At 72.1% G+C, this 54,571-nt stretch carries 59 protein-coding genes, 1 tRNA gene and 1 pseudogene (1 of these 61 cut by a window edge); 32 read left to right on the forward strand and 29 right to left on the reverse strand.

Annotated elements, in window-relative coordinates; all coding sequences use genetic code 11:
* Positions 1–123: 123 nt before the first annotated feature.
* A complete protein-coding gene (locus K7862_RS38265) occupies positions 124–3,216 on the reverse strand; it encodes an FG-GAP-like repeat-containing protein (protein WP_222964037.1) in 3,093 nt (1,030 codons plus the stop codon).
* 391 nt (positions 3,217–3,607) lie between these two features.
* Between K7862_RS38265 and K7862_RS19075 the strand changes: the two genes are divergently transcribed.
* From K7862_RS19075 to K7862_RS19145, 16 genes and pseudogenes are all read left to right on the forward strand, one after another.
* Entirely contained in the window at positions 3,608–4,183 is a 576-nt protein-coding gene (locus tag K7862_RS19075; protein WP_222964039.1) for a DUF4352 domain-containing protein, read from the forward strand.
* Positions 4,184–4,187: 4 nt separating this feature from the next.
* A pseudogene (locus tag K7862_RS19080) lies at positions 4,188–4,417 on the forward strand (tyrosine-type recombinase/integrase); the annotation flags it as partial.
* Positions 4,418–4,805: 388 nt separating this feature from the next.
* A complete protein-coding gene (locus K7862_RS19085; protein WP_262413435.1) occupies positions 4,806–5,267 on the forward strand; it encodes a hypothetical protein in 462 nt (153 codons plus the stop codon).
* Entirely contained in the window at positions 5,264–5,929 is a 666-nt protein-coding gene (locus tag K7862_RS19090; RefSeq protein WP_222964041.1) for a hypothetical protein, read from the forward strand. The genes K7862_RS19085 and K7862_RS19090 overlap by 4 nt, the downstream gene beginning before the upstream one ends.
* A complete protein-coding gene (locus K7862_RS19095; RefSeq protein ID WP_222964043.1) occupies positions 5,926–6,849 on the forward strand; it encodes a DUF6907 domain-containing protein in 924 nt (307 codons plus the stop codon). Before K7862_RS19090 ends, K7862_RS19095 begins: the two co-directional genes overlap by 4 nt.
* Entirely contained in the window at positions 6,849–7,202 is a 354-nt protein-coding gene (locus K7862_RS19100) for a hypothetical protein (RefSeq protein WP_222964045.1), read from the forward strand. Before K7862_RS19095 ends, K7862_RS19100 begins: the two co-directional genes overlap by 1 nt.
* A complete protein-coding gene (locus K7862_RS19105) occupies positions 7,199–7,585 on the forward strand; it encodes a DUF6907 domain-containing protein (protein ID WP_222964047.1) in 387 nt (128 codons plus the stop codon). The genes K7862_RS19100 and K7862_RS19105 overlap by 4 nt, the downstream gene beginning before the upstream one ends.
* Entirely contained in the window at positions 7,585–7,764 is a 180-nt protein-coding gene (locus K7862_RS19110; RefSeq protein ID WP_222964049.1) for a hypothetical protein, read from the forward strand. Before K7862_RS19105 ends, K7862_RS19110 begins: the two co-directional genes overlap by 1 nt.
* Complete coding sequence (locus K7862_RS19115; RefSeq protein ID WP_222964051.1) at positions 7,761–7,937, forward strand: hypothetical protein; 177 nt, start codon at positions 7,761–7,763, stop codon at positions 7,935–7,937. Before K7862_RS19110 ends, K7862_RS19115 begins: the two co-directional genes overlap by 4 nt.
* Entirely contained in the window at positions 7,934–9,133 is a 1,200-nt protein-coding gene (locus tag K7862_RS19120; RefSeq protein WP_222964053.1) for a hypothetical protein, read from the forward strand. The genes K7862_RS19115 and K7862_RS19120 overlap by 4 nt, the downstream gene beginning before the upstream one ends.
* A complete protein-coding gene (locus tag K7862_RS19125; protein ID WP_222964055.1) occupies positions 9,130–9,534 on the forward strand; it encodes a DUF6251 family protein in 405 nt (134 codons plus the stop codon). Before K7862_RS19120 ends, K7862_RS19125 begins: the two co-directional genes overlap by 4 nt.
* A gap of 82 nt (positions 9,535–9,616) precedes the next feature.
* Positions 9,617–9,739 carry a hypothetical protein gene (locus K7862_RS37695; RefSeq protein ID WP_262413436.1) on the forward strand — a complete coding sequence of 41 codons (123 nt, stop codon included), beginning with the start codon at positions 9,617–9,619 and terminating at the stop codon, positions 9,737–9,739.
* Between the two features lies 1 nt (position 9,740).
* A complete protein-coding gene (locus K7862_RS19130; RefSeq protein ID WP_308012067.1) occupies positions 9,741–9,926 on the forward strand; it encodes a DUF6257 family protein in 186 nt (61 codons plus the stop codon).
* Positions 9,927–10,245: 319 nt separating this feature from the next.
* A complete protein-coding gene (locus K7862_RS38270) occupies positions 10,246–12,084 on the forward strand; it encodes an FtsK/SpoIIIE domain-containing protein (protein ID WP_308012068.1) in 1,839 nt (612 codons plus the stop codon).
* A 191-nt stretch (positions 12,085–12,275) separates the two neighbouring features.
* Positions 12,276–12,950 (forward strand): DUF5753 domain-containing protein, encoded by a 675-nt coding sequence (locus K7862_RS19140; protein ID WP_222964057.1) that lies wholly within the window; start codon positions 12,276–12,278, stop codon positions 12,948–12,950.
* Entirely contained in the window at positions 12,947–13,144 is a 198-nt protein-coding gene (locus K7862_RS19145) for a DUF397 domain-containing protein (protein ID WP_222964059.1), read from the forward strand. Before K7862_RS19140 ends, K7862_RS19145 begins: the two co-directional genes overlap by 4 nt.
* Positions 13,145–13,192: 48 nt before the next feature.
* Here the strand turns inward: K7862_RS19145 and K7862_RS19150 are convergent, their stop codons facing one another.
* Positions 13,193–13,444, reverse strand: coding sequence for a hypothetical protein (locus tag K7862_RS19150; RefSeq protein ID WP_222964061.1), 252 nt, complete (start codon positions 13,442–13,444; stop codon positions 13,193–13,195).
* Between the two features lie 468 nt (positions 13,445–13,912).
* The gene (locus tag K7862_RS38475) at positions 13,913–13,990 is read right to left on the reverse strand and encodes a hypothetical protein (RefSeq protein ID WP_372461594.1); all 78 of its coding nucleotides are present in this window, start codon (positions 13,988–13,990) and stop codon (positions 13,913–13,915) included.
* On the opposite strand from K7862_RS38475, the gene K7862_RS19155 reads away from it, so the two are divergent.
* Both K7862_RS19155 and K7862_RS19160 read left to right on the forward strand, forming a co-directional pair.
* The gene (locus tag K7862_RS19155; protein WP_372461595.1) at positions 13,955–14,179 is read left to right on the forward strand and encodes a winged helix-turn-helix domain-containing protein; all 225 of its coding nucleotides are present in this window, start codon (positions 13,955–13,957) and stop codon (positions 14,177–14,179) included. The genes K7862_RS38475 and K7862_RS19155 overlap by 36 nt on opposite strands.
* A 163-nt stretch (positions 14,180–14,342) precedes the next feature.
* A complete protein-coding gene (locus K7862_RS19160) occupies positions 14,343–14,579 on the forward strand; it encodes a hypothetical protein (protein WP_222964065.1) in 237 nt (78 codons plus the stop codon).
* 21 nt (positions 14,580–14,600) lie between these two features.
* Here K7862_RS19160 and K7862_RS19165 read toward each other — a convergent pair whose 3' ends face one another.
* Genes K7862_RS19165 through K7862_RS19175 form a run of 3 tightly spaced genes read right to left on the reverse strand, consistent with a single transcriptional unit; the run spans position 14,601 to position 19,878 of the window.
* Positions 14,601–15,116, reverse strand: coding sequence for a hypothetical protein (locus K7862_RS19165; RefSeq protein ID WP_222964067.1), 516 nt, complete (start codon positions 15,114–15,116; stop codon positions 14,601–14,603).
* A 2-nt stretch (positions 15,117–15,118) separates the two neighbouring features.
* Positions 15,119–19,663, reverse strand: coding sequence for a transglycosylase SLT domain-containing protein (locus tag K7862_RS19170; protein WP_222964069.1), 4,545 nt, complete (start codon positions 19,661–19,663; stop codon positions 15,119–15,121).
* The gene (locus K7862_RS19175; RefSeq protein WP_222964071.1) at positions 19,663–19,878 is read right to left on the reverse strand and encodes a helix-turn-helix domain-containing protein; all 216 of its coding nucleotides are present in this window, start codon (positions 19,876–19,878) and stop codon (positions 19,663–19,665) included. The genes K7862_RS19170 and K7862_RS19175 overlap by 1 nt, the downstream gene beginning before the upstream one ends.
* Positions 19,879–20,099: 221 nt before the next feature.
* On the opposite strand from K7862_RS19175, the gene K7862_RS19180 reads away from it, so the two are divergent.
* Positions 20,100–20,399, forward strand: coding sequence for a helix-turn-helix domain-containing protein (locus tag K7862_RS19180; RefSeq protein WP_222964073.1), 300 nt, complete (start codon positions 20,100–20,102; stop codon positions 20,397–20,399).
* A gap of 51 nt (positions 20,400–20,450) precedes the next feature.
* Here K7862_RS19180 and K7862_RS19185 read toward each other — a convergent pair whose 3' ends face one another.
* Together K7862_RS19185 and K7862_RS19190 are read right to left on the reverse strand one after the other, a co-directional pair.
* Positions 20,451–21,128, reverse strand: a complete 678-nt coding sequence (locus K7862_RS19185; RefSeq protein ID WP_222964075.1) for a hypothetical protein — start codon at positions 21,126–21,128, stop codon at positions 20,451–20,453.
* A 67-nt stretch (positions 21,129–21,195) separates the two neighbouring features.
* On the reverse strand, positions 21,196–22,254 hold the full coding sequence (locus tag K7862_RS19190; RefSeq protein ID WP_222964077.1) for a site-specific integrase: 1,059 nt from the start codon (positions 22,252–22,254) through the stop codon (positions 21,196–21,198).
* A 107-nt stretch (positions 22,255–22,361) separates the two neighbouring features.
* On the opposite strand from K7862_RS19190, the gene K7862_RS19195 reads away from it, so the two are divergent.
* On the forward strand, positions 22,362–22,823 hold the full coding sequence (locus tag K7862_RS19195) for a hypothetical protein (RefSeq protein WP_222964079.1): 462 nt from the start codon (positions 22,362–22,364) through the stop codon (positions 22,821–22,823).
* Between the two features lie 298 nt (positions 22,824–23,121).
* On the opposite strand, the gene K7862_RS19200 is transcribed toward K7862_RS19195, so the two are convergent.
* The 10 genes from K7862_RS19200 to K7862_RS19245 form a co-directional block, all read right to left on the reverse strand.
* Complete coding sequence (locus K7862_RS19200) at positions 23,122–23,616, reverse strand: hypothetical protein (RefSeq protein ID WP_222964081.1); 495 nt, start codon at positions 23,614–23,616, stop codon at positions 23,122–23,124.
* A 79-nt stretch (positions 23,617–23,695) separates the two neighbouring features.
* Positions 23,696–24,046 carry a hypothetical protein gene (locus K7862_RS19205; RefSeq protein WP_222964083.1) on the reverse strand — a complete coding sequence of 117 codons (351 nt, stop codon included), beginning with the start codon at positions 24,044–24,046 and terminating at the stop codon, positions 23,696–23,698.
* Positions 24,043–24,408, reverse strand: a complete 366-nt coding sequence (locus K7862_RS19210; protein WP_222964085.1) for a helix-turn-helix domain-containing protein — start codon at positions 24,406–24,408, stop codon at positions 24,043–24,045. Before K7862_RS19210 ends, K7862_RS19205 begins: the two co-directional genes overlap by 4 nt.
* A 24-nt stretch (positions 24,409–24,432) precedes the next feature.
* Positions 24,433–24,615, reverse strand: coding sequence for a hypothetical protein (locus K7862_RS19215; protein WP_222964087.1), 183 nt, complete (start codon positions 24,613–24,615; stop codon positions 24,433–24,435).
* A complete protein-coding gene (locus K7862_RS19220; protein ID WP_222964089.1) occupies positions 24,612–24,866 on the reverse strand; it encodes a hypothetical protein in 255 nt (84 codons plus the stop codon). Before K7862_RS19220 ends, K7862_RS19215 begins: the two co-directional genes overlap by 4 nt.
* A gap of 59 nt (positions 24,867–24,925) precedes the next feature.
* Positions 24,926–25,288, reverse strand: a complete 363-nt coding sequence (locus K7862_RS19225) for a hypothetical protein (RefSeq protein ID WP_222964091.1) — start codon at positions 25,286–25,288, stop codon at positions 24,926–24,928.
* A gap of 286 nt (positions 25,289–25,574) precedes the next feature.
* Positions 25,575–26,804: an AAA family ATPase gene (locus K7862_RS19230; protein WP_222964093.1), complete on the reverse strand. Its 1,230-nt coding sequence runs from the start codon at positions 26,802–26,804 to the stop codon at positions 25,575–25,577.
* Between the two features lie 14 nt (positions 26,805–26,818).
* Positions 26,819–27,280, reverse strand: a complete 462-nt coding sequence (locus K7862_RS19235; protein ID WP_262413437.1) for a DUF2742 domain-containing protein — start codon at positions 27,278–27,280, stop codon at positions 26,819–26,821.
* Positions 27,280–27,612, reverse strand: a complete 333-nt coding sequence (locus tag K7862_RS19240) for a hypothetical protein (RefSeq protein ID WP_222964095.1) — start codon at positions 27,610–27,612, stop codon at positions 27,280–27,282. The genes K7862_RS19235 and K7862_RS19240 overlap by 1 nt, the downstream gene beginning before the upstream one ends.
* A gap of 128 nt (positions 27,613–27,740) precedes the next feature.
* Entirely contained in the window at positions 27,741–27,965 is a 225-nt protein-coding gene (locus tag K7862_RS19245; RefSeq protein WP_222964097.1) for a helix-turn-helix domain-containing protein, read from the reverse strand.
* A 154-nt stretch (positions 27,966–28,119) separates the two neighbouring features.
* Between K7862_RS19245 and K7862_RS19250 the strand changes: the two genes are divergently transcribed.
* Both K7862_RS19250 and K7862_RS19255 read left to right on the forward strand, forming a co-directional pair.
* On the forward strand, positions 28,120–28,800 hold the full coding sequence (locus K7862_RS19250; protein WP_222964099.1) for a hypothetical protein: 681 nt from the start codon (positions 28,120–28,122) through the stop codon (positions 28,798–28,800).
* 116 nt (positions 28,801–28,916) lie between these two features.
* Positions 28,917–30,113 carry a tyrosine-type recombinase/integrase gene (locus K7862_RS19255; protein WP_222964101.1) on the forward strand — a complete coding sequence of 399 codons (1,197 nt, stop codon included), beginning with the start codon at positions 28,917–28,919 and terminating at the stop codon, positions 30,111–30,113.
* Positions 30,114–30,182: 69 nt separating this feature from the next.
* On the opposite strand, the gene K7862_RS19260 is transcribed toward K7862_RS19255, so the two are convergent.
* From K7862_RS19260 to K7862_RS19280, 5 genes are all read right to left on the reverse strand, one after another.
* A tRNA-Thr gene (locus tag K7862_RS19260) sits at positions 30,183–30,259 on the reverse strand.
* A gap of 173 nt (positions 30,260–30,432) precedes the next feature.
* Positions 30,433–32,031, reverse strand: coding sequence for an alpha/beta hydrolase (locus K7862_RS19265; protein ID WP_372461592.1), 1,599 nt, complete (start codon positions 32,029–32,031; stop codon positions 30,433–30,435).
* Positions 32,032–32,220: 189 nt separating this feature from the next.
* Entirely contained in the window at positions 32,221–33,231 is a 1,011-nt protein-coding gene (locus K7862_RS19270; protein WP_222964105.1) for a hypothetical protein, read from the reverse strand.
* A gap of 301 nt (positions 33,232–33,532) precedes the next feature.
* Entirely contained in the window at positions 33,533–34,750 is a 1,218-nt protein-coding gene (locus K7862_RS19275; RefSeq protein ID WP_222964107.1) for a DNA polymerase III subunit delta', read from the reverse strand.
* A 627-nt stretch (positions 34,751–35,377) separates the two neighbouring features.
* Entirely contained in the window at positions 35,378–37,564 is a 2,187-nt protein-coding gene (locus tag K7862_RS19280; RefSeq protein ID WP_222964109.1) for an asparagine synthase-related protein, read from the reverse strand.
* An 899-nt stretch (positions 37,565–38,463) separates the two neighbouring features.
* On the opposite strand from K7862_RS19280, the gene K7862_RS19285 reads away from it, so the two are divergent.
* The 5 genes from K7862_RS19285 (at position 38,464) to K7862_RS19305 (ending at position 44,664) form a co-directional block, all read left to right on the forward strand.
* Positions 38,464–39,879, forward strand: coding sequence for an NsdA family TPR-like regulatory protein (locus tag K7862_RS19285; RefSeq protein ID WP_222964111.1), 1,416 nt, complete (start codon positions 38,464–38,466; stop codon positions 39,877–39,879).
* A 426-nt stretch (positions 39,880–40,305) separates the two neighbouring features.
* A complete protein-coding gene (gene lhgD, locus K7862_RS19290; RefSeq protein ID WP_222964113.1) occupies positions 40,306–41,523 on the forward strand; it encodes an L-2-hydroxyglutarate dehydrogenase in 1,218 nt (405 codons plus the stop codon).
* A 138-nt stretch (positions 41,524–41,661) separates the two neighbouring features.
* Complete coding sequence (gene trmB, locus K7862_RS19295) at positions 41,662–42,495, forward strand: tRNA (guanosine(46)-N7)-methyltransferase TrmB (RefSeq protein ID WP_372461593.1); 834 nt, start codon at positions 41,662–41,664, stop codon at positions 42,493–42,495.
* Positions 42,496–42,714: 219 nt separating this feature from the next.
* Positions 42,715–44,082, forward strand: a complete 1,368-nt coding sequence (locus tag K7862_RS19300) for a PrsW family intramembrane metalloprotease (RefSeq protein ID WP_308012069.1) — start codon at positions 42,715–42,717, stop codon at positions 44,080–44,082.
* A gap of 12 nt (positions 44,083–44,094) precedes the next feature.
* Positions 44,095–44,664, forward strand: coding sequence for a Uma2 family endonuclease (locus tag K7862_RS19305; RefSeq protein ID WP_222964117.1), 570 nt, complete (start codon positions 44,095–44,097; stop codon positions 44,662–44,664).
* 12 nt (positions 44,665–44,676) lie between these two features.
* Here K7862_RS19305 and K7862_RS19310 read toward each other — a convergent pair whose 3' ends face one another.
* From K7862_RS19310 to K7862_RS19325, 4 genes are all read right to left on the reverse strand, one after another.
* Complete coding sequence (locus K7862_RS19310; protein ID WP_222964119.1) at positions 44,677–45,414, reverse strand: hypothetical protein; 738 nt, start codon at positions 45,412–45,414, stop codon at positions 44,677–44,679.
* Between the two features lie 102 nt (positions 45,415–45,516).
* Positions 45,517–46,065 (reverse strand): GNAT family N-acetyltransferase, encoded by a 549-nt coding sequence (locus K7862_RS19315; protein WP_222964121.1) that lies wholly within the window; start codon positions 46,063–46,065, stop codon positions 45,517–45,519.
* Positions 46,062–46,604, reverse strand: a complete 543-nt coding sequence (locus K7862_RS19320) for an NADPH-dependent FMN reductase (protein ID WP_308012070.1) — start codon at positions 46,602–46,604, stop codon at positions 46,062–46,064. The genes K7862_RS19315 and K7862_RS19320 overlap by 4 nt, the downstream gene beginning before the upstream one ends.
* 109 nt (positions 46,605–46,713) lie before the next feature.
* The gene (locus tag K7862_RS19325) at positions 46,714–47,187 is read right to left on the reverse strand and encodes a MarR family winged helix-turn-helix transcriptional regulator (RefSeq protein WP_262413438.1); all 474 of its coding nucleotides are present in this window, start codon (positions 47,185–47,187) and stop codon (positions 46,714–46,716) included.
* A 30-nt stretch (positions 47,188–47,217) separates the two neighbouring features.
* Here K7862_RS19325 and K7862_RS19330 point away from each other — a divergent pair, with 30 nt between their 5' ends.
* Positions 47,218–48,336, forward strand: coding sequence for a GNAT family N-acetyltransferase (locus K7862_RS19330; RefSeq protein ID WP_222964123.1), 1,119 nt, complete (start codon positions 47,218–47,220; stop codon positions 48,334–48,336).
* Positions 48,337–48,415: 79 nt separating this feature from the next.
* Here K7862_RS19330 and K7862_RS38275 read toward each other — a convergent pair whose 3' ends face one another.
* Positions 48,416–49,198 carry an SAM-dependent methyltransferase gene (locus K7862_RS38275; protein WP_222964125.1) on the reverse strand — a complete coding sequence of 261 codons (783 nt, stop codon included), beginning with the start codon at positions 49,196–49,198 and terminating at the stop codon, positions 48,416–48,418.
* 158 nt (positions 49,199–49,356) lie between these two features.
* On the opposite strand from K7862_RS38275, the gene K7862_RS19340 reads away from it, so the two are divergent.
* From K7862_RS19340 to K7862_RS19355, 4 genes are all read left to right on the forward strand, one after another.
* The gene (locus K7862_RS19340; RefSeq protein WP_222964127.1) at positions 49,357–49,971 is read left to right on the forward strand and encodes a helix-turn-helix domain-containing protein; all 615 of its coding nucleotides are present in this window, start codon (positions 49,357–49,359) and stop codon (positions 49,969–49,971) included.
* Between the two features lie 213 nt (positions 49,972–50,184).
* Complete coding sequence (locus tag K7862_RS19345) at positions 50,185–51,300, forward strand: hypothetical protein (protein WP_222964129.1); 1,116 nt, start codon at positions 50,185–50,187, stop codon at positions 51,298–51,300.
* Positions 51,301–51,611: 311 nt separating this feature from the next.
* Complete coding sequence (locus K7862_RS19350; RefSeq protein ID WP_222964131.1) at positions 51,612–52,490, forward strand: MmyB family transcriptional regulator; 879 nt, start codon at positions 51,612–51,614, stop codon at positions 52,488–52,490.
* A gap of 131 nt (positions 52,491–52,621) precedes the next feature.
* Positions 52,622–52,927 carry a hypothetical protein gene (locus K7862_RS19355; RefSeq protein ID WP_222964133.1) on the forward strand — a complete coding sequence of 102 codons (306 nt, stop codon included), beginning with the start codon at positions 52,622–52,624 and terminating at the stop codon, positions 52,925–52,927.
* Between the two features lie 444 nt (positions 52,928–53,371).
* Here K7862_RS19355 and K7862_RS19360 read toward each other — a convergent pair whose 3' ends face one another.
* Positions 53,372–54,571, reverse strand: the 3' portion of a protein-coding gene (locus K7862_RS19360; protein ID WP_308012071.1) for a M23 family metallopeptidase. Its footprint extends 69 nt past the window's final position; only the last 1,200 of its 1,269 coding nucleotides appear in the window; its start codon lies beyond the right edge, outside the window; the stop codon is at positions 53,372–53,374.

The following is a 54,571-nucleotide window of genomic DNA, read 5'->3' on the forward strand; positions in this document are numbered from 1 at the left end:
CGTCACCCTCAACCCACTGGACGGCGCGGCCTGACCGACCAGACCCACGATGCCTGGCGACCGGCACGGCCACCGGCCGCCCAACCCTGCCCACACCCACCCTGACCTGCTGCTATTGACGCGTCAGACCAGGGACTTGTAGGCCTGCCAGGCCCAGCCGATCTTCACGCGGGCGGCGAACTGGCCGTTGCCCAGACCGCTGTAGCGCCACAGATCGCCGTTTCCGTCACGTGCCACCAGGTCACTGCGGCCGTCACCGTTGAGATCGCCGACGCCGACGACCGCGTTGTAGACGTTCCAGCCCGCGCCGATCCGCACCCGGGCCCGCAACCCGCCCCTGCCGTCGGCGTCGTACCGCCACAACACCCCGGACCTGTCTCGAGCCAGCACATCCCCGGCCCCGTCTCCGGTCAGGTCCTGGACGCCGACAACGGCCGAGTAGATCTGGTACCCGAACCCGATCTTCACCCGCGGCGCGAACTTTCCGGTGCTGGTTCCTGCGTAGAGGTACAGGTCCCCCGACGGCGTACGCGCCAGCAGATCCGGACGTCCGTCGCCGTTCAGGTCGCCGGGCGATGTCAGCACGTCGTAGATGTTCCAGCCTGCACCGATCAGGGCGGTGTGCGTCGCGCTGACACCGCTGTTGAGCCACAGCTTGCCCGCCGCGTCACGGACCAGGAGGTCGTTCGCACCGTCCTTGGTCAGATCGCCGACGGGTACGACCGTGGTGTTCACCGGAAACTGGAGCACTCCCCGGGGGCCTGAGTTGATTCCTCCCGAGGACGTACCCACGCGTTCGTCCAGGCGCCCGGCCGACGTCATCGCGAAGAGGTCGCCGATGCCGTCCTCGTCGTAGTCCCGCGGGTGAGCCACGGCATCGAAGTTCACGGTGCCTGAGCTGCTCGCGGGGAGACCGGTGTCGTCCGGCGTGGCCGTGAGGGTCCAGGTGTACGTGCCGTCGCCGATGAGCCAGCCGTTGCTGTCTCTGCCGTCCCAGGTCAGGCTGATGGCGTCGCGTGCCACGCTGCCGCTGAAGGATTTCACGACCGTCGTCGATCCGGTGCGCCGGAGGTCGACCCTCCAGCTGGCGACAGGCCCGGTCATGAGCCACGTCGGCCGCCAGTTGAGCGGCCCGACGCCCTTCAGCGGAGACACGGGGGCCCTGGTCACCCCGAGGGGGGACTCGGGCACGCCGGAGGGAACGATGTGCGTGGCGCCGGCGGCGTCGCCGTAGGCGAGGAATCCCCGGTACTTGTCGAGGGTCCACGTGATGTTCCGGTCGTCCGGGTAGGGGCCGGCGGGCAGTTGGGCGACCGTGCGGTCCGGCTGCGCGGTGCCGGTGTGTACGTCGGTGAGCACGAGCTGGTCGCCGGCGTGCCGCACGACGAAGCCGTCGCCGAGCAGGGCGTGGCCGACGGGCACCCGCACCGACCTGCCGGCGACGCCGTCCCACACCCCGGCCGGGCCGTCATCGCCGCAGGACCAGTACAGCCACCGCCCCAGGACCTGCATCTCGGCGGGGACGCAAGGGATGTCCGTGGTGACCGAGACGGGCTTGGCCCCGGTAGTGCCCAGGTCGAGGCTGGTGAGCACACCGGTCGTGGAGGTGGCGGACCACAGTGTCGCTCCCCACAGCGCCGCGGCTGTGATGGGGCGGTCGACCACGACCTCCGGCAAGTTGTAGCGGAAGTCGAGCACGACCTGCCGGTTGGAGGATCCGCTGTCGTACAGCACGCGGTCGTCGGCGACGGAGACGATGTGACCGTGCGAGGAGCTCAGGCGGGCATGGTTCCCCCCGTCCTTCGTCACCACCATGTCCCCGCCGTAGTAGTCGGTGAGGTAGAAGGGACCGTCAGCTCCACCGTCGTCGGTCAGGATCTCGCAGCGCGCACCGCCTGCGCAGTCGTGCATCGCCCCGGTCTGCAGGCCGGGCATCGTCGCCTCGGTAGCCGAGGCACCCGGGGCGGGAACGGCGCCGGTGCCGACGTCCGCGAACTCCAGGTGAGCCGAGAACCCCGGCCGTGCGGCAGTCTCCACGCGAGTGAGCCGGCCGCGGGCCAGGGAGAGCCCAGCGGGCTGAGGCCGGAACGTCGAAAACGGCCGGAGCACCACAGGACCCGTGCCGTCCGCCGGGATGCGGAAGGTGGCCCATGACTCCGTTCCGGTCCGTGCGTTGACGATCGCGCCGCCGTCGGCCGACGGGAGCAGCGTGGCGGCGTCGTCGAGCAGGGTCCGGACCGGGCCACCGTCCAGGGGGAGGGAGTACGCGGGGTCGGGCGTGCCGTCGACGAGTGTGGCGCTCTGGCGCAGAGCGATCACCGCGTCCCCGGCCAGCACCGTGTCGATGTGGACCGACCAGCTCGGGGTTCCCGGCACCGTGAGAACGGCAGGCGGAGCCTGAGGGTCGGTGCGGTCGTAGACGCGGACGGTGTTCTCGGCGGCGTACCCGAAGTGGTCCCGGTCAAGCAGCAGGTGGTAGGAGCCCGCCGGCTCCCCGGCCTCGAGAACCGAGTCCGCCAAGGAGGCGGTGTCCGTGTCGATGACGCCTGCGTGCAGGTGGCTGCCGTCGTTGTAGGTCAGCTCGACGGCCCCGGGGACAGCGGCGATCTGCCCGCTCATCCACCGAGCATCGGCGGGCCAGTCCGACACAGCCCGGTCGGTGAACCGGCCCGCGCCCGCGGGAGTCAGCAGGTGCAGAATCCCGTTCCGCGCGTCGGTGGCTTGCGCCAGCAATGCCCATCCCGTGGCCGTCGGAACGACCCGTTCGGTGTCGTATCCGTCCACGATCGGATAGGTGGCCCAGGTGGCCGTGGCCACATCGAAGACCCGAAGCTCCATATGGCTCGGCGGTGAGGTGGAAGGGGCGGTGGCCGGAACCATCTGGGAGACCCAGGTCCGCCCATCGCCGCTCTGCGTGACGTCCGGGGCACCGTAGGGAGAGTCCGCGATGGTCGTGACTGTGCCGTTGTCGGGCTGCCATGCGTACTGCGCCGAACCGTCGGCCGTCCACGTGTCCTCGGTGAGGTAGCCGTGGGCGGCGGCACCGATGACCGCCGGCCCGCCGGGCCCCACGGGCTGTACCGGTGCGATCACGCTCTCGCCGGCCGGCGGCCCACCGTCGGCGACCGCCGTCTGCGGCAGCTCGGCGGTCGCCGCTGCGAGTACGGCGAGCGCGGCGACCAGGCCGCGACGTACTGCGGTGGTCGTACGAATCACCTGGGTCCCCTCCCGCCCCCGGCGTCTCCACGCGGGGAATCTGCGGGCGGCCTTGGCGGCCGGGCCCGCGTCGATGAGGAGGTGCCCACGGCCAAACGGGCAAGTGGATGGGCGCGGCCGCGGCGCATGACGATGCGCCGGCGCGCGGAAGAACGGAAGCCCCCCGGCCCCTGGTCATCCCCCCAGCAAGACAGCGAACTGTAACAGGCGCCGCACCCGCGACGGAACGACACATCGCCCAGTCGTTCACCGAGGCCAGGGCAGCCGACGCGCGACCTCACCATGCCCCGTCATCCTTGCGGCGCCGCTCGACGTGCGTCACGCCGCGCCGGGAGGCAGGCTTGGCTTCTACTTGCCGGGTGTTACCGCGTCCTGTGCAGGGAGGACACCGATGCGCAGTATGGCCGGGATCGCTCTGACGGCGTTGCTTGTCACGGCGGCAGCCGGTTGCGCCGGCAGCCCTGAGGCCACCAGGACGCCGAGCAGCACGACGCCGCAGGAGTCAGCCTCGTCGGGGCAGAAAGGCCCGATTGCGTCAGCCTCCCCCTCCCCCGTACCCGTCGGGCGCACGCTGAGCCTGACCGGCATCAAGGCCGGCGAAAAGCTCGACGTCGCCGTCGTGAAGGTGGTGGATCCGGCAAGTGGGACAGAGTTGTCCAGTCCCCCGCCGGGGAAGCGGTTGGTCGCTGTCCAGTTCCGCCTGCACAACACCGGATCCACCACCTATACCGACTCGCCCGACAACGGTGCGAAAGTGGTCGACACCAAGGGCCAGGGATTCGACTCGGCGATCACGGACACGACCTCGGCAGGGCCGAACTTCCCCGCGACCACGACAGTCTCCCCGGGCGGCAAGGCCCTGGGATTCATCGTCTTCGAGGTCCCGGCCGCCTCAAAGATCGCCCTGGTGCAGTTCGCCCTGGACAGCGGATTCTCCACCGATGTCGGTCAGTGGAAAGTGCCCTGAGCGCACGATCCTGAACGAGCTGGGCGTCGACATCGTGACCATCATGGAGATCCTGCGGCACACGCAGATCAGCCAGACGCGCCGCTACGTCAAGGGACGGTCGCATCTCAGCAAGGCCGCCATGCACCGGACGGGCGACACGTTCCTGCCGCAGCCCGGGCCACGAATGAGACCAGAACTGAGACGGCGGACACCCGCGCGGACCGGGCCCGCCGCAGGCGTCGCATCCCATGAACGAGAGAACCCCAGCTCAGAGAAGTTCTGAGCTGGGGCTTCGGTGGAGCCGCCTTCGGGATTCGAACCCGAGACCTACGCATTACGAGTTTCCGGGCACAAGTGCCACACGGCACCACACGGCATCATGCCCACAGGTCAGACGCAGTACACGCACCCTGTGATGCGCCGTGATGCGGCATGGATTGCAACTACGAATGCAACTCGCAGAGGCCCGTTCGCGACATCTGAGCGAGTAAGTGGCGCCACATGCTTGCGTGGTGCGCTGTGGCGCCCTATGGTCTTCGCAAGCGAGTAAGTGACACCGCTTACGCAAGCGGCCCCGGCCGGGATGTAGGAGTCCCAGCCAGGGCCTGACGGAACTACCTGCTAGCACAGGAGCCCGCTAATGCTGCATGTTCTCATGCGCCCCCGTGGCCTGCGCCAGAGCGCCGCCCGCCGGTTCGCCGCCCGCGTCTCCGACGCTGTCCGCTCCACGATCGCGCCCGCCGAGCTGGTCATCGACCAGGCGCCGGCCATCGTCTCGGACCCCGCCGACGTGTACACCGACGACGCTCTCCCCCCTGTCGCCGACATCGAGGCCGCTGCCGCCGAGTTCGAGCGCGCCACGGACCAGGCCCGCCGCGCCGACCGTGGCAAGCGCGCCGCCCGGAAGATCCTGGACCGCCTTCCCGCCGGTATCTACGGCGAGTGGCTCGTGTCGCGCACCCCGTCGTCCCGGCAGACTGCCGACCTCGACGCGATCCGCGAGACGTACAAGCGCCTCGGTCTCGGCCCGGTGCCGATGAAGTCCTCCGCCCCGTCGCTGAAGGTCGAGCGCATCGAGGTTCCCGCGGCGGTGACCGCATGAACGCCACCTGCCGGATCCGCGGCTGCGACGGCCGCTGGCACAGCCAGGACATGTGCGACGTGGTCCTCGCGGACCTGGGCACCACCGGCGTCGACCTGATCGCCGAGGTCGACGCGATCGACGGCGGCCCGGTCCAGCTCGTCGTGTGGGAGGGCGAGGGGCGCGACCTGCTCCGCACCTCCGACCCGGCCGCCGGCCACGCCTTCGCCGACCGGCTGCGCGCCCTGGCCGCCGCGATCGACAAGGGCACGGCGCTGCTCCCCCAGCCCGCCCCGGTCGAGCCCGTCGACTACGCCGCGCGGTTCGCCGCCCTCGACTCCGACCTGCTCTTCGAGCTGGAGGACGGCGGGGACTGCGAGGACGCCCGCCGCTACGTCGAGTCCCTGCTGATGGTCCTGGCCGAGTGGCGCACCCGCGTGATGGGGCTGCTCGCCGAGACCCCGGCGGAGTGGGCGGTCCCGGAGGCCGGCGCCTACCAGCGGGCCCTGAACCGCACCCGCGAGGCGTGGCTGCAGTACGGGTTCCGCTGGCAGGGCGGCCCCGCGCTGCCGTGGCCGTTCGACCTGCCGGAGCAGGCGCCCGCCGTGGCGCCGGCCGCTCCCGTCACCCGGATCGAGGCCCCCGGCCGTCGCTCCCTGGTTCTCCGCGAGGTGGCCGCGTGAACGCCACCGAGACCGAGTTCTTCCGCGCCTTCGCCGGGCGCGTCCGTGACCAACTGCCCACCGCCCGAAGGGGGGACCCGACCATGAGCGCCACTGACATCGCCGAGACCACGAACACCGCCGTACCCGTCACGTTCCAGGCGGCCCCGGACGCCCCGTGCGAGGCCTACCCGTGGTGCGTCGAGAAGGGCGCGCACGTCGACCACTTCGGCCGGCGCGTGGCCCTGCCGAGCTCCGACCGCGGAATGGTGCTCGAAGCGCACCTCTACACCGACCAGCCGAGCGGCGTGCCGGTCATCGACTACGACCGCGGGATCGACGACTGGCGGGAGTTCACCAGCGGCGACGAGCTGCGCGCCGAGGTCGCTCAGGTGCGGGCGCACCTGGTGCGGCTGGAGGCCCTGGCCGACGAGTACGACGCGGTCCGGGAAGCGGCCGGCGCGGAGACGCCGTCCACCAGCGTTCGGGACGAGAAGCCGCGGCAGTGGACGCTGCGCAGCGACACGGGCGTGACCGTCTTCGGGTACCTGCCGCCGTGGGCCGAGGAGGACCCGAGCGACGACAACATCCCGGTGAAGAAGCTCCGGTTCCGCCTGTCCGACATCACCCACGAGCGCGTGTACGACGCGCCGCAGATGACCGTCCGGGGACCGTTCGGGGACGACGGGGCGCTGGAGGACGTCGACTCCAGGGTCTTCGCCCCGCAGATCTGGTGTGGCCCGCACAGCGACTACCCGGAAGAGCGCCAGCCCTACGCGTTCATCACGGTCCTGGAGGAGTGCGTGATCGACCACCTCGGTCCGCAGGAGGTCGCCGACATTGCGGGCAAGCTGCGGGCGCAGGCCGACGTGCTCGACCAGGCTGCGATCGACCTCGCCGCGGCCCGCGCCGACTGGGACGCCAACGGCGGTGCCCTCTGATGGACACCACGACGACGGAGGCCGGGAACACGCCCGGCCTCCCCGCGACGACGCTCCTCGCGGAGCAGTTGACCGCCATCGAGGCCCTGGCCGTCATCGGCCGGACGTTCGCCAAGCTGCCGGCCGTGAACCTCTCGGTGGGCCACCTGTTCCCGAACACCATCTGCATCGACGTTCACGACACCCTGAGCGTCTTCGAGGCGTGGCGTGACGCCCTGTGCATCCCCGTCGACCGGGTTCACCTCAGGGGCACGGGCGAGCGGTACATCAAGGCCGAGACCATCATTCACGGCGCCCGTGTCGAGCTGACCGGGTATGCGCAGGCCGCCAACGAGTGGGGTGGGGCCGCGTGACCGCCCGTACCGTCTCGATCGAGACCAGCGACCACGGGACCGTCGAGGTCCCCGAGCCCGCCTGGTGCACTGGAGCCGCCCACCCGGACGGTGTCGAGCGCGACGCCATCGCCCACACCGGGCCGACCATCAATGTCATGGCCGACACCGAGCGCGGCCCGCGCCGGCTCCTGGAACTGCTCCTGTGGGCCGACGCGTTCCCGACCCCGGCCAACCGGCACGGAGACGCCGTGTACGTCGCCGTGCAGCTCCTGGACGGCGATTACTTCGGTTACGACGTGACCGGCCTGGACGGGCTCGCGGCGGACCTGCTGGAGGCCGCCGGGCGGGTCCGGTACATGGCCCGTCGCCTCGCCGTGGAGAACCGCGGAGGTGACCGCTGATGCCCGGGACCGCGCTGGTTCGCCGCCCCACCGAGGACGCAGCGATCCGCTCGCAGCGGCCCCTGCCGCCCGTCACGACGCTGTTGGACCTGCACCTGCACGCCACCGCCACTCAGGACCGGTACGGGGCGCGGCTGTTCGCCTGCCAGCTCGACCGGGCGTTGGGCGGTGTCCGATGAAGACCGTTCTCCTCGGCCTGCTCCTCGGCCTCCTGGCCGCCTTCCCGCACCTCGCCGCACCGCTGCTCGCCGCCGGCCGCGTCGTGGCCGTGCAGCCGCTTCTGTGGGCGTTCTGCGCCGGCCTGGCGGCCCGACCGCGCATCGTCCGCCGTTTCTCCCGGAGGATCTCGTGAACGCCTCGACGGCCCTGGATTGGGCCCGTACTCCTGTCCACGCGGTGGGTGTACTCGCCGTACTCGCCGCCGTACTCGCCTACGCCGTCCGCACGGTGCGGAACGCGGCCAAGATGACCCCCGCCGCGGTGGTCATGGCGGCCCTCGGCGCGATGCTCTGCACGGCGTACTCCGGGGATACCTCCTGGAACTTCGCACGCGACCACCTGGCCATGCACGGCGTCCGCGAGCGGGCGGTGATGTTCGCCGCCGGCGAGGTCGCCCTGTTCGCCGTGGCGCTGATGGCCCGGCAGAACCTCCGCACCGACGGGGCGCCGGGTACGCCCGGGGTCCTCGTGTGGGTCATCACCGGGTTTCAGGTGATCCCCGCCTATTCGGAGTCCGGCGTGATCGCGGGCACGTTGCGGGCCTTCGTCGGCCCCGTGCTCGCGGCCATGTTGTGGCACCTGGCCATGGGTATCGAGCTGCGGCACGCGAAGCCCGGAGCTGCATCTCAGGGCCTGCTCGCGGTGCTGACGCGGGAGGTTCGGGAGCGGCTGCTGTCGTGGCTGGGCCTGTCGGTGCGGGGCCGTGACGCGGCTCAGATCACGCGGGACCGTTGGACGCGGATCGCCACCCGTCGCGCTGCGCGCCTGGCAGATCTGCAGGCGGCCGGCGCGAAGCCGTGGCGTCTGTCCCGTGCCCGCCGGCGCCTGGCCGTGGCAGTCGACCGCACCGATGCGGGCGTACTCGACGAGCAGCGGACCGTACTCCTGGACCGCTTGGCCGCGTACCGGGGCGCCGCTCAGCTCGCGTCGATGGAGTTCGCCGCGCCGTGGGCAACCGACCCTGTCGAGGTACGGGTCGAGCGGGTACCCGATGCGGCTGCGGAGATCGCGCCGCCCGTACCTGAGGCCGTACCCGCCGGAGCCCGTCTGCTGCCCATCGCGGGCCTGACCAACGGGCCGCGTACCCGCGGCGAGGTACAGCCCGAGTACGCCCCGGAGAACCCCGCTGAGGCGGCTCGGGCAGAGCCGGACGACGACTCGCCCCCGCCGCCTTACGAGGACAACCTGACGCCCCGCGCACGTCGGGACTTCCTCGCAGACCTGATGGACGGTCGGGCGCCGGGGATCCGCGCCCTCAAAGACCGCTACGGCATCGGCCAGCCCCGGGCCACCCGCATCCGTGACGAGCTGAAGGCAGGCCTGACGTGAGCCCCACCCCGAAGCGGTACCAGTTCGACAACCAGGTGCCGACGTTCGAACCCCGGTCCCTGCCCGCTCGCCGGCCAAGCGTGGCACCGGCAGAGGTGGTACCGGACTACACCGCTGACCAGGCTTTTTCGGTGTACGCCGAAGAAGCGGGGATGCGCCCGCAGCAGGTGATCCACGTGCATCAGGCGCCGCCGGACCGCACGCTGCAGCGCCTCGCCATGGGTGCCGGCGTCGGTGCGGGGACGGTCGTCGGTGCGGTGTACGCCGGCCCGATGCTCGCCGCGTCGCTGTGGACGATCGTCATCATCTTCGCGATCGGCGGCCTGGTCCTGGCGGTCATCGTCCGCGGCATCACCGCGATTCTCGGCACCGAACAGACCAAGGGCAGGCGCCGCCGCTGACCTGCCCTTCCGTCCGGCAGACCTTCTAGCCGAGGTCTGCCGCGGCGGTGGGGCCGGACCGCCCGGCACCGGAGAGGAACCCATGGCACGCGAGACCAACCCCGAGACCGGCAGCACCATCGAGACCGAGGACAACGGCGACTACACGATCACCTTCTCCATGGGCCTGCCGACCCCGCCGCCCGCCGACAACGACGAGCACTGACGTGATCCGCACCCACCCCAACGACCCGCCGCTGACCGGTTGGGAAGCCGCGCAGCTCACCGCGTTGACGGCCCGCATGGCGAAGCGCAGCCTCGCCGGCCCGGACGTCGACCAGCGCGACCTGCAGAACAAGCTCGACCGCATCCTCGACGGCGCCCGCAAGCGCCAGGAGAAGGCGAAGAAGTAGCTCCGCCCCGGGCCGGTCGCGTAGCGGCCAAGCGTCCCGACCGGCCCGGCCCCGCACCTCACGAGAGAGCAGGAACCCACATCATGACTGAGACCACGCTGCGGCTGGTCAAGGACACCGACGACGGCCCAGAGGAGTTCGCCGAGGCCGTCGAGGTTCCTCGCCCGGTCGACCCCCCGCAGGCCACAACTGACCGGGCGTGGGTCGACGAGCGCCGCGCCTACCTCAAGGACGCCCCGCCCGTCATCCCGACGTTCCTCCGCAACGCGCAGGAGTTCGGCGCACCGCAGCCCGCTACACCGCCTCCTACCTCGGCCACGTGTCGGCGTTCCACACCGTGCGCACCCCCGTCTACCTGGTGCGTCTCGTCGGCCGCTCCCCCAAGGGCGCGTGGCGCCTGACGGTGAAGTGGTTCAAGTGGGTGGTTGACGCCGAGGCTCGCCCGGTCGAGGCCAAGGCCGCCACTACCGCGGACATCGAGGCGTGGCTGAACCTGTCCCGCGAGCGTTCCCGTCGGGTACGGCCGCGCCGCATCCTGTCCCTCGCGGTTGGACTGGCCACCACCATCGCGACGACCGTGGCCGCATTCCTGGTGCCCGGTTGGACGGCCATGGCCGGCGTCGCCGTTCTCGCCGCCCTCGGCACCGCAGGGCGGACGGCCGATAAGCCCCTGATCACGCGGTACGTGTCCGTGCGGAACATGCGCCCGCTGGACTCGACCGAGGTGTTCGAGGCCCTGGCCGCCGTTGGCATCGAAGGTAAGAAGGGCGTGCGGGGCGTGGAGTTCGCCGCCGAGGTGCAGCGCGACGGGCCGGGCTGGCGCGCGGAGGTCGACCTGCCCAAGGGCATCACCGCCGACAAGGTGCTGGAGAAGCGGGCCGAGCTCGCCGCGGCGATGCGCCGGCCCATCTCCACCGTGTGGCCCGAAGGCGACCGCACCGCCCACCCCGGGCGCCTGGTGCTGTGGGTCGCGCAGCAGGACCCCGCGAAGGCCCCGCGGAAGCTGTGGCCGCTCATGAAGTCCGGTCAGGCCGACGTCTACCGGCCGCTGCCGTTCGGGTTCGACCCGCGCGGCAACCTCGTCGACATCACCCTCATGTACTCGAACCTGCTGGTCGGAGGCATCCCCGGCTCGGGCAAGACGTCCTGTGCTCTGGCGATCGTGCTGGGCGTGGCTCTCGACCCGACCGCCGAACTGTGGATCTACGAGCTGAAGGGGTCCGGCGACCTCGACGCGGTCAAGCCGATCTGCCACCGGTACGTATCTGGGGACGACGACCCCGACCTGGAGGCGGCCCTGACCGGCATGCGGTCCGGAATCGCTGAGTACCAGCGTCGTGCCGCGTTCGTCCGTTCCCTGCCCGCCTCCGAGGTGCCCGAGGGCCGGAAGGTGACGCGGACGCTGGCGGAGAAGTACCCGGAGCAGAACCTGGGACCGCGGGTCATCGTCATCGACGAGGTGCAGGAGCTGTTCACGCACAAGGACTACAAAGAGGAGGCGGAAGCGCTGGCCACGCGCCTGATCAAGAAGGCCCGGGCCTACGGCATCATCCTCATTCTGCTCACCCAGAACCCTGACGCCCCGTCGCTCCCGACGGGGGTGTCCAGCAGCGTCGGCACGCGGCTGTGCCTGGCGGTGATGGACTGGCGGGCGAACAACAACGTGCTCGGCACCGGCGCCTACGACCGGGGGCTGCGCGCCACGGACATCAGCATCGACGAGCAGGGAACGGGCATCCTCGCCCGCGGTCGTGAAGGGTTCGTCGTGCGGGCCGCGTTCATCAAGCAGACCGAGGCTCAGGACATCGCGAAGCGGGCTCTGGCGCTGCGCACCGCAGCCGGCACCCTGTCCGGGCAGTCGGTCGGCGAGCTCGTCGAGGAGCAGGACGTCGAGACGGTCGTCGACCACCTGCGGGCGATCTGGCCCGACGGGGCTGAGGCCGTGCACTCCCACCGGCTCGTCGAGGCCCTCGCCGCCTACAGAGGCGACCTGTACGGGCCGTGGCTGGAGATGGACGCCGCCGCGTCCTCGACGGCCCTGAGCGCCGCCCTGAAGCCCTTCAAGGTCTCCACCCGGCAGCTCACCATCCGGGACTGCTGCGGCGGCGCGAAGGGCCTCCGTTGGGACGACCTGCCGCCCGCCGACGACGCCGAGTAGCCCCTGCGGACCGGTTTCGGGAAGGGGTTGAGGTTTCACCCCACCCCGAAACTGGTTTCGCCCCCGATATCACTACTGACCTGCACAGTTTCGAGTTTCGGGGGTTCGCCGGCTGAGCCGAGAGACCCCCGGAACACGGCTTCCAGACACACCCTCCCCGCCGAAGCCACCACCACAGGAAAGAGCACCCGTTGTCCACTCCGTCTGAAGCCCTCTCCGCGCTGCGCGCCGTCGACCAGCGCAACCAGGGTCGCGCCGCGACACCCGAGACTGGCGAGATCACCGCCGAACGCCTGGCCGCCGTCGAGGCCCACGCCGTCTCGGTGCGCGTCTGGCACCCGAACCTGATCCCCGGCCTGCTGCAGACGACCAGGTACGCCACGGCAGCCATCGCCACGGCCCGCCCCGCGTTCCCGGCTGCCGACGTCCAGCGGTACGCGCACATGCGGGCCGCCCGCGTCGACCAGTTCATGACCCGATTGCAGAACCCTGCGGTGGGTGAGGCGGTGTTCGTGATGGGCGGGCAGGCCATCAGCCGGCCCCTCACCCACGCCGCCGCCCACCGTGCACAACTCCGTCAGTTGCTGCGCCTCGCCGAGCTGCCCAACGTCCGCGTACACGTCCTGCCCGAGGACCGATCGACGTCGGCCAGGCCCGGCCACGCCTCGCTGTACGCCCTCGCCCCGGACGGGAACGGCACCAGGCACGGTGCCCGAGTCGGCTACACCGAGACGCCGCTGGGCGGCTGGTACTCGACTCGACCGGCCGATGTTGCCCGCCTGCGCATGACGTTCGATGAGACCGTGAACCAGGCCCTCGACGCCAACGACACCCGCTCCCTGATCCAGGAGGCCCTGACCGCATGAAGAACCTCGGCACCTACCGCGGCGCCCCGTTCGTGACGTCGTCCTACAGCCACCCCAGCGAGTGCGTAGCGGTCGCCCGCCCCGCCGGCGCCCCCGTGGCCGTCCTCGACTCCAAAGACCCGTCAGGGCCCCGCCTGGAGTTCACCCGCAAGGCGTGGGCCGCATTCCTCGCGGACATCCCCCAAAGCGCCTGAGAACGCCACAGCGCCCCGTCTGGCATGTAGCCGGGCGGGGCGCTGTCGTCATGTCTGGGGAGGTCCGTACTGGCCGCTCGGCGGCGGCTGTTGGGGCGGGTACCCGTAGCCGGGGGGCTGCTGCTGAGGCGGGTAGCCGTATCCCGGGGGTGGCGGCTGCTGCCCGTAGGTGGGCGGCGGCGGGTAGTACCCCTGCGGCGGCTGCGGGTACACCGTGGTCCTGGTCCGGCGGCCGATGAGAGCCGCGATCGGCCAGCCGGTGACGGCCCAGAGGCCGCACGTGATGATGCTCAGGAACACGTGAAGCCCGTGGTTCGCGCCGCGTCGGGTCACCACGGTCTGCGGTGGTGGTGTCATGATCCCCCCAGATCGGTATGTGAGGGGCCATACCGTAGCGCTCCCACCCCTGTCGTCGCGGTCGTTTCGACGAAGCGCCCCGCCAGGCCGGATAGGGCGCACGCGGGTTCTATCCGTACAGGTACGCGTTCCACAGTTCGTCGCCTTCGGGGCAGCGCCACACACTGTGGGTGCACTGCGAGCAGCCACGCCAGTGAGCCCGGTAGATGGCCCACGCATTCGGCCGCGGCGCCTCTGTTGTGGCCTGCTCTTGTGCTGTGCCCGGGGCGTCTTCGCCAGTAGCCTCTGACATGTCGACTCCAACCAGTCGTCCACACCCCCGGGCCGTGCCATCGGCTGCGGGGGTTTCTGCTGCTCAGACGCTACCGCTATACCCCGCTACATGGCGCCCCATACGGCCACCTACGGATGCTAGGTGCACCGGTCCGCCATAGCGTCCGGATCATGAGCGAGCTGCCGCAGTACGTGTACGTCGAGGTGGCCGACCAGGTTGAGGCGGACATCCGGTCTGGGCGGCTGCCGGTGGGCGCACGGTTGCCGAACGAGCGCGAGATGGGGGCGCAGTACGGGGTGGCGCCTGGGACGGCGCGGCGCGCGGTCGCTGAGCTGCGGGACCGGGGCCTGGTGGCGACGCTCCCCAACAAGGGGACGTTCGTCATCACGGCTCCGCAGGAGTGAGCGATCGGGCCGGCGGCGGCGACCTGCCCGGGGTGCCATCTTGGTGCCACGCGCCACGAAAAGGCACAGGTCAGGGCGCGCTCACCGCACCCTCTATGCGGTAGGAGGCTTACTGTCTGGCGGTCGACGAGCGGATCCACCGGGCCGGGCCTACCGTCGAGTCATGGCCGTGAATGTGAGCCTCAGCAGAGCGATGGTCCATCCGGAGACGCCCGAAGATGAGGCACCGCCGGAGGACAAGTACATGGACACCGATGGCGGCGTCACGGTGTACGAGATCCTGCCTGGTGGCGCTCTAGCTGTCCTAGAAAGCCGTGAGCAGAGGTGGACCACCATCCAGACCTACGACCCCGGCGCCTGGCTCATGGCGACGGGCAAGCGCCGCGGCGACGACTACTAGCTCACCGAGGGCGCCTGCCCTTTACCAAGCTGGCGGCCAGCCGGGTACGGGCACGTCCATGCTGAAGAAGTTCAGCAGTCGCCAGCCGGCCTCGTCGTCGTAGCGCATCAGGAACGGCACGCACTTGGCGTCATCCGCGACCTGGTCCGTCCCGTCTTCCGGCACCGGCCACAGCGCCAGCAGTTCCATGTCGACGCCGACGACCGTGGGCTCCGCGGAGATCCCCCACGTCGTGATGTCGGCCGGCGCGGACTCCTCCAGGAACGTCACCTGCCCGCACTCGAAGACTGACCACAGACGGTGCCGCGGGTAGTCCGCGACGAACGCCTCGACGACGTCGTCCGGGTCATACCCCAGCCGCCGCACCTCGCCGCGCTGCGGCGCAAGCCACGCCATCACCCAGCAACGCCGCAGCAGCGGGTCCAGGAGAGGCCAGGCGGCCCGCAGATCGCCATCCCCCCAGAACGCCCGCTGTACGGCCCGCACGGCGAGCTGCACGGCCGTGTGCGGATTCTCGTCGAGCTCCGGCAGACTCACGACTAGTAACTTCCCTTCCTGATGCCGGGCCGGTGCAGAGCCCGGTCCCGGTCCCGAATGGCCATGGCCATCTCGTCGACAACATCCTTCGCGAACCTCTTGCGGTCCCCGGTCGTGCGAAGGTCGAAGCCGCCGGTGACCTCAACATTGATGGTGAAGTGGTCTCCGCCCGAAGGCTGAGTGGTCGACAGCCGTTCCAGCGCCTGGTTGAGCAGGCCCGACTGCTGCGCGGTCAGCACCTGCTCCGGACGCCCGGACGTGTTCCACACCGGGATCGGATGCTTGGTCGCCGGCAGCGGCCCGCCGTTGTCGTACCCACCCGGCCGATTCAGCGCCGCGAGAGAGCCGTAGGCGTGCTCGGCGTAGTTCAGGCCCGCATAGGTGTTCGCCAGCGGGTCGACCGAGACCCCGTACATGAACGGGCCGGTGCTGCGGAACTTGCCGGCGTAGGTCTGGAACGTCGGGCGGATCACCTGCATGAGGCCGGTCGACGGGTAGCCGGCCTTCGCGTTGCTGTCCCACAGGTTCACCGCCCGCGGGTTGCCGCCGGACTCCTGGTTCATGCGCCGTTCCACAGTGCCGAGCCACGATGTGGGCTGCCCCAACAGGCCGAGCGCCTGGTTGATGACACCCGCCCACTGCGCCACGCCGGCGGAGGGGCTGTAGGCGATCTGCCCGGCATTGTTCTTCTTGTCGTCGTCCTTCAAGAAGTCGAGGAGGTGACCGAGGGCCGCAGTCGGCACAGCCTTGACCAGCTTCGCGAAGTCGCCGGCGCCGAGCGGGATCCGGTCGATGAGGGGCTGCACGATGGCCTTGATGCCCGCCGCGGCGGCCTTGGCGAGACCGCCCCGGACGAGATCAGCTCCCCAGTCCACGGCCCCGGTGACCGCGCCCTTGACCTTGCCTCCGATCGTCCCTGCGATGTTCCCGATGGTGCCGCCGATGCCGAAGTAAGGGCCCGTGTTGCGGCTGACGCCCACCATCCGGTCGATCGCCGCGTGCCCGCCGAGCTTGGCCACCTGCGCCAGCGACAGCACCCGCTCGCCGGGGGTGAGCATGGCGGGCACCGTGTCCTTGGTGCCCTGGCCCGGCACGACGCCACCCGTGGCAAACCCGAGAGGCACGTTCGGCAGCGTGATCTTGCTGGAGATCTTCGAGGCGACGGTGTTCCACATCTTCTCGATGCCCTTGCCGTACACCGTGCTGATCAGGAACCGGACTGGTGCGGCGAACTTCTCCTTCACCCCGTTCCAGATCGTCCCGAGCGAGTCCCGGAGCCCGGAGAAGATGGACTTCGCGGCCGTGGCGAACGATCCGATCCGGGACTGCACCGTGCCGATGATCGAGGAGAAGGTGCTCTTCACGCCGTTCCACAGGCCTGACCATGTTCCGGAGATCGAGGAACGCAGGCTCGACACCGACGACCGCACCCAGTTCCAGGCACCGGACACAGCGCTCGACAGCCCGGACCAGAAGGAGTTCCAGGCGCTACGGAGCCCGGTCCACATGTTTCGCCACAGGTTGCTGATGTCCCGGCCGAGTCCGCTGAAGATGTTCTTGGCTTGAGTCCACATCGAGGAGAAGGCAGCCGCGATGGCTGTCACGCCGGCACTCGTGGCGTTCACGAGCGCTGTCAGAGCGTCGACCAGGCCGTTGATGACCGGGATCAGGACTGTCAGGGCGCCGCTCAGTACGCCGGCGAAGACCGCGGCGAGCCCGGTCACCAGGGGCACCAGCGGCGTGAGCACCTGCACCGCGAGGTTGACCAGGGCCAGCGTCAACTGCGTGAGGGGCGGCAGGAGCTGGAGGATCTGCGGCACGAGCGGAAGCATCGCCATGGACAGCGCGGTAAAGAGCTGCAGCAGCGGGCCGACCAGCGGCACCAACGACGCCAGGATCTGAGTCAGCGGCCCGGACAGGGCCGTGAAGAGCTGCATCAGCGCCCCGACGACCTGCGTAAAGACCGGCATCAGAGCCGTAATGATCGCGGAGAGGATGTCACCGATCGGCTTGAGCAGCGGCGTAATTGCGCGCACCAGGCCGACCAGCAGCGTGCCCGCGACGCTCAGCACCGGGCCGAGCTGCTTTGCGATCGGCAGCAGCGCCGCACCGAGGGCTTTGGCGAGTTGCGAGAGCACCGGGCCGAGCGAGTTGGCGAGCTGCGTCACGAACGGCGCCAGGGCTGCGAGCAGCGGCAGCGCGGCCTGGATGACCGACCCGAGTGTGCCCGCCACGAGCTTCGCGACCGCGTTCACGGCGGTGAAGATGCTCGCCAGGGCCTTCTGCACTTCGGGCATCGCGGTGACCTTGCGCAGCTCCGCGAAGACCGCGCCGAGCGTGCCCAGCGCGTCACCTCCGCCGGCCGCCGCGGCCTTGAAGACGTTCCCGATGGTCCCGGCGATGTTGCCGATCAGCTTCCCGAACTGCTTCGCGATGTCGAGAGCGTTGTTGATGGCGCTGGTCAGGCCACCCGACTTGAACGCCGTGGCGAGCTTCTGACTGATGGTGTCGGCGATACCGGCCGTCGCGGTGGTGATTCGCTTGAACGCCGGTTGAGCGGCCACGCCGAGCTGGCTGAGGGCGGTGATGAACTGCCCCGGGATCTTCGCCAGTGGCTTCAAGGCATCATTGAGCCCGGCGAACAGGGTCTTGAGCGTGCCGGTCTTCGCGAGGTTCGTGACCGCACCGGCAGCGTTCTTCGCCATGGTGTTGAGGACCCCGGCGGTGCCCACCAAGCCGGTGCGGAGGTCCGGGAGTGCTGCGTGCGCCATGCTGGCCAGCGTTGTCGACAGCCCGGCGAACAGGGCGTTCTGCACGTCGAGCTTCAACGCGGTCCATGCTGCCCGCAGACCGATGACGGTGTTCACGAACGCCTGCGCGTTCGGCGACAGCTTCGCCATGGCGTCGCTGAGGCCGCCGGTCTTCAAAGCCGCGGACTGCTGGGCCTCCGCAACCGCGTTTGCCGCGTCGGCGATGTTCTGCTGGGCGTCGGCGATCTGCCGGGCTCCGTCAGTTGCGGCCTTCACCTGCGCGGCCTGCGCGTCTGCGAGGTCCCGCTGCGCCTTCGCGATCTGCTGCAGCCCGTCCTGCTGCGTCTTCGCGGAAGCCGCCTGCGCGTCGGCGAGGTTCTGCTCGGAGTCCGACACCGTCTGGTTCGCGTCGGCGATCTTCTGCTTCGCGTCAACGACCTGCTGCGAACCCTCGACGCCGGCCTTGTTCGCCGCATCGGCCTGGTCCTGGAGGCGCTGCGTCTGGGTTTGCTGCTCCTTCAGCGCCTGCGCGGCCTGGTCCCGCGCCAGCTCGTCCTTCTGGTACTGCTCGCTGCTCTGGTCGAGGCCAGCGGCCTTGTCAGCGGCGAGTTTCTTCTCCGCGTCGGCGAGGTTGAGGACGTCCTGCTTCTGGGAGAGCTGCGAGTCGACGAGGGAGTTGTTGAGGTCTTCGAGGGACATGGCCGCGTCTTTGCGGGCCTGCGTCAGGTCAAGTTGCGCCTGCCGTGCCTGCTTCTGCGCGTTCGTCAGGTCCCGCTCGGCCGCGGCCAGCGATTCGGCGGCCTGGTGGTTGGCGTCCGCGACGTCCCGGTAGGTGTTCTTCAGGTTCTGCTCGGCGTCCCCGACCGCGCGGGCGGCCTGCGCTCGGGCTGCGGCAGCGTTGACCTCGGCGTCCTTCTCCGCTTGCACAGCCTTCGCCAGCGAGCGCTGCGCCGACTCCACGGCCTTCGCCCCGGACAGCGCCGCCGACGCACCCTTGACGGCCGGCTGGAACGCGGCTTTGAACGCGTCGGAGATTCCCGACGTGCCGATCTTGATTGCGGCGAACGCGGACCCCAACGCCAGGACCGCGGGGGCGGCGACCGCTGCGGCCGGGCCCATCTGGATCAGGGACTCGCCGAGGGAAGCGAGGGTAGGCGCGGCACCAACCGCCGCGGCGACGAGCTTGGAGATCCCCGACGACAGCACACTCAGGCCACCGGACGCGCCCGCGCCGCCGCCGATGCCCACGTCGATGTTCGCGTGCCGGTCACGGGCAAGCCGGTCCAACTGCAGACGCGCGTCCGCGGTGCGGGCGTTCGCATTGACGTTGACCGTGCGGGTCCGGGTCAAGTTCGCCAGGTCCGCCGCGGCGACACGGGTGTCGACGTCCACGCCGATACGGGCCGTGCGCCGCTGGATCAGGTTACGGATCTCCGCCGCTCCGACGCGGGTGTCGACGTCGGCGCGGATCCGCACTACGCGCTCGGCGGTGAGCTTGTCCAACTGGCCCTGGACACGGCGCAGCGCGGCATCAGGAATGCTGGGGTTGATCCGGACGGTGATGTCGTTGAGCTTCAGCCGGGCCAGCGCGGCGTCGTCGAGGTTGAGCCGGACTCCGAGGGTCCGTTCCCTGGTCAGCCGATCCAGCCGCGCAGAGAAGTCCCTGTCATCGAGCGACAGCCCAACCTTGACGACGTTCCGTTCCGACTTCAGCCGGTCAATCGTGCGGTCGTAGCCCTCGCGGTCTGCGGTGACCTCGACATAACCCTCGGCAATGCGAAACGAGCCGCCTGCCATCACGCCACCACCAGCGGGTCATCGAGCAGCTCGTCGAGGGTGACGCCGACCGCAGCCGCAAGGCCGGCGGCCACGTCCACCGGGGGCCGTGCCCGACCCTCCTCATACGACCAGACGACCGAGGCGGAGCGGGCCACAGTCTCCGCCAGGGCGTCGGCCGAGAGACCGGCTGCACGGCGCGCAGCGCGCAGACGGGAACCAGAGAAGGCGGGCATTGGGCGTACCCCCAGTGAGTGAACGGATCGGTCGGGGACCGCCGTCGGGGCCGCCCATCACGGGCCGTCTCCGTTGCCCTGTGCCTGCGCTTCCCATCCCGGTAGACGCGTGCGGGCGTTGGCGTGCGGGTGTGTCCTCACCTCGCATGATATGCGAGCGAGGCACTGATTCCTAGGTCCAGAGGCTTGTGCACCTTCGATTCAAAGGCAGAATGCAGGCCATGGGCATCCACTCCACTGCAGCGCCATTCGGGAGCACCATCCGCTCAGCCCGGGGAGCCGCCGGCCTCGACCGAGCCACAGCCGCACAGCGCGCCGGCATCAGCACCGAACACCTCGGCGCCCTCGAACGCGGCGAGCGAGCCCCGGGGCGCCTGGTCATCGACCGCCTGGCCGCAGTCCTTCCCCTCACCGCCGACACTCTGGCCGCCTTGTACGCCGACGCACAGCGGCGCCAGGACGCACACCCGTGGCGAGGCATGGGCCGCATGGTGGCGAACTACCGCGCGCGAGCCTGCTGACCCGGGTATGACAGAGCCCCGTCACGCCAGGCGACGGGGCTCTGCAAGACGTCAGATGCGATCCCAGTCCTCTGGGATCAGCGACGGCATCCACGTGGACCCGTCGTTCTCGTTACGCCGCAGGATGGGCGGGGCCGTCTCCTCCGGCAGCTCATCGCCATCAACGAACGCCTGCAGAGTGATGAGCACGTATTTCACATAGTTCGACACGTCCTGGATCGCCCGGTTGACCACGATCTCGCTGCCCAGATCCATTGTGAGTTCACTCGCCAGGCGGGCCAGATGGCGGTAACGACTCACGACCACGGGATTGTTCACAAGCAGCAGTTCCTCACGTTGCCCGCCCTTGAGCCACTCAAGCGCCTCACGCGAAGCGATACGGCGTTCGTCCTCACTCCCGCCCGGCCTGGGCCTCTTGAGCAACTGGAGATTGGGGAGCACGCGGTCAACCGCCCCTATTCGCCCTAGAAGTTCTACGGCCGCGTTCCGAGCGATCGAGTCTCGTTGCTCGCGACGGTTCAGTTCACGTTCGTCGGCAGCGGCTGCCAGCGCGGCGCGCTGTTGGGCTGCCGCCAACTCGGCTTGGGCCTCGCGGTCCTGCTGGGCGAGGGCCTTCGCTTCCTGGTTGGTCTGCTTGGCGGCAATGAGCGCCAACCATCCGCCAGCGAGGCCGCCGACTGCGGCAGCGATCGCCGTCGCGATGGCGGTGATCCAGTCCTGATGAGTCATGGTGAAGATGGTGCCGCCTTGACTCGGACAGCACCGCACACTCCCCACAATGGCCCCAACCGCCGCGCTACAGGCCGGCGACTGGGTTCTCCTCCCAGCGATCCTCATCTTCGAAGTAGCCGAGCAGGGCCTTCGAGCCGTCAGCCCATCCCCCGTGCCGCCCGATGCGCACCAGGTCGTGCCCGGCCTTCCGAGCGGCCGTCGCGAACCCACGGCGCAGCGAGTGCCCAGACCACTCACCTTCGAGATCCGCAGCCTCGGCGGACTTCTCGACAACCTGTGCAGCGGCCTGTGGAGTGAGCCGCCCCGCCGGGTCGCCGATCGACACACCCTGCCGGTACATCGGCGGGGCCAGGCGGCCGTGTCGGTCGATGCGGACGAACAACGGGCCATCCGTCCGGCCTGCTTCCGCGAGGGCGTCTCGTAGGGCACGCACAGCCCGAACGGGGCACGTGGCAGGGTTCGAACCGTAGGGCACGGCCGTGTCGGTGAAGCTCTTGATCTTCCGCCGGTACACCTGCGCGTCGATGCCCTGCTCGGTCTCGACGACGTCGGCCAGGTCGAGCGCGACGAGCTCGGAGACGCGGGCCGCGGTGGCGTAGCCGAGCAGCAGCAGTGCTGCGTCCCGCTTGCCGATGAGGGTCGTTCGGTCGAGGGTGCCGACCATGACGCGCAGCGCCTCGGGCACGGCTGGCTGCGCCTTGCGGGTGCGGGCCGCGGGGTCCTTGGCGCGGGCGAGCCGGTCGCGGTAGCCGCGCAGGACGATGCGGGCGCCCTTGGTCGACGGCGGCGTCAGGTTCGCTGCGGTGTGCGCGGTGCGGATCGCGGCGATGGTCCGCTCGATCGAGCTGGGCGAGTACGGCCGGCCGGTCTTGGGCCGCGGTGTGGTCGTCAGGTGCGTGACGTACTCGACGACTGTTTCGGGTGTCGCGGGCAGCGGGGCGAGGTCGACGGTTGTGCACCAGTCGGTGAAGGCTCGCCAGTCGGCGGAGTAGGCGCGGCGGGTGGAGTCGGCGGTCCCGGCTTCGAGTGCGGCCCGGGCGGCACCGGAGAGGGCAGGGGTGCGATTGTCGAGAGCGCCTGACGAACCGTTGGCGCGTACAGCGATCTCGGAACTCTGGCTCATGAGAAGAAACGTTATCAGGAGTCAGATCGGCCAGGGAGCTAAGAGGACCGCGGACTGTCGGCTGGGCCCCATACAGTGCTTCTAGGACGACAAGGAAGGACCGTGACATGTCGACCAGAGAACGCAACTGCCAGACGTGCGGCATCCGTTGCCGTAAGGGCTGGCTCCGCGTGCACACGAAAGGCCAAGTCCACGCCAGGACGGCCAACCTCGACCCCGACGGCGAAGAGTCCGTCTACTGCTCCGAAGCCTGTCTCCGAGTCCGCCTGCTGGGCCCGGGGGAAGAAGCGGGGCTGATACGCGAGCTGGAGAGGAAGCTCCGCAACACGCGCCGCTCCGCGCGGGACGTCGACTTCGACTACTACGGGACCCCGCAGCAGGACCTCGACATCGTGCGATCGGTGCTTCGCGCCGTAGCCGATCAGGCGCAAGTGCTGCAGGAGACCGACCCCAGCAAGGCTGTGCCTGGCTCGGAAGAGGCCGAAAGGTTCCAGCATGCTGCGGCCAACATCATGCGGCTACTTGACGGGCATCTCAACCCGAGGAGACCTGCGGCACCGAGGGCATGACGAAGCCCCGCCGTCTGCGGCCGGCGGGGCATTTCATCGAGTGGTGAATTTCAGGCGGCGCCTGATTCATCCTCAGGCGAATCGATCAACCGCCCCCGGGTCGCGTACCACTCTGCGGTACCCATCCCCTCAGGCTTCCTGGACGTCGGCAGCGGCTCGATACGCTCCGCCAGTCGGACACCCGTGGGCCTGTTGTCGACCTCGATCGGCGCCCACGGATCCTCGGCACCCCGCAGCCGCGCCGCGTGCACCTCGCCCGTCGTCGGCGGCCTGGTCGTCTTCTCCCCACCCACGCCGGTCACCGCCCGTCGATCGCCGGGAGCTGCGGCAGTCGGCTCAGTTCCTCGCCCAACCCGTGAAGCAGGGCGATCCCCGGGTTCGCGGCCGTGTCCAGGCCCACCCCATGGCCGTGCTTGGCCTGCGACCACATCTGCCGGGCCGTCGCCATCTGCTGCAGCGCCTCCTGGGCCTCGGCCAGGGCGCGGGCGTACCTGCGGGCGCCGTGGTCGTAGGCCGCCTGGTACTGGTCGCACGCCGCGGACGCGCCGGCCGCTGCCGCTTCGTACACGTCACCGAGGGCGTCCTTCAGTGCCTGGTTCGCCTCGGCGCGGGCCGCGTAGTTGTGGGTCGTCTTGGCCGCGTCCTTGGCGTTCTTGTCGCGCACGGTCGTGGCCTTGGTCAGAGCCTTGGCGACGGGCTCCGGGATCACGGTGCGGTCGGCGGGCAGCATGAACGAGTGCTGCCGGTCGCCGGCGATGCTGAACGCGAGGGGCTGGCCCTTGATGTCGATCATTGGTCTCTCCTACTCGAATGGGTGTGCTGGTCATCTCTCGCCAGCTCTCTTGGTGGCGGCCGGGCCGTGGCGCCCGCGGTCACGACAGGCCCTCGGGCAGATGCAGGGCCGCAGCATCGACGACGCGGCGAGCTTCCGCTTCGGCCTGCAGGGCCGCCACGGCCCGCTCGTTCTTCGCTTCCTGCTCGGCGATCAGCTCCGCGGCCCGCTCGTCGTACCGACGGCGCTCCGCCGGCGTCATCGCGCGGTGCTCGTCCAGCGGCGGTACCTCACGCCCGAGCCTCCGCCGGGCCTCGATGGCCATCACGTAGATCTCCGGCAGCGGGCGAGTACCGATCTCGCACAGGTCGCCGTGGTGCACGCACAGCGCGTCCGCGCCCGGCCTGGCGGGCAAGCGTTCCAAGCGGGCGCGCAGACTGCGGGTACTCACGCTGCGCCCCGCTCCGCCTCGATCTCCGCGATGCGCTCTGCCAGGTCGAGGTGTTCACGCACTCCCGGTAGCGCGCCGAGTAGAGCCGTTGCGGCCCGCACGCGGATCGCCGGCGACTTGTCTTTCAGTGCCTGATGCAGCGCGTCCACGGCGTCCCGGGCGGCGGCCCCGATGGCGTCGGTGATCTCGCTGAGGATCTCGCGGCGGGCGGCCTGAACATCGGCCTCAAAGGAGGGGTCTTCGCGCCACCTTCGAACGGTTCGCCCCGATACACCCACTTCCTCGCCAACCTTGTCGGTGGACAGTCCTCGGGCCAGCAGGGCGGCTGCCCGCGCTTTCTGGTCCAGGGCGGTAACGGTCATCTTCGGTCACCCCTCTCGGGTGGGTCAGGCCCCGCTCGGCGCGGGGGTGGCGTTGCTGACGCCGAGGTTGAGCAGCTTGCGGGCGTGCCTCGCGGCGAGGCCGGCGGAGCGGGCCCGCTTCCGCCGCTCCCGGTCGGCCTTCTCGGCGGCTATCCGCTGGCGGGCCGCCTCGACCTTCGCGGCCACGACGTCGTTGACGTTCGTCATGTCGCCTCACCCCCGGTGGCCGGGTCGTGAGACGGCAGGTAGACGACGTGGCGACGGTGCTCCTTGAACGACCCTTCGGTGTGCGCGAACGGCGGTGAGCCGGGGAGGGAGTCGACGAACGGCAGCAGAGTGGCCTCGCCGTCTGCGGTGGTCGCTACCTGCCAGGCGATGATCGGGTCAAGGTTGGTCTCGCCGTCCTCGTAGATCTCCTTGAGGTACCAGCCGGGCGCGGCGGGGATGACGTCGGGCATCGTGGGCTCCTTCTGGGATGCTGATCGGGTGCCGGGCCCGATATCCGCGGGCCCGGCTTTCACGCGGTGGGGTTGTCCTTCCGAGCCTGCTGCCGATTGCGGAACGCCTCACGGCGTCCCTGCTCCTCGGCGACCTCTTGCTGCGAGGGTTCGTCCTCTCCCGGACCGATGACGCACCAGAAGGACGGCATGCTGCTGAAGGCCTCGACGTAGTCGTCCTCCATGCGCGCCGCGACGACTCGCCGTGACCCGGTCGGGGTGCCGTCGTCGCTACCAGCGGAGGGGTACTCGATCTCTTCTTGGATGAGCCAGCCCGGCAGGGGAAGGACCTGCATCGTGCCGTCCTCGGCGAGCACGACGTAGCGCCAGCCCGGTGCGGCCGGGCGGAAGTCGATCGTGTTGAACCTGTAGTCGCGTCCCATGCGGTCTCCTACACGCAAATTTGATTGATGTGATTGACGGGATTGGTTCTGACCTGCGGTGATGCGTTGACGTGATTGGTGACGGGATTGGAGGGAGCCTGACGTGGTTGACGTTATTGGTTCTGACCTGCGGTTTTGGGGGAAACGTCGAGGTTGGCTCCAATCCCGGCAGTCGTCACCAATCGCGTCACCAATCACGTCACTGGCTGACGTTGAGAACCCGCAGGCCGCGGCCAATCCCGTCAATCCCGCAATCGCGTCAGCACGTGTACGCGCGCGCGAGGAGTCAGGCATCGGCGCTCCCGTCGACCCACGCCTCGGGCAGGTACCAGTGAGCGGCCTTCTCCTTGCCGAAGCCCTGTTGACGGGACCTGATGCCGAGTTTCCGCTTGGCCCTGTCGATGGCTGACTCGCTGAACCCCGCGGCCCGTGCGTACTTCCTGATCTCCGGCAGTCGCTCGGAGCCGCCCAAGTCGGTGAGGAAGTCCTGCAGCCACGACTGCGCCTCACCGACCGCTCCCCGCTCGTCGGGCTGCGTCTCGGCGCGCATGACGTCGCGAACGGACGTTGTGGATTCGTCGCCGAGGACGAATCGCGACACATAGGAGGGGCCTTCGTCGGTGTCGACGATCGCCGACTGAATTCCGTAAGAGAACGACGGCAGACCGAGCCGGCCGAGGTTGTTCTTCTCCAAGCTCATGACGAACTCGTCGTTGCCCTCGTCGTCTTCCTGCTTGGCGAAGGCGATGAGGCTGCGGATGAGCTGGCCGAAGGCGCCGGACCCGGCGACCCGGGTGAGTGGGTCGGCGGTCCCTGCCTTGGTGAAGTGGGCCAGGCCGAGGATGGTGAAGTGGTGCCGGTCTGCTGCCGCGACGAGCGGTTCGAGGGCGGAGCGGACCTCTGCGGCCCGGTAGTCGTTGATGGTGCTGTCGATCATCGAAAGCAGGGGGTCAGCGACCACCAGCGCCACGCTGTACTCCTCGACGGCCTTACCGAGCAATGAGATGTCCGTGGGCAGGGTCAGACGAGCGTGCAGGGCCTCGTCGTCTACGACGTCCACCCGGAACACGAGATCCATGTCGGCGCCAGCGGCGATCAGCCGGGGCGCGATGGTGTAGGACCACGAGTCCTCGGTGGCCGCGTACACCACTCCGCGGGGCTGCCCAAGGAGCTGACCAGGGAGCGTGCCCCGGGTGACCTGGGACGTGACCCAGACGGCGAACTGTGACTTCCCGAGACCCGGTCCACCTGCGGCGAGGGCAAGTGAGTTGAGCGGAATGCGGCCGTGCGAGGTCGGCGGCTGCCCGTCCGGGGTCGTGTCCCAGAGCCAGCGAACCGGCCGGATCTTGATCCGAGAGGCAGGAGTGAGCACCAGCTTGCGGCTCGGCCCCTCGGGACGGTCGTCCGCCGGCGCTTCCTGAGGTACTGGCCGTCGGAGAACTGCACCTTCGGGCCACTCCCCTAGGTCCGGCGCGACGCTAGGCAGCGCGACGAGCCCCCGCAGTGCGGGGTCCATGGGGCGAGGGCTGGTCACGCGGCTGTCTCCTGGGGGGCGCTGTTCAGGTCGGTCTGCTGGCCGTTGACGAGGCAGCGGCGCCAGCCGGGTCGGCCGGGGACGGCAACTGGCGGCCAGCCGTTGGAGGCCCGCACTGGAATGGCCTCGCACTTGCTGGCGGCGTTGCGGAGCTCGCGTTGTGTGCGCATGCCCCGCAGGTGGCGGGCGAGTTTGACGGCTTCGGCGTCCGCGTCGCGGGTGACTTCCTGCCACCACGCCACGGGGTCGTACTCGCCGAGCTCGTCGAGCCACCGCTGTTCGATGTGGTGGCGCCGCCACTGCTCGGCAGCCACGAGGATCGCTGCGGCACGCTTGGGGTCGTCGGCTGTGAGCTGCAGCCATGCCCGGCTGCCGTACCGCGGCAGATCGCCGAGATCGAGGTCGGTGATCTGAGCAGAGGCCCAGAGGGCTACGGGGTCGGTGTGCTCGAACGGCATTAGGCACCCCTCCCGTAGTCGGCGAGGCTCTTGACGATCTGCGCGGCGCGGGCCTGCGCTGCGGCCGACCGGCGTCGGCGCAGGATGAGGCGCGCACAGGCCGCCAAGGAGACGGCGTCTTCGGCTCCGCCGCTTAGTACCTCCCGCATATGGCCGTCGAGTGCTTTGCCGATGTCGTCGGCCAGACGCTGCAGTTGGTCGTCTGTCAGGCCGTGCAGGTTGTCCATTGCCGCGTCGAGGGTGCTGGGCGCTACGCTGGTCACGGCGTGCTGGTCACTGTCGTTTGTGGAGGCCCCCGGGGTGCTGACCCGGGGGTTTTCGTTTGTGGTCACGGATGCTTCCGTTCGCGAAGTGCGAAGGCTGCGGGCGCCGTTGGAACGGCCCTTCGCGGTCAGGTAGCGGGCGCAGCACCGGCGGTGCTGGATCTTGTGCAGAGGCGGCGTCACGGAACCGCCTGGTGTCAGGCAGTGGCGGACAGGTCCGCGGGGGGCGTCGCGCCTGCGGTTCCGTTCTGCTCGGCTTCGAGGCGCCGCACGAACTCGTGCAGGGCTTCAGCCGGCACCCGCCGGGAGTGGCCGATCTTGACGCTGCGCAGTTCGCGGGTCGCGATCAGGTTCCGGGTGGCGGAGATGCTCAAGCCGAGTTGCTCGGCCGCTTCACGGACGGGGTAGAGGATGCGAGTCATTCGGGCTCCTGAGTAGGTGGCGGCGAGTACGCGTAGCCGCTTGCTCACACAGCACCATAGAGCGCCATGGCGCATCGATCAAGTATGTGGAGTCACTTACTCACGTGCGTGGTGCCACTTGCTCACGCAGTGGCGCGCTGACATGCTCGATCGCATGGCATGGGATATCGACCGCTGGGACATCGAGGTACGGCCCTGGGGCTGGCTGCGCTTGCGTGAGCAGACCGGCGACGGACCGTCCGTGTACCTCCACTACCAGCTCACCGGCTCGCCCGGGAAAGAACGGCTTGACCTCCAGTCAGCCGTCATGCAGGCAGGCGAGTCCGAGGCGCTGAGCGGCAGGATCTGGCGCAGGATCCCGCTCAGCCAGATCGAGGAGGCCCTAACACAACTTCTCGTGCAGCTCCCCTTCAGCGCCCCCACCGAGGCCATCGCGCGCCGCGCCGGCGAGGCCCGCAGAAGCTTCCTCGAAGGCTCAGACCTCATGGAGATCGAGGCGCCCACTCTCGACGTCCTGGACGCCTACTTCGAGAGCACTGAGGACGTCGCGACGGTCTTCTTCAACCCTGTCGATGGCTCGACTCTCCACACCATGGAAGGGGATGGCCTGCCTGCGGGCCGTATCCCTGCCATCAAGCCGCCTGCTGGGCGCATCACTCCCGAGTTCCTTGAGGATCTCGCGGAGGCGTACCGGTACTTCACTGGGGCGAACAAGTCTCCGGCCCCGGCTATCGCCGAGGTCGCCGACGTGCCCGTTCGGACAGTCCACCGATGGATCTACGAAGCCCGTAAGCGCGGCGTCTTGCCGCCTGCACGAACTGGGAGGGCAGGATGACCGGTCGCCGAGCGAACGGAGAGTCCTCGGTCTACTTCTCGGAGTCTGATGGCAAGTGGCACGGCTGGGTCACGGTGGGCACCAGGCCTGACGGCCGGCCGGACCGCCGTCATCGGATGGGTGCCGACGAGGCTAAGGTCCGGGCAGCCGTGCGGGACCTGGAGAAGCAGCGCGACTCGGGGAAGGTCCGCAAGCCTGGCCGGCCGCCGACTATGGCGCAGTGGATGGGGACCTTCCTGAACACCGTGTGCGCCCGCAAGGTCGAGGACGGCACCATGGCGCCTCGCAGCCTGGACGACTACCGCAGCAAAAACGCGCTGTATATCGAACCGGGCATCGGAAAGCACCGGATCGACCGTCTGACCCCGGATCACTTGGATGCGCTGTACCTGGCCCTTCTGCGCCGTGGGCTCGCATCCTCGACGGTCCTGAAGGTGCACCGGATCGTCAGCCGCGCCCTGAAGGTCGCCATGCAGCGCGAGATCATCACGCGCAACGTCGCGACCCTCTTGGACGCACCCGCTCCGGCTGAGACAGAGATCGAACCCTTGACCCGCGATGAAGCCCGCGCCGCTCTGGAGGTCGCGGGCAAGCGTCGCAACGGCGTGCGGTGGTCGGTGGGTTCCGCTCTCGGCCTACGGCAGGGCGAGGCTCTCGGCCTGCGCTGGTCGTACCTCGACCTTGAGACCGGCATGGCGCGGGTGCACTGGCAGCTGCAGCGACTCAACTGGCAGCACGGCTGCGAGGATCCGCACGCCTGTGGCGAGAAGCACCACCACAAGGGCTGCAAGGCGAACTGCAAGGCGCACACGAAGTACAAGCGAGGTTGTCCGCCGGCGTGCGCGAGGAACTGCACCAAGCATGCGAAGGCGTGCCCGGAGCGTCGCGGTGGTGGCCTGGTCTTCCGTGTACCCAAGGGCAAGAACAAGCGGATCGTCCCTGTCCCGCCGCCGCTGGTGTCGGCCCTGCGGGCTCACCGGGTGGCGCAGAAGCGGGAGCGCCTGGCGGCCGGCGAACTGTGGGAGGAGAACGACCTGGTGTTCTGCCAGGCCAACGGCCGCCCGATCGACCCTCGCCGCGACTGGGACGACCTCCAGGAGATTCTCCAGGAGGCGGGCATCGCAGCCCGCGGTACGCACGCCCAGGGCCGCCACACAGCCGGCACGCTGCTGACGGAGAACGGCGTCGGCCTCCGCGTGGTGATGGAGATCCTCGGCCACTCACAGCCGCGCGTGGCCCAGCGATACACCCATGTGAGTTCGCCTCTGGCCGAGGATGCAGCAGCCAAGATGGGCACGTCACTGTGGGGCTAACTGCAACTGGCATTGCCACTGGAGATCAAAAAGACCTGCACGCTCCGGGAAGAACGTGCAGGTCAGAGGTGGAGCCGCCTTCGGGATTCGAACCCGAGACCTACGCATTACGAGTGCGTTGCTCTGGCCAACTGAGCTAAGGCGGCTTGCTGGAGACTGCGATCACCAAGGGTGGCAGCAGCAGCGGGGAAAAGTCTACAGGGTTCCGGAGGGTGCTCCGACCAGGGTCCCGATCATGAGGTCCCGCTGGTCAGAGGCACCCCCTCGGACGGCCCGGATGCGTGCGGGGCCCGGCCCGCCCGGCACCCGCGGCAGCCCCTCACTTGCAGACCGTCCCCTTCGCCGGCACCTTCCCCTCCAGCAGATACGCGTTCACCGACGTGTCGATGCAGTCGGAGCCCCGCGCGTACGCGGTGTGGCCGTCGCCGTCGTAGGTCAGCAGGTGGCCCGAGTCGAGCTGGTCGGCCAGCGAGACGGCCCAGGCGTAGGGCGTGGCCGGGTCCCGGATCGTGCCCACCACCAGGATCGGGCCCGCCCCGGGCGCGGTGATCCTCGCGGCGTGCCCCGTGGCCTTCACCGGCCAGTACCCGCAGACCAGCGACGACCAGGCCAGCGTCGTCCCGAAGTGCGGCGACGCCTTCCGGAAGGCGGGCAGGGCCCGCTCGACGTCGGCCGTCGAGCGCAGAGCCGGCGGCAGGTCCAGGCAGTTCACGGCGGCGTTGGCGTACATCAGATTGCTGTACTTGCCGGAGTCGTCGCGCTCGTAGTAGCTGTCGGAGAGCTTCAGCAGCGGGTCGCCGTCGCCCTTCTCCGCGCCGGCCAGCGCCCCCCGCAGCGTCGGCCACGCGCTCTGGTCGTACATCGCGGCGATCACCCCGGTGGTCCCCAGCGCCTCGGTCAGCTTGCGCGACGTCCCGGTCGGCAGCGGATGCCCGTCCAGGCTCTTGAACAGCGCGTCCAGTCGCTTGCCCGCGTCGGCGACCGACGTCGTGCCCAGCGGGCAGGACGCCTGCTGCAGGCAGTTCTTGGCGAACGCGTCGAACGCGACCTCGAACCCGCCCGCCTGCGCCCGGCTGCTCTCCAGCGCACCGACCGACGGGTCCATCGCCCCGTCCAGCACGAGCTTGCCCACCCGCTTGGGGAACAGCCCGGCATACGTCGCGCCGAGGAACGTGCCGTAGGACTTCCCGACGTAGTTGAGCTGCTGGTCGCCGAGGATCCCGCGCAGCACGTCCATGTCGCGGGCCGAGTCGACGGTCGAGACGTGGTCGAGCAGCTTCGCCGAGTGCTGCTCGCAGCCCGCCGCGAAGTTCTTGTCCGCGGACTCCAGCTTGGTGATCTCGGCCGAGTCGTCGGGGGTGGTGTCGACGGCGGTGTAGGTGTCCATCTGCTTGTCGGTCAGGCACTCCACCGGAGCACTGCGGGCCACACCGCGCGGGTCGACGGCCACCATGTCGTACCGCGCGGTGACCGCCGCGGGGTAGCCGAGCGCCGCGTACTGCAGGTAGTCGATGGCCGAGCCGCCCGGCCCGCCCGGGTTGACCAGCAGCGAGCCGAGGCGCTTGCCGGGGCCCGCGGCCTTCTTCCGCGCCACCGCGAGCGTGAGGTCGCCGCCCGCCTTCGGGTGCGCGTAGTCCAGCGGGACCTTCATCGTCGTGCAGTCGAAGCCCGCCGCCCCGCAGCTGCGCCACTTCAGCTTCTGGTGGTAGTACGGCGCGAGGTCGGCGGAACTCGCGGCGCCCGACGAGGACGACGTGTCCGACGAGCCGCCGGAGGCCCCGGCCTCGGGCGACGACGCGGACGCCGGGTGGCCGCTCCCGCCCGAGGAACAGGCGGACAGCAGCAGACCGGTCGCGACGACGACGGCCGCGGGGATCCTCAGCAGGGACCGGGCGCGGCGGACCCCGTCGACGGGCACCGCACCGGCGGGCTCAGGCTGCGGCAGCTGACCGGAACGTCGCGGATTCAGACGCGTGAAGTGCGGCATCGTCGGCTCGGGTCCTCCCGTCGGGTGAAGTGCGAGCGTATCGGCCGCGCACGGTCGATGATCGACCATCCTGTCGCCTTTCGAGTGATTGCGGAAACCGGACACGACCGGCTGCCGCCCTCATGTGCGCGGGTGCGAGATGCGCGACGGGCCGTCGAGCTTCTCGGTGAAGTACGCGGCGACCGTCTCGAACAGCTGGCGCCGCGGCGCCAGTCCGTCGAGCGTGCGGACGCTGACGCCGCGGGCGTGCAGGGTCGTACGGAGCTGGTGCCCGGACGTGCGCGGGCCGCTCTCCCCCGGGCCGGTGGCCAGCAGCAGCGCCGGGTGGGCGGCCGAGCCGGTCCCGGCGGCGGTCGCGTTGCCCGGGAGCGCGGCCGCAGTCGCGTAACTGCCGGAGACCCCGGCGGCGGCGCCGTATCGGCCGGCGTTGGCCAGCGCCTCCTGCACCGCGCAGGACGCCTGCGGGCCGATGCCGAGGATGCCGCGGGCGGTGGTCGCGGTCAGGGTGCGGTAGCGGCTCGCGACCTCGTCCAGCACGGTGGCCGGCGTGGGCCCCTGAGCGCCGGGCGCCGGTGCGCAGCCGGGCGGGATGACCAGCACGAACAGGTCGGCCTTGTGCTGCTGCGCGCCGACCGCGAAGCCCTTGAAGAGGTCCACGGGGTCGGTCGTGTGCACGACGACGACGGGGTACGCGATGCCGGCCGACCGCTTGGCGTCGTACAGCGGCGGAAGCCAGACCTGCGTCCCGTCCCGCAGGACCTCCAGGGTGCCGCCGGCGGGGTGCGCGACGGTGCGGACCTCCGGAGGCGGGGGGGCGGGGTGCGGGGTCCGCGGCGGGGGCGGGGGCGGCGGAGGTACGACCGGCGCCGCGGTCGTCGCGCGGGTGGTGGCCGCCGCCGTGCGGGTGTGCCCGGTGGGCTCGGTGTGCCACATCGTGACGGCCAGCATCGCGACGAGGGCGGCGCAGGTGGTGGCGGCGCCGGCGCGCAGGACGGTGCCGCGGCGGTCGACGGGCAGTTCGTAGACGCGGCCGGCCTGCTCGCCGCGCCAGTACCGCAGGGTGCGGAAGGCCAGCACGGCGGTGGCGGCGGCGGCCGCGAGCAGCATCACGGTGAGGACGGCGTCGGCCACGGCGGTACCCCTTCGGGACGGCGGGCGCCCTCCCGCCCGGCCCGGCGGGGAGAACCTCTCCCCCACCCTCGCCTGTCGCGGGGCGGTCCTGGCGGTGCCGTGGCGGGGGGTGGGGGGTGTGATCACCCGAACAGGTGCACCAGGCCTCCGGCCCGGTAGGGGGTACGGCCTCCGGGGTGCCCCCGGGCCGCCGTTCCCGGCCTCCGCCCGGTGGTGGGTTGGTGGCGCCGTTCCTCGCGCCCCTGATCACGTGCCGTTCGTCCACTTGTCGGGGGCAGTCCGGAAGCCGGGGCGGGAAACGCTAGGCCGCGCGGAGGGAGAGGGTCATGGCCTCTACGGCCAGGAGAGGAGCGACGTTCGCGGCGAGAGCCTCGCGGCAGGCGAGCACCGCCTCGATGCGCCGCAGGCTCTGCTCGGGCCGGGACGACGTCGCGACCTGCTCGATACCGTCCCTGACCTCCGTGTTCGCGATGCGGTCCGCCGTACCGCCGAGCTGGATCGCGAGCACGTCGCGGTAGAAGCCGGCGAGGTCGGTGAGGGCCAGGTCGAGGGTGTCGCGCTGGGTGCGGGTGGCACGCCGCTTCTGCCGGTCCGCCAGCTCCTTCATCGCGCCGGCCGTGCCCCGCGGCATCCGGCTCCCCGCGCCCGCGGCGGCGCCGAGCGCGGCCCGCAGCTCCTCCGTCTCCTTGGCGTCGACCTCCTCGGCCACGGCCTTGGCGTCCTCCGCGGCCGCGTCCACCAGCTCCTGGGCGGCGCGCAGGCACCCGCCGACGTCCGCGACGCGCAGCGGCACCCGCAGCACCGAGGCGCGCCGGGCCCGCGCCTGCTCGTCCGTGGCCAGCCGCAGGGCCCGCCCGATGTGCCCCTGCGTGGCCCGCGCGACCTGGGCGGCCAGTCCGGGGTCGATGCCGTCCCGGCGCATCAGCACGTCGGCGACGGCGTCGACGGACGGTGTCCGCAGCGTCAGCAGGCGGCAGCGGGACCGGATCGTCGGCAGAGCGTCCTCGACGGACGGCGCGCACAACAGCCACACCGTCCGCGGCGCCGGCTCCTCGACGGCCTTGAGCAGGACGTTCGCCGCGCCCTCGGTCAGCCGGTCGGCGTCCTCCATGAGGATCACCTGCCAGCGGCCGCCGGCCGGCGAGAGGCTGGACCGGCGCACCAGGTCCCGGGTCTCCTTCACGCCGATCGACAGCAGGTCCGTGCGGACGGTCTCGACGTCGGCGTGCGTGCCGATCAGGGCGGTGTGGCAGCCGTCGCAGAACCCGCAGCCGGGGGTCGCGCCCAGCTTCTTGTCGGGGCTGGTGCACTGCAGGGCCGCGGCGAAGGCCCGGGCGGCGGTGGAACGGCCGGATCCGGGCGGGCCGGTGAAGAGCCAGGCGTGCGTCATCCCCGAGGCCTTGGCGTCCGTGCCCGCGGCGTCGAGGTGCTCCTCCACGATGCGGTCGGCGGCTGTCGCCGCGGCCGTGAGTTCGGCGACGATGCGGGGCTGGCCGATGAGGTCGTCCCATACGGGCATGGTGGGCGTCCCTCTTCCTTTTCCGGGGTCCCCCCATTCTGCGGTACGGGGCGGACAGCGTGTCCTAGGCATCGGGCTGCGGTGCCCCTGTCCGTCGGCGCGGGTAGCCCTGCCTTGGGCTTGTTTTGCCCACCCACCCACCCGTGACCGTCGTCCGTCAGGTGCGGGTTACCTGTTCATGGGTCGGTGCCAGTCCGGGAGTACCTCCTCGGACTTGTGCGTGCACCCTTCTTCCCTCTGGCTGGGCGGGTGGGTGCACAAGTCCTGCGGGGGCACTCCCTCCCCGTCCCCTCCGCTCTGCCCGGCGGCTGCCGGTGATCCAAGGGGTAAAGAGGTCTTCCCGGCCCGCCCGGGTGTACCCGATTCACCCCCCACCGGCCGGCAGCCGCCGACGAGGCCGGAGGGGACGGGGAGGGAGTGCCCCCGCAGGAACTGTGCATCCGCCCGGGTCAAGAAGCGGAAGAACGCGGCACGCACAGTTCCGAGGAGGTACTCCCGGACTGGCCCCGACCCCACCACCAGAGACCCGCACCTGACGGACAACCGTCACGGGCGGGCGGGTGGGAAAAACAAGCCCAAGGCAGGCATGCCCGCACCGACGGACAGCGGCACCCCACACGCGAACCCCTAGAGCGTCAAGCGATGAACCCCCGACGCAACAGCCCGCTGCTCCGGCGCATCCGCCCCCGTCCAGCACGACCCCCGCCGCGCCAGCAGCCTCCGCAGCCACAGCTCCGTGGAGACGAGGTCGGCCAGCCCGTCCATGGGCAGCGCCACCCCCTCCGCGGCGCCGCGCAGCGCGTCCCGCACCACCCGGGCCTCCACCAGCCCCGCGTCGGCCAGCAGCGGCGCCTCGAAGAGGTCGAGCAGCGGGTCGAGGGCGGCGCGCAGGCCGACCCGGGACGGTCCGGCGCCGGACGGCGACGGCGCTCCCCAGCCGGGCGGCAACTCCCGGACGCCCGCTCCCAGCAGCACCTCCCGCAGCACCTCCGCCCGGGCTCCCGGGCGGACCCGCAGCGCGCCGGGCAGCGCCTGGCAGGCGCGGACGACCTGGTTGTCGAGGAAGGGCGCGTGCAGCCGCTGGGAGGGGACGGCCGCGGCCTGCTCCAGGACGCGGAAGTCCGCGGCGTGGCGGGCGAGCGCGGCGCGGGCACGCCGTTCGCCGGGGCGTTCCAGCGGCCACGGGCGCCGGGCGGCGTCCTGGAGGCGCAGCGACACCTCGGCGAGGGCCTCGCCGGTGAGCCAGCGCGCGGCAGGACCGGGCCGCACCCAGGTCATGGCGGCGAGCGACGCGCCGAGCGGCCCGCGCGGCAGCCCGCTCGTGGCCACGTCGTGCCGCAGCAGCGCGGCCGCGATGTCCTCGACGCCGCGCTGGTACGGGGTGCGGGCCAGCCGCCGGGCGGCCCGGTAGACGGTGACGGGCACGGTGAACGGGACCCGCAGCGGGTGCCCGGCCACGGCCACGTCGGCGCGGGTGAGGGCGGCGACGGGCCGCACCAGGTGGCGCCGGCGCCGGTCCATCAGCAGGTCGGCCAGGCGGGCGGGGTGCGCGTCGAGCACCTGGCGGGCGCCGTAGCCCATGATGTGGTCCGCGCCGCCGGCCGACAGCCGCCTGCGGTGGCGTTCGGCGACGACGAGCGCGGGCCCGGGTTCGTCGGTGAGCCGGCCGAGGCTGTCGCCGGTGAGGTCGGCGTACGGCAGGGCCTCGTCCCCGCCCGCGACGACGACGTGCCGCAGCCGGGGGTCGGCGGCCAGCGCCCCGGCCCGGGCCAACTCGGCCTCGCGGCCGGGCTGTCCGCCGGCGGCGAGGTCGTTGAAGGTGACGGCCAGCAGCCGCTCTCCGGCGAGGCTGCCGGGGGCGCCGGGCAGCATGCCGGGCATGCCGGGCAGCCCGGCGGCCAGCAGGGCCAGGGTGGCGGAGGCGCTGCCGCCGGAGAGGTCGGCGCCGATGCCGGGCGCGGGCGCCTCGCCGGGGTCGGGGACGAACCGTGGCTGGGCGAGGCGGGCGCGGACCGCTTCGACGAGTGCGTCCCGGACGCCTTCGACGGCGGCCTCGGCGTCGGCGGCGCTGGCCGGCTGGTGGCCGACGGCGAGGGAGGCGGTGGGCTCGTAGCCGGCGATCTCGGGGGTGCCGTCGCGCAGGATGAGGGCGTGGCCGGGCGGTACGCGCCGCACTCCGAGGTAGGGCGTGCCGTCGGTCAGCGCCTCGGGCGAGTCGGGGCAGGCGAGGGTGGCCGCGAGGTGGGTGACGTCGAGGCCGGCTTCGACGAGGTCGGCGAGCGGGAGTGCGGCGGTGGCGTACGCGGTGCCGCCGGACCAGCGGGTGTGGAAGACCGGGCGGGCGCCGGCCAGGTCGCCCAGGACCGTGATGCGGCGGCCGAGCTGGAGGACGGCGGTGTAGCTGCCGGGCCAGGCGGTGACGTGCCGCAGCGCTCCGCCGCGGGCGGCGACCAGTCCCAGGCGCAGCTGGGCGTCGGTGGCGCCGCAGCGGCCGAGGACGGCGAGGCGGGCGACGCCGTGCGGGGACTGCGCCGCGCCGCCGTTGGCGTCGAAGCCGTGGTAACCCCCGTACGGGGTGTGTCCGTTGACGCCGGAGTCCGGTGCGCCCCAGGTGCCGTAGGCGCTGCCGTCGGCGCCGCTGGGGACGGGTCCGGCGTGCACGACGCGGATCTCGTCGGGCCGCCAGTCGCCGACGGCCCACAGCGGATCATCGCCGGACCAAAGGAGTTGCCCGGCCACGGGCAGCAGGGTGCGGGCCTTCCCGCCGGAAAAACGACCAGTGGTGGCACTGCTCCACCCCACCAACCACCGCATCGCCGCCTCCACAGGCTGTGGACAGCGGGCGCGGGCGCCACCGTGCTTTCCCGCCCCGCTCGCCGCCACGTCCGACGTCCGAAAGACCATGCTGCCACGTGGAAGCGCGCAAAGAGGCGCATGGGTACACCAAGGAGCGCCGCGTCGCCGACCCCAAGTGGGCGCAATACGAAGGGAAAGCGCCGGTGCGTGGTGGATGCACGGGTGACCGGGACCGGTGGGGCGGGCGCGCACCGAAACATCTGGTTCGCGCCAAATTCCTTGGCACATACCGCAGTTGATATGCCGTGGCGGTCAACCGCGAGTCAGCGGTGGTCGGGTGCCGGAGGCGGTGGCGGACTCGGACTGGCGACGGTGGGGCCGTGGTGCGCGGACGGGGCGCCGGATGGGGCCGGCGGTGGCGGCCGGCGCGACGATGGTGCCGGGCGACGGCCCGGGAGGGGCGAACGCACCTCCCGGGCCGGTCCGCCACCCGCGGGGATTGTGGCAGCGGAACTCCCGGACCCGTCCTCCCCGCCCAGCCGCAGGGCGGGGCAACGGGCGGACCCATGGCCACCATGCAAGCGCCGCCCCGCCGCACCGCACAGAGCGCACGGCCGGGCGCACGGCCACATATACCGGGAGCACACGCCGGATCGTGCGCGGAGCGCTTCCACCGGGGGGCCGGAATCCGGCCATCCGGCACAAGGCTCTTAACGGTCGGGATCCGGCGAACTACGCTGGGTGTATCCGGTTCGCACCCGTACGCGCGGCTCGGGTATCCGGCACATGCGACGCGCGGGCCCCCAAGGGGTCCGCGTGGTGGCTGAATCGGGTTCCATGGGGAGGGCGACCCCCGTACCCCACGACATGACCAGGCCGGCCGGCCTGCCCCCAGCGGCATCACGAGGTGAACCGCAGTGAACAGAGAACACCGCGGGCCGAACGAGAAACTCGGCGCCCTTCTCGGCGTGGCGGGCATCAGCAACGCGGGACTCGCCCGGCGGGTCAACGACCTCGGCGCGCAACGCGGTCTGACGCTGCGTTATGACAAGACGTCCGTGGCCCGCTGGGTCACCAAGGGAATGGTGCCGCAGGGCGCGGCGCCGCATCTCATCGCCGCCGCGATCGCCGGGAAGCTCGGCCGTCCGGTGCCGCTGCACGAGATAGGTCTGGCGGACGCCGATCCGGCGCCGGAGGTGGGCCTCGCCTTCCCCCGGGACGTCTCCGAGGCGGTGAAATCGGCCACCGATCTGTGGCGGCTGGACCTCGGCGGGCGGCGCGGGCCCGGGGGTGCGGGCATCTGGCAGACGCTGGCCGGATCTTTCGCAGTGAGCGCTTACGTCACGCCCGCTTCGCGGTGGTTGATCACCCCGGCCGACGCGACGGTGGCCCGGGACGCGCCCGCGCCCGGCATGGCGCATGTGGGGCACACGGACGTCACGAAGCTCCGCGAGGCCGCCGAGGACGCCCGCCGCTGGGACTCCAAGTACGGTGGCGGCGACTGGCGTTCGGGCATGGTGCCGGAGTGCCTGCGGGTCGAGGCCGCACCGCTGCTGCTCGGTTCCTACAGCGACGACGTGGGTCGCGCGCTGTTCGGCGCGACCGCCGAACTCACCCGCCTGGCCGGGTGGATGGCGTTCGACACCGGCCAGCAGGAGGCCGCGCAGCGCTACTACATCCAGGCGCTGCGGCTGGCCCGGGCGGCCGCCGACGTACCGCTCGGCGGCTACGTCCTGGCGTCGATGTCGCTGCAGGCCACGTACCGGAACTTCGCCGACGAGGGCGTGGACCTCGCCCAGGCCGCGCTGGAGCGCAACCGCGGGCTGGCCACCGCCCGGACCATGAGCTTCTTCCATCTGGTGGAGGCGCGGGCGCACGCCAAGGCGGGCGAGGCGGCGGCCTGCGGGGCGTCGCTGGCCGCGGCCGAGGGGCTGCTGGAGCGGGCCCGGGAGGGCGACGCCGACCCGAGCTGGCTGGGCTTCTACTCCTACGACCGGCTCGCCGCGGACGCCGCCGAGTGCTATCGCGACCTGAAGATCCCGCGGCAGGTGCAACGGTTCACCGAACAGGCGCTGGCCCGGCCGACGGAGGAGTTCGTCCGGTCGCACGGGCTGCGGCTGGTGGTCTCCGCGGTCGCCGAACTGGAGTCCGGCAACCTCGACGCCTGCTGCGCCGCGGGGGTGAAGGCGGTCGAGGTGGCCAACCGCATCTCGTCGGTCCGCACCACGGAGTACGTCCGGGACCTGCTGCACCGGCTGGAGCCGTACAACGACGAGCCGCGCGTGCTGGAACTGCGGGAGCGGGCCCGTCCGCTGCTGGCGGCCCCGGCCTGACCGGCCGCCGCGGGCGGCCCCCCGCCCGGAACCCGGCAGCCCTGGGCCCCGCCCGGCTCCGGCAGCCCTGGGCCCCGGGCCCGCGAGCCCCGCGGCCGGGCAGTACGGCCGCCACCAGGAGGCCCCGTCGCCGCGCTCCCGGGCCCTCGCCGGCGGTTGGCGCCGTCGTCGGCGGTTGTTGCCCTGTCCGCCGGAGTGACACGGGCCCGCGCGGGGTACATCCGCTCCGGGAGCGGAGCGCGTACGCCCGCCTGACCAGCACCGAAGGCACCAGCGACACCACCCGTACCGGCAGCGCCTCCCGCACGTCCCGCACGTCCCGCCGTCCTCCGCCCGGTCCCGCCGACCGGTCCGCTCGTCGACCCGACCGACCGTCCACCCGTCCGACCGTCCACCCGACCCGAAGCACCGAGGAGCCGAGAGCAGATGACCACCCCGAGCCGTACGGACGTCCTGGTGGTCGGCGCCGGAATCGTCGGCCTGGCGACGGCGTACGCCCTGCTCCGCGAGGCCCCGCACCTGTCGGTCACGGTGCTCGACAAGGAGGACGGCCCGGCCCGCCACCAGACCGGGCGCAACAGCGGGGTCATCCACAGCGGCATCTACTACCGGCCCGGCAGCCTCAAGGCCCGTTACGCGCTGGAGGGTTCGGCCGAGACGCCCAAGTTCTGCGCCGAGCACGGCATCGCGTACGAGGTCACCGGCAAGCTGATCGTCGCCACCCGGCAGGACGAGCTGCCGCGGCTGCACGCGTTGATCCAGCGCGGCCGCGAACACGGACTGGCAGTGCGGGAGTTGGGTCCGGCGCAGATCGCCGAACGGGAGCCGGAGATCGCCGGGCTCGCCGCGATCCACGTCGCGTCCACCGGCATCTGCGACTTCGGCGGCGTCGCCGCGGCGCTCGCCCGCCTGGTGACGGACGCGGGCGGCACCGTCCGCTACGGCCGCGAGGTCACCGCGATCGACCGCGACGGCGCCGCCATCACCGTCCGCACCGGGGACGGCACGGCCCTGCGCACCCGGGTGCTGGTCAACTGCGCGGGCCTGCACAGCGACCGGCTGGCGCGTCTGGCCGGGCACGAGCCGGGCATGCGCATCGTGCCGTTCCGGGGCGAGTTCTACGAGCTGGTGCCGCGGCGCCAGGGCCTGGTGCGCGGCCTGGTGTACCCGGTGCCGGACCCCGCGTTCCCCTTCCTCGGCGTGCACCTGACCCGGTCGGTGCACGGCGGCGTCCACCTCGGGCCGAACGCCGTGCCCGCGCTGGCCCGCGAGGGCTACCGGCGCAGCACGGTCAAGCTCCGCGACATGCTGGACACCGCGGCCTTCCCCGGCACCTGGCGGATCGCCCGCCGCCACTGGCGTCAGGAGGCCGGCGAGATCCGCCGTTCGCTGTCGAAGCGGGCGTTCACCGCGGACGCCCGGCGACTGCTGCCCGCACTGCGGCCCGAGGACCTGGTGCCGGCGCCGGCCGGTGTGCGGGCCCAGGCGGTGCTGCCGGACGGCACGCTCGTCGACGACTTCCTCTTCGGCGGCGAGGGCCCCTTCGTCCACGTGCTGAACGCGCCCTCGCCCGCCGCGACGGCCGCGCTGCCGATCGGCCGGGAGGTCGCCGCCCGGGCGCTGGAGGCGCTGGGCACGACGTGAACGGGTACGGGGGGCGGCCCGGCCGACCGGACGGAGCTCACCGGTCTCGGGCGGAATCCGTCGCCCCCGGGCCGCTCCCGGGGTGTGATCGGCGCCGCACCGGGCCGGGCGGCGGGTCCCCGTAGAATCGAGGGCACTGTGTCCACGTCATCCACCGCCCCCCGCACCGCCCCCGCGCGCCCCGACGCCCCGGCCGCGCCCGTCCCCGCCGCAGCCGCCGCCGTGAAGTTCCCGGCGGGCCCGGCCCCCGATCCGGCCGGGTCCCGTACCGAGCACCGCATCCGTTCGTTCCACGCGCGGCGCGGGCGGATCACGCAGGCCCAGGCGGCGGCGATCGACCGGCACTGGGCGCGGTGGGGCGTGGAGCTGGACGGCTCCCCGCTGGACCTCGCCGCGCTCTTCGGTGACCCCGGGCTGCCGGTCGTCCTGGAGATCGGCTTCGGCATGGGCGACGCGACCGCGCGGATGGCCGCGGCCGACCCGTCGACCGGCATCCTCGCGGTGGACGTGCACACGCCCGGCCAGGGCAACCTGCTGATGCTGGCGGAACGCGACGGCCTGACGAACGTGCGGGTCGCCAACGGTGACGCGATCGTGCTGCTGCGCGACATGCTGCCGCCGGCCTCGCTGGCGGGCCTGCGCGTGTACTTCCCCGATCCGTGGCCCAAGGCCAAGCACCACAAGCGCCGGCTGATCCAGCCGTCGTTCCTCGACCTGGTCGTGCCGCTGCTGCGGCCCGGCGCGGTCGTGCACCTCGCGACGGACTGGGAGCCGTACGCCGAGCAGATGCTGGAGGTGCTGGAGGCGGCGCCCGGTCTGGCCAACCGGTACCCGGCGGCGGGAAGCGCCGGAGCGGCCCTGGGCGAGGGCGGGTTCGCGCCGCGGCCGGACTTCCGGCCGATGACGAAGTTCGAGCGCCAGGGCCTGGAGAAGGGCCACGTGGTGCGCGACCTGCTGTTCACGCGGGTCTGAGCACCGGCCGCCGGCGGCAACACCCTCGCGCGGCGGCCCCGTCACCCGTACTGTCGACGGGTGTCAACGTATCCGTCCCCGGTCCCCTCCCCTTCCGACCCCGAGCCGTCACCACCCGCTTCCGCGCCCTACGCCGCTCCCTCGTCCGTGCCCCCGTCCGCGCCGCCTGCGGCCGTGCCGGCGTCCGTGCCCGGGCAACCGCAGGTGGTCCAGGCCCCGGTGTCCGTCGCGGAAGTGCCGGCGCCCGCGCCGGGCACCTGGAAGTACGCCCCGCGGCGGTCGTTCTGGGAGAGCAAAGGGGTGCGTACCGGGGCGCTGTTCACGGTGCTCGCCGTGTGCGGCGTGGTCATCCTCGCGCTGGTGCGGCACCACATAGGCACCGAGCCGTTCCTGGTCGGGCTGGCCCTGGCGATCCTGCCGGTGCCGCTGCTGCTGTGGGTGTTCCTGTGGCTGGACCACGTGGCGCCCAGCCCGTGGCAGAACGTCGTCTTCGCCTTCTCGTGGGGTTCGTGCGCGGCGACGCTGGTCGCGCTGTTCGCCAACGAGTACGGCGCGAAGCTGCTCGCGACGACGTTCTCCGGCACGCCCACGCAGAGCGACCACTGGGGGGCCACGTTCGTGGCGCCGCTGGTGGAGGAGACCGCGAAGGGCACCGCGATCCTGCTGCTCTTCCTGGCGCGGCGGCGGCAGTTCGAGTCGGTGCTGGACGGCATCGTGGTCGCGGGCCTGACCGCGACGGGCTTCGCGTTCACCGAGAACATCCTGTACATCGGCACGGCGTTCAGCGAGGACAAGGCCCTGGGCTCGCACGGCATCGGGACGACGACGGTCGCGACGTTCATCGTGCGCGTGCTGATGACGCCGTTCGCGCACCCGCTGTTCACGTCGATGACGGGGATCGGGTTCGCGCTCGCGGCGGTGCTGCGCCCCGGCCGGCGGTGGCGGTGGCGCTGGCTGCCCCCGGTGGTCGGCTGGCTGCTGGCGATGGGCCTGCACGGCACGTGGAACGGCTCGTCGATGACCTCGCCGGTGACGTTCCTGACGTTGTACGTGGCCGTGATGATCCCGGCGTTCGGCATGCTGGTGTGGCTGGCGTTCTGGGCGCGGTCGAACGAACTGCGGACCGTGCGGAGGCATCTGGTGGCCTACGCCTCGGCGGGCTGGCTGACGCCGGCCGAGCCCGGGGCGCTGGGCTCGATGGCTATCCGGGCGGAGGCGCGGAGGGTCGCGCGGCGGTTCCAGGGCGAGGTGGCGGCACGGGCGGTGCGGGAGTACGCGGCGTTCGCCACGCATCTGGCGTTCCTGCGCGGGGCCGCGACGCGCGGCGCCCCCGCCCCCGACTACGCGGCCCGCGAGGCCGAGTTGCTCCACCACCTGTGGCAGCGCAAGGCCTACGCCCAGCCGGCCCTGCAGTACGCGGTCGACCCGCCGCCGCGGTGGGCCCCCGCTCCCTGGCACCAGCCCGCCCCCCGCCCCGGCCTGCTCACCTACCACCAGCCCGCCCGCCCCACGCCCTTCCCGCATCCGGCCCCGCCCTCGGACCCCTCGCCGCCCCGCGACCCGTACGCGCCGCCGAAGCATCTGTAGGAAACTGGACGCATGGACTACGCGCGCATGCGGGCGGTGGCCGAAGAGCTGTCCAAGCACACGCCGGACTACTTCCGTGGGTACGAGATCAGGATCGACGGCATCATCATGATGGTGCCGCCGTCGCGGCCTCATGAGCGCACCGCTCTCCGCATCCGCCAACAGCTCGACCACCAGTTGCCCGCGCAGCTCGTGGCGCACACCGGCGGCGAGGTCGAGGATGCCTCCATCGGCAGGCTGCGCCGCCCGGACGTGATCGTGGTTCCTGACGCGGCCTTCGAAGAGGACACGATGGAGCCGTTCCATCCTGAGGATGTCGTCCTCGTTGTCGAGATCGTGTCGCCGTCGAACGACACGTCCGACTACGTCGAGAAGGTCCGCGACTACGCGGCGATGGGCATCGGGCTTTACCTGCTGGTCGACCCGCGCAAGGGGACGCTGACGGTCTTCACCGACCCCGGCGGGTCCCCGGACGGCCCGCGCTACCACGGGCAGCACGACTACGCCTTCGGCGACGACGTGGCGGTCGGGCCGTGGACCCTGTCGACCAGCGGGCTGCGGCCGTACCCCGCGGCGCGCTGAGCGCTCCCCGCGTCAGGCGGAGAGGCGGCGGCCCAGGAGGGGGAGGAGGCGGTCGGTGAGGAGGCGCTGGGCCGGTTCGGTGGAGCGCCAGAGCAGGCGGTGGCGGGCGCCCGTGGTCAGGTCGAGGGTGAAACTGGTGGTGGTCAGGCCGCGGCGGAACGAGGCGCGGGCTATGGCGGACACCGGTATCACGCGGTTCGTGGGGTGGGCCGCCAGGAGTTCGGCGGGGGCGTAACACAGGGGGCGGCCGGCCTTCCTGGCCGACGTGCCCGCCTCGTAGGACTGCAGCAGCGTCGTGGCCAGGCCGCTGCGGATGCGGACCAGGCTGTCGGCGGTGATCCACAGTGTGCCGTGGATCCAGTCGGACCATCCCGTGGTGCAGGTGCGCGCCACCAACTGGGCGGGCTGGAGCCGCACTCCGGGGGCGCGGGCCACGGTGTGGTCCAGCAGCGTCTCCCAGTCGTCCAGCGACCGCAGGTGGCGGCCGCGTTCCCACCACTGCTCCGTGACGGAGGCGAACCCGGCGCGGGCCCTGCCCGCGGTGTCGACGGTGACGAACGCGGAGACCGTCCACCCCGGCTTGAACGTCTCGACCATGATGCGGCGCGGCACGGCCGGGGCCTCCTGCGACCACTGACCGTCCGCGTTCTGCCAGTCGACCGGGCCGACCGTCAGCCCCGCGTCGAGCCACCGCGTACGGTGCGCCGCCAGCCGCACCGCCGCCGCCCCCAGGTCGATCCGTTCACGCACCGCCCTCGGACCCCCTGTCGTCGGCCATGCCCTCACCGTACGTCGCGGCGGCGGCGTGCAGGAGGCGGCCGGCGGCCCGGGATGCCCGGTGCGCGGGATCGTTCACGCCCGGGGCAGGGTGACGTCGGGCCAGGACATGCGGAGTTTGACGGGGGTGCCGTGCAGGCGGGCGGGGTCGCCGCCGGGCGCCCCGACCGGGGCGGTCCCGGCGCAGGTGCCGCCGATCGCCCGGTAGAAGTGCTGGGCGGAGGTGTTCTGTTCGAGCACCCACAGGTACATCGCGGGCCGCCGGGCCCGCTCGGCGACCACCTCGACGGCACGGCCCATCAGCGTCCTGCCGATGCCCGCCCGGCGGTGGGTGTGCGCGACGTGCAGGTTGTCGACCAGGCTGCCCCAGCGCTCGTCGTCGTCCAGGACCACGTGCACGAAGCCGGCGAGGGCGCCGTCGTCCTCGGCGACGACGGTGACCGCGGCCGGGCCCGGGGCCGCCAGCCGGCCGCCCCACACGGCCTCGCGGTCGGCGACCACGTCACCGTCCAGGAACGCGTCGGAGTACGCGCCGCGGTAGTGACGCCGCCAGCTGTCCGCGTGCAGCCGGGCCACCGCGGCCGCGTCCCGTTCGCCGGCCGCCCGCAGACGTACCGGTGTCATGCCGCGGCCAGCAGGCTCCGCACCGCGGCGGCCATCGCGTCCCGCACGGCGGGGTCGGTGACCAGGCCGGTCGCCGGGTCGATCACGGACCGCGGCACGGGGATGTCCGCGCAGCCCTCGTCCACCACGCGGGCGTCGGTGTACGTCAGGACCGTGCGCAGGGCATGGTGCGCGCCGGCCGCACCCGTGGGGGCGGACGAGACGTTGATCCAGCCGGAGGGCTTCCCGCTGGTCTCCGAGCCGCCCACCGTCCAGTCGAGCAGGTTCTTGAACGAGCCGGGCAGGTTCCCGGCGTACTCGGGCGTGCAGAAGAGCAGCGCGTCGGCCTCGGCGATCAGGCCCCGCAGCCGGGCGACTTCGCCGGGCAGCGGGTCGTGGTCGTCGTCCGGGTTGAAGTGCGGGAGCTGCGCCAGCCCTTGGTAGAGGACCGGCCGGATCTCCTCCCCCAGCACGTCGGCGACGGTGTTCAGCGCGGCGGAGTTGGTGGAACCGGCACGGGTGCTGCCGCTGATCATCAGGACGGTGGGGATACGGGTCACGCCCCGATGCTACGGGGCCGCCCGGCGCGGACGGGGGCGGCTCCGCCGAACTGCCTCTGTCCGCAGGGGGGTTCAGGGTCATGTGGCGACCGGGCGGCGGCCGCGGGCGTCACCGGACGTCGCGGCCCAGCACCTTGCCCGCGATGGTCTCCAGCGCGGCCAGGTCCTCCGGCGTCAGGCGGTCGACGAAGTGGTGGCGTACGGAGGCGAGATGGGCGGGCGCGGCGTCGCTCAGGGCGTCGAGTCCCTGCTGGGTGAGGACGAGCAGGCAGCCGCGGCCGTCGTCCGGGTCCGGCGCGCGCCGGATGAGGCCGCGCGCTTCCATCCGTGTGGCGTGGCGGGACAGCCGGCTGCGTGACCAGGCCATCTTCGCCGCCTGCTCGTGCAGGGTGCTGGTGCGTCCGGGGCGTTCCGACAGCGTGCTCAGCACCTCGTAGTCCGGCTCGGAGAGCCCCACCGCCGCCAGGTCGTGCGCCGTGCCGGCCTGGACGGCGGTCACCATGCGCCGGAACGCGCGCCACGCGCGCTCCTCCTCGGGGTTCAGCCAGCGCGGGGCGCCGGCCCCCGACGATGTCGTTGACATGTAACCAATCTAGCGGTTATTTTCGTTTCCATGTCAACGACACCGTCCGCAGCACCGCTCCGCGTCCTCGTCCTGGTGTGCGGCACCCGCCCCGGCGCCCTGGGCCCCGCGATCGGGGCGTGGCTGACCGGAACGCTCGCACCCCGCGCGGCCGAACTCGGCGTCGAGCTCGTGCCGGTCTCCCTCGGCGACCTCCGCCTGCCCTTCCTCGACGAGGAGGAGCACCCGGCCACCGGCCGCTACGCGCACGAGCACACCCGGCGCTGGAGCGAGCTCGCGGACGGCGCGGACGGCTTCGTCGTGGTCACACCGGAGTACAACTACGGGATGCCGGCGACCCTGAAGAACGCCCTGGACTACCTCAGCGCCGAATGGGCGTGGAAGCCGATGGGCTTCGTCAGCTACGGCCACACCTCCGCCGGTACGCGCGCGGTCCAGCACGCCAAGCAGGTGGCGACCACCCTGCGGCTGGTGCCGCTGGGCGCGACGGTCGCGATGCGCATCGGCGACGCGACCGAGCACGGGAAGGTCCGTCCGGACGCCCGGCTGGAGGCGGCGGCCGTCGGCGTCCTGGACGAACTGGTCCGCGTCTCCCAGGCGCTGCGGCCGATGCGCGAGGCGGCCCGGGCCGAAGCCCTGCCCGGCCCGCTGCCCGGGTCCTACACGCGGCCGCTGACACCCGCGGACGCGGCCGAGGTCACCGTGCTGCAGCGCGCCTGCTGGGTTGAGGAGGCCCTGATCAACGACACCCTGGCGATCCCGGCCCTGCACGAGTCACCGGCGGACGTCCGCGCCTGGCTCGCGGAGTGGCACACGACGGGACTGTGGCGGGACGGCCGCCTGCTCGGCCTGGTGCGGGTGCGCCGCGTCGGCGCCGCATGGCACGTCGGCCGCCTCGGCGTGGTGCCGGACCTGCGGGGCCTCGGCGTCGGGCGGTGGCTGCTGCGGGCGGCGGAGGCCGCCGCCCCGCCGGAGTGCGAGCAGGTCGTGCTCTTCGCCGGCGCGCGCAGCCACCACAACATCGCGTTCTACCAGCGGCAGGGGTACCGGCTGGAGCCGTCCGACGCGAACGACGGCACCGTGCGGCTCGCCAAGCCGACCGCCGCCGAGGGCGCGGCTACGACGCCCACCCTCGACGCGATCTGCTGAGCGGCGCGATCTGCTGAACGGCGCGATCCCCCGAGGTGCCGGCGTCGGCCCGCATGCGCCGCCCGTCGAAGGGCACCCGTCAGGCGGCCAGGGGCAGGCGGCGGAGCTTGAGCACGCTGTCGGTCAGCCGCGCCGGGCGGCCCTCCGGATCGATCGCGTCCCGCTCCACCGCGTCGGCGACCAGGATCTCCCAGTCGCCCTCGGGCAGGTCCAGGCCGCGGCGGACGTCGTCGGCGGTCGGGAAGTCCACGTCGTGGTGAGCGTGACCGGCGTGGTCGCCCTCTTCGCCCTGGTGTCCGTGGCCCCCGTGATCGCCTTGGCCCGCATGGTCACGGTGACCCGCATGGTCGCCGTCGTCGCCGGGCGCGCCGGCGTCCCCGGACTCACCGGCGCCCGGCACCGGGGCCCACGGCGGGCGGGCGGCGTGGCCGACGACCAGCAGCACGCCGCCGGGCGCGACCGCGTCCGCGGCGGACCGCAGGATGCGCTCGCGCGGGATCTCGATCGGCGAGTGCAGGAAGTGCGTCGAGACGAGGTCGTAGGTCCCGGCCGGGAACGCGTCGGCGAGGTTGTGCCGCTGCCACTCGATGCGGCCCGCGGGCACTCCGGCCTCGGCCGCGTGTTCGGCGCCGCGGTCCAGGGCGACCTGCGAGACGTCGACGGCCACCACGTGCCAGCCCTGCTTCGCGAGCCAGATCGCGTCACCGCCCTCGCCGCAGCCCAGGTCGAGTACGGTGCCGGGGGCGAGCTCCGCCGCCTCCCTGACCAGGGCCGCGTTGGGCCGGCCGCTCCACATCCGCTCGGTGCCGTAGCGGGTGTCCCAGTACTCCTCCGCGGAGGCCGGTACCTCGGGGCTGCTCATGTCCATCCGTTCCTTTCGTCGTCGCAACGTCCTACTCCGTCCGGCCCTGCCGGCGCCAGGACCCCGCGCCGTCCCGGCACAGGCGCGTCCCGCTCCCGAAGGGTCCGCGAAGCCCCGCCGACTTGACAAAGCTTGTTGCCGGATCGGCAAATGGAAGGGTGACCGAGGACTCCGACATCACCGGTGTGCTGACCGCGGTGGGCCCGCGGCTGCGGGCGCTGCGGCGCGAACGCGGCGCGACGCTCGCACAGGTCGCCGAAAGCACCGGCATCTCGCTGAGCACCCTGTCCCGCCTGGAGTCGGGGCAGCGCCGGCCCACACTGGAGCTGCTGCTGCCGCTGGCCCGGGAGTACCGGGTGCCGCTCGACGAGCTGGTCGGCGCGCCGGCCACCGGCGACCCCCGCGTGTACCCGCGCCCGTTCACCCGGCACGGCCAGACGTTCATCCCGCTCACCCGCCACCTGGGCGGCCTGAACGCCTACAAGCAGATCCTGCCGCCGCGGTTGGGCCCGGACGGCAGGCCGCCGGACGTCCGCCCGGAGCAGAGCACGCACGAGGGCTACGAGTGGCTGTACGTGCTCTCCGGGCGGCTGCGGCTGGCGCTCGGCGAGCACGACCTGGTGCTGGCGGCGGGCGAGGCCGCCGAGTTCGACACCCGCACGCCGCACGGTTTCGCCAACGCCGGTACCACGCCGGTGGAATGGCTCAGCCTGTACGGAGCCCAGGGGGAGCGCATGCACGTACGCGCCCGCCCCGGCCGAGGACCCGCCTGAGGCCGGCCACCGCCCCTGACCACCCGGCGGGACCGTCCGGTTCGACCATTTTGCCCGTCTTGATTTCCTCGACGGATTCAGCCTGGAAAAGGTCCCGAGGCTGCTGTAACACTCTGTGCCAGCTGGGTTGTGGCCACCCGGACCGCTGGAGGCTCGCGCGCACTGGGGGCGGGAACCGCCGACGCGCCGGTCGGGCGAGGAAGGTCCACTCGGATGGAATCCGAAGCGATACAGGGCGCGTCGGCGCCGCCGCAGGGGTACGACGAACCGGGCGACATGCCCGCCGCGGCCGCGCTCTTCCAGATCGCGGCCTCGCACGGCGCCGGCGGCCGGGCGAACGAGATCAGCGCGGAGTCGGGCCTGGACGACGCCCGGCTCACCGCCGGCTGGCGGACGTTGCGGGAACTGGAGCTGGTCCGGCTGTCCGGCGGTGTGGTGTGGCCGGTGGACTGCGACACCGCGCTGCGCATCCTCGTCGGCAGCTACACCTCGTACGCGCGGGCGCAGTTGCACAACGTCGGCGAGGCCAACGAGGCCGCGCACATGCTGCTGAACGTCTTCGGGCGGAACACCCCGGCGCAGGCGGCGCCCTGCCCGGAGCCCGCGGACACCGGGCGGCGGCCGGTGGTCGTCGAGCGGTACACCGGGCCGGGCAGCCGCGAACGGGCACTGCGGGACACGGCCGGCTCGCTGCGCGCGTCGCTGGACTCGCTGCACCGCGGCCCACTGCCGTCCGACCGCGCGATCCTCGACACCCAGCTGGAGCTGGTCGCCGGCATGGCCGGCCGCGGCATCCGCATGCGGGCGCTGCACTCCCCCGCGATGCTGCGCGAGCCGGCCTGCGCCCGCTATCTCGCCTCGCTCACGGACCTCGGTGTGCGGGTCCGGCTGGTCGACCGCGTCGCCCTCGACCTGCTGATCGTCGACCGGGACACCCTGTGCCTGACCGGCGCGGCCGACGACGGTCCGTCGTCCCGCGGCGGTGGGGTGGTCGCGGACGACACGGCGATGGTCCGGATCCACGGTTCGGCCCTCACGCCGTCGTTCCAGGCCCTGTTCGACGCCTACTGGCGGCTCGCGGCCCCCTTCGTCCCGCCGAGCGGCGGCCGACTGCCCGTGCGTGGCCCGCAGTTGAGCACCTTCGAGCGGGCGGTGGTGCGGCTGATGTCCTGCGGCTACGACGACGGCCGCATCGCCCGCGAACTCGGCGTGGCCCCACAGGCGGTGGCGGACGTGGTGGACGCGCTCGTCCAACGCCTGGGCGCGGCCAGCCGGTTCGAGGCCGGCTTCCGGCTGGGCCGCGCGCTGGACGCGGGGCGTCTGCCCTAGGACCGGCCCCGAAGTCCTCCGCGGACGGCCGGGCCGAGCGGGGGACGCGTCTCCCGGGGCCGCACGGCTCGGTCGGTCCTCGGACGCCGGGACGCGTTCCTCCGGCGCGGGACGGCGGTCCCCGGGGACCGGCCCGGCACGGCACGGCACGGCACGGCAAGCGGAATGCTCCCGTAGGCTCGTCGTGACCACGACCGTACGCCGTACGGTCCTCGCGCGCCCGGAGCCGTCACCCGCCCTCCGGTCCCCCGGCGCCCTGGGCGCCTCGCCCGGGTGCGCGGACCGACGGGGTGTCCGACGGGGAGCCGCCGATGCGCAACCGCCAGGCCCTGCAGGCTTTGCTGGCCCGCGCCCGGGCCCGCGTCGACCCCGTGGAACTCGGCCTCGCGCCGCGTGCCGATCCGCGGGGCCGCCGGGTGCAGGGCCTCACGCACGAGCACATGACGCGGCTGCTCGGCTGGCCCGAGCACAAGTACGGGTACGTCGAACGCGGCCGGCTCGCGCACATAGGCCCCGACGTGCTCGCGCCCATCGCCCGCATCCTGCACCTGAGCGAGCACGAGTGGGAGGCCGTCGTCCTCTACGCGACCGGGCTGCTGCCCGCGCACCCGCTGGACCCGCGCCCGGGCACGGCCGTGCCGTGGCCGTGGGAACGGGTGCTGCGGACCACCGACGAGATCGCGTACATCAACGACGTCGCATGGGACGTCGTCGCCTACAACACGGCCTTCGCCCGGCTGTTCCGCAACCATGTGGTGCCCGGGAACACGATGCGGTGGATGCTGTTCGCGCCCGAGGCCAGGACCGTGCTGATGGACTGGGAGCACAGCTGGCTGCCGCTGCTCGTGCCGCAGTTGCGCAACGCCGTGTCGGCCCACCCCCACAACCGGACGCTGGCCCGCCTGCAGGCCGACGCGCGGCTCGACCCCGCGGTGGCGGCGGCCTACGACTCGCCCTCGCAGGAGTTCATGGGCCCGCGCGCCGACGAGTCCCGGCCGCTGCTGCACGCCGAGCTCGGCCCGGGGTGGGCGACGATGTGCGCGGCAGGCCCGTTCGGGGTGCCCGGCGGCCGGCTGATGTTCATCCTCTTCGACCCCGGCGAGCGCCGTCCCGCGCCGCGGCCCCCGCTGTACGCGCCGGCGCCCGGCCCGGTCGACCCTGCGCACGGGTCCGGGGCGGCCACCGCTTAGTCTCGGACCGAAGGGCACGCGAGGGGACGTTCCGGACAGCCGCCGCCCGCGGGCGGGAGCCGGCCGGGACCGCCCGGCGAGGCCCGCACGGACGGACGCGCCCGGATGGACGCGAGAAGGCGAGGACGGTCATGACTGGGGTTGCGGCGAGCGGAGTGGCGGCCGGCGGGCTGGTCGGCGGCTACGCCATCGCCCGGTGGACCAGGCGGCGCGAGCTCGGCGGCGTGGCGCTGGCCGCGGCCGGCGCGGTCGCCGCACGCGAGTGGCGGCGGGAGGCGGGCACCGGAGCGGCGGCTGCCCTGACCGGTGCGTACGTGGCGGCGTTCGCGGGCTCGCACCCGCTGGCGAAGAAGGTGGGCGCGTGGCCGGCCGTGTTCGCGGTCGCGGGCGGCGTGGCCGCCGTGTCGTGGGTGGTCGCGGGGCGCGGCGCCCGGTAGTCCGGGGGCCGGTGCCCGGGACGGGCGGCCGCGCTTCTCCGGGCGACAGGCCGGCGGCCCTGGCAGGGGGGTCGCCAGGGCCGCCGGGGTTCTCGGGGGGTGTCCTCGTCCGCAGCGGAGATCGGGCCGGGGCCCGGAGGACCGGGGGCCGGAGGACCGGGGGCCGGGGAGTTTCCCGGCGGGAAGGGCCTTCCGCGCCCGGTCCCGCGCGGGTCCGGACAGGCCGACGGCCCTGACAAGGGGGGGTTCGCCAGGGCCGCCGGGGTTCTCGGGGGGTGTCCTCGTCCGCAGCGGGGATCGGGCCGGGGCCCGGAGGACCGGGGGCCGGAGAGGTTCCGGCCGGAAGGGCCTTCCGCGCCCGGTCCCGTGCGGGTCCGGACAGGCCGACGGCCCTGACAAGGGGGGGTTCGCCAGGGCCGCCGGGTTCTTGGGGGCGCGTGCCGGTCAGACCGCCACGTCGTGCGCCTGCAGCCAGGGTACGGGGTCGACGGGCGCGCCGCCGCCAGGACGCACCTCGAGATGCAGATGCGGCGCTGTGACGTTCCCGGTGGCGCCGACCCGGCCGACGGTGTCGCCCGTGGTCACCCGGCCCTCGGTCACGCACATCGTCGACAGGTGGCAGTACCAGACCTGCGTGCCGTCGTCGAGCGTGACCACCACGCGATAGCCCTGCGGGCCCGCCCAGCCGGCCGAGGTGACCGTTCCGCCGTGCACCGCGTGCACCGGGGTGCCGGTGGGGGCCGCGAAGTCCTGGCCGGTATGCAGGTTCGACCACGGGTCGGACTCGCCGAAGGCCGCGGTCAGTGTGGCCGAGGCCAGCGGCTTGATGTAGGAGGCGGCGAGCGCGGCGCGGCGCTCGGACTCCGCCTGGGCGGCGGCCTCCGCGTCGGCCTTCGCCTTCGCCTCGGCGGCGGCCTTGGCGGCCGCGGCCTGCTCACGCACCTTGCGGGCCGCGGCCTCGCGTGCCGCGTGCTCGGCTGCGACCTTGGCAGCGGCGTCCCGCTCGGCCTGGGCGGCGGCCTCGCGCTCGGCGGTGGCCTGCCCGATGATGCGGGCGCGCAGCGCCTCGCCGGGGTCGGTGACGGCGGGCGCCGCCGTGGGAGCCGGACCCGGAACCGGGGTCACCGAGGGCGCCACCACGGGGGTCACGGCCTCGGCCGGCGCGGCGGCCGGTGCCGGGGCGTCGGCCGGGACCACATCGGGGACCGAGACGGCCACGGGCGCGGCGCCCTGGGCCGGCGCGGTGGGTGCCGCCGCCGCGACACCGGCGGCTCCGACCGCGGCCATGGCCGCGATGCCGAGGACGGTGCCGCCGCGGGCGACGTTGCGCTGGCGCGGCAGCTTGGGGGCGACGGTAGCGTCGCCGGGGACGTCCTGCGCCGCGCTCGGCACCTCAGCGAAAGGGGCCTCCGCGATGGGAACCTGCGTGAAGGGCGCGTCCGCGAAGGGGACCTGTGTGAACGAGGGCTGTGTCTGCGTGAACGGGGGCTGCGCGACCGGGGGCTGCGCGAACGGGGCCTGCCCGAAAGGGGGTTCCGCCGGACGCGGGGCCTCCGCCGGGCTGGGCGCCTCGGCGAACCGGGGTTCCGTCGTACGCGGCGCCTCCGTGAAGAACGCGAACGCGGGCTGCTCCCCGTCGGATCC

The sequence above is a fragment of the Actinacidiphila acidipaludis genome, assembly GCF_019890725.1.
GTDB lineage: Bacteria > Actinomycetota > Actinomycetes > Streptomycetales > Streptomycetaceae > Actinacidiphila > Actinacidiphila acidipaludis.

Bases quoted from the DNA above. Each gene is read 5' to 3' on its own strand.
- K7862_RS19185 (WP_222964075.1), bottom strand. From the start codon at position 21,128: ATGACTCATCAGGACTGGATCACCGCCATCGCGACGGCGATCGCTGCC.
- K7862_RS19200 (WP_222964081.1), bottom strand. From the start codon at position 23,616: ATGATCGACATCAAGGGCCAGCCCCTCGCGTTCAGCATCGCCGGCGAC.
- K7862_RS19145 (WP_222964059.1), top strand. From the start codon at position 12,947: ATGAAGAACCTCGGCACCTACCGCGGCGCCCCGTTCGTGACGTCGTCC.
- K7862_RS19325 (WP_262413438.1), bottom strand. From the start codon at position 47,187: ATGTCAACGACATCGTCGGGGGCCGGCGCCCCGCGCTGGCTGAACCCC.
- K7862_RS19115 (WP_222964051.1), top strand. From the start codon at position 7,761: ATGAAGACCGTTCTCCTCGGCCTGCTCCTCGGCCTCCTGGCCGCCTTC.
- K7862_RS19305 (WP_222964117.1), top strand. From the start codon at position 44,095: ATGGACTACGCGCGCATGCGGGCGGTGGCCGAAGAGCTGTCCAAGCAC.
- K7862_RS19160 (WP_222964065.1), top strand. From the start codon at position 14,343: ATGGCCGTGAATGTGAGCCTCAGCAGAGCGATGGTCCATCCGGAGACG.
- K7862_RS37695 (WP_262413436.1), top strand. From the start codon at position 9,617: ATGGCACGCGAGACCAACCCCGAGACCGGCAGCACCATCGAGACCGAG.
- K7862_RS19075 (WP_222964039.1), top strand. From the start codon at position 3,608: ATGCGCAGTATGGCCGGGATCGCTCTGACGGCGTTGCTTGTCACGGCG.
- K7862_RS19085 (WP_262413435.1), top strand. From the start codon at position 4,806: ATGCTGCATGTTCTCATGCGCCCCCGTGGCCTGCGCCAGAGCGCCGCC.
- K7862_RS19350 (WP_222964131.1), top strand. From the start codon at position 51,612: ATGCGCAACCGCCAGGCCCTGCAGGCTTTGCTGGCCCGCGCCCGGGCC.
- K7862_RS19170 (WP_222964069.1), bottom strand. From the start codon at position 19,663: ATGGCAGGCGGCTCGTTTCGCATTGCCGAGGGTTATGTCGAGGTCACC.
- K7862_RS19230 (WP_222964093.1), bottom strand. From the start codon at position 26,804: ATGGACCCCGCACTGCGGGGGCTCGTCGCGCTGCCTAGCGTCGCGCCG.
- K7862_RS19255 (WP_222964101.1), top strand. From the start codon at position 28,917: ATGGGTGCCGACGAGGCTAAGGTCCGGGCAGCCGTGCGGGACCTGGAG.
- K7862_RS19100 (WP_222964045.1), top strand. From the start codon at position 6,849: ATGGACACCACGACGACGGAGGCCGGGAACACGCCCGGCCTCCCCGCG.
- K7862_RS19220 (WP_222964089.1), bottom strand. From the start codon at position 24,866: ATGCCCGACGTCATCCCCGCCGCGCCCGGCTGGTACCTCAAGGAGATC.
- K7862_RS38275 (WP_222964125.1), bottom strand. From the start codon at position 49,198: ATGAGCAGCCCCGAGGTACCGGCCTCCGCGGAGGAGTACTGGGACACC.
- K7862_RS19235 (WP_262413437.1), bottom strand. From the start codon at position 27,280: ATGCCGTTCGAGCACACCGACCCCGTAGCCCTCTGGGCCTCTGCTCAG.
- K7862_RS19275 (WP_222964107.1), bottom strand. From the start codon at position 34,750: ATGCCCGTATGGGACGACCTCATCGGCCAGCCCCGCATCGTCGCCGAA.
- K7862_RS19245 (WP_222964097.1), bottom strand. From the start codon at position 27,965: ATGACTCGCATCCTCTACCCCGTCCGTGAAGCGGCCGAGCAACTCGGC.
- K7862_RS19175 (WP_222964071.1), bottom strand. From the start codon at position 19,878: ATGCCCGCCTTCTCTGGTTCCCGTCTGCGCGCTGCGCGCCGTGCAGCC.
- K7862_RS19315 (WP_222964121.1), bottom strand. From the start codon at position 46,065: ATGACACCGGTACGTCTGCGGGCGGCCGGCGAACGGGACGCGGCCGCG.
- K7862_RS19225 (WP_222964091.1), bottom strand. From the start codon at position 25,288: ATGGGACGCGACTACAGGTTCAACACGATCGACTTCCGCCCGGCCGCA.
- K7862_RS19345 (WP_222964129.1), top strand. From the start codon at position 50,185: ATGGAATCCGAAGCGATACAGGGCGCGTCGGCGCCGCCGCAGGGGTAC.
- K7862_RS19180 (WP_222964073.1), top strand. From the start codon at position 20,100: ATGGGCATCCACTCCACTGCAGCGCCATTCGGGAGCACCATCCGCTCA.
- lhgD (WP_222964113.1), top strand. From the start codon at position 40,306: ATGACCACCCCGAGCCGTACGGACGTCCTGGTGGTCGGCGCCGGAATC.
- K7862_RS19330 (WP_222964123.1), top strand. From the start codon at position 47,218: ATGTCAACGACACCGTCCGCAGCACCGCTCCGCGTCCTCGTCCTGGTG.
- K7862_RS19210 (WP_222964085.1), bottom strand. From the start codon at position 24,408: ATGACCGTTACCGCCCTGGACCAGAAAGCGCGGGCAGCCGCCCTGCTG.
- K7862_RS19280 (WP_222964109.1), bottom strand. From the start codon at position 37,564: ATGCGGTGGTTGGTGGGGTGGAGCAGTGCCACCACTGGTCGTTTTTCC.
- K7862_RS19215 (WP_222964087.1), bottom strand. From the start codon at position 24,615: ATGACGAACGTCAACGACGTCGTGGCCGCGAAGGTCGAGGCGGCCCGC.
- K7862_RS19110 (WP_222964049.1), top strand. From the start codon at position 7,585: ATGCCCGGGACCGCGCTGGTTCGCCGCCCCACCGAGGACGCAGCGATC.
- K7862_RS19190 (WP_222964077.1), bottom strand. From the start codon at position 22,254: ATGAGCCAGAGTTCCGAGATCGCTGTACGCGCCAACGGTTCGTCAGGC.
- K7862_RS19090 (WP_222964041.1), top strand. From the start codon at position 5,264: ATGAACGCCACCTGCCGGATCCGCGGCTGCGACGGCCGCTGGCACAGC.
- K7862_RS19195 (WP_222964079.1), top strand. From the start codon at position 22,362: ATGTCGACCAGAGAACGCAACTGCCAGACGTGCGGCATCCGTTGCCGT.
- K7862_RS19355 (WP_222964133.1), top strand. From the start codon at position 52,622: ATGACTGGGGTTGCGGCGAGCGGAGTGGCGGCCGGCGGGCTGGTCGGC.
- K7862_RS19250 (WP_222964099.1), top strand. From the start codon at position 28,120: ATGGCATGGGATATCGACCGCTGGGACATCGAGGTACGGCCCTGGGGC.